We start from the raw sequence: 57,671 nt of genomic DNA, 5'->3' as shown, positions 1-57,671 counted from the left end.
TTTTTACGCTCGTCCGATAGGTTTTCTTGTTTCAATCGCAATTTAGTCTGTGTCAACACTATATCCTCTAATCGACGTAGGGGACCAGCCATTGAGACAAAGCCTTTAATTTCTGGATTATCCTGTGCAATCTTTGGTCCTACTAAACCACCCTGGCTATGCCCAATTAGATAGATCCTGTTACTAGCTACTCTTTCATCTTCTTTAACAAGTCGAACTGCCTCTTTAGCATCTTTCAAATATTCTGTTTCCACATCAAAAACATCATTCGGATAGGCATAAGAGCGTTTGTCATAACGGATAGAAGCAATTCCCTTTTCTGCCAGACCGTGTGCAATATCCGCAAAAGGACGATTAAGGCCTGTGCCAATGATAGAATCCATATTATTGGGACCAGATCCCTGAAGTAAAATTGCAACCGGTGGCTTTTCTATTCCTTTAGGGAGAGTTAGCAACCCATTCAATTTTTTTCATTGTAACCAACTTTAATGGAAGATTCTTCCCACTTTTCCCCTTCCTTTGGTTTCACTATAAGTGGCTGCATCTGAGTTTGAATGTCTGCTACCTTACCATCCTTTGTATAAACAAAAGTTGTTTGCAAATTATTTTTACGATGTACTGTAGTAATAGACACTTTCCCATTTTTATCTTTCGAATTAAATACTTCCGATTCTGTATTTAGAGCAGGCCCTAATTGAGATGTTAAAGATCTCCATTTAGAAGCAAACTCTTCCTTAGGTAATTTACTTGTCATTTCCTGAGTTACATTTTTATAAAGTTGATCGAAATCATTTTTCTGAAATTGCTCCAAATAGGCTGCACTTTTCATTTTTAAATCTTTCTCATCAAAACTTTTTGTGCCTTGCGTAACATTTTGGTTCTGTGAATTCTTATCCGACTTTTCTGGCGTTGTACCACAGGCTGCAAGTGAGATTATTATTGCACTTGCTACAATAGGCTTGGTCAACTTAAACATAATAATCCCTCCACTAATCTTTAGTTAGTAATCTCAGCGCGTATGAAGTTGCCTATAATAGTTAAGATGGTTATTTTTATATTCTATCTGATTCTCAGGATGCTATCCTGTCCTATTTACTTACACTCAGCAAAATATAACGGATGCTCATTTCACCTTTAAAGCCTCAATCCTTTGGTAAATAAAAAACTTATTAATATTTAAATCTTCTTACGACTTACGACCAATACACATAAAACATAGACAATGGCAGATACTACAAGACAACTTATTATTTGAATAACTGCGTTTGGAGTAAAGATTAGTGTGTCAAATATCAAGCCTAATACTTTTCGAAGTGAAGCAATAGGTGTAAATACACAAATGATAGCTACAATGATAATATCTGTAAGCCAACCATACCAAGATCCTTGGATTGTAGTTAATGTATGAACAATCAAAGCAACCATCAGCAAAAATACAAATTGACGAATGAAGGCAATACTAACTCCGTTATTCCCCCAGCCAAAAACACCAAATGGGTTGGCTACAAATCCATTATTACCAACAGGTAATAATTTATCTAAGTAAAGATAGCAAAGCACCGTAAATACTGAAATCACAAGAGCGAAACCAATATAATTTATAAGAATTCCTCTCATATAGTCCAGCTTTTTTACATTAAGATTCATAATTTTCCGGAAATTTCTAGCAGGAATAAGCACCGCACTCATTAAAATTATGATATAAGAGTAAAATCCAAAACTTAAATAAAATTGTCCTTTATCTGTTGTTCCTAGTAAATCATTGATTACGTAACTAATTATTTGTAAGAAAATCGCTGAGATAAAAATAACGTACGATAATTTTACTTTCTTAAAATTTAGCTTTGCTACAGCAAGTGCATTCATCTTAAGTCCTCCTAATTTTATATTTTCACAATCAAATTCTTTTTATTCTCCTTCAACAAGACTGATAAAGAAGTCTTGTAAACCCAAAGGTGATATCATTACAGTGTCTGTATCCTCAATTGGCTTGTCAAAAATGTATTGTGATACAAATCCCCCCACGTTCTTTTTACCGATAATATTTAGACCCTTCGTTACTTGTTCGACTATATCAACTGGACCTGTTACAGAATAAGCCATCTCATCAATATCAGTGATATCTGCATATAATCTAAGTTCTCCTTTATCAATGATAAGAAGCTTTTCTGCAACTTTAGAAATTTCATCAATTAAGTGTGTGGAAACAATAATAATTTTGGGTTTTTGTTCATTGCATACTTGTAATAAATCGTAAAAACTATTGCGCGTAATAGCATCAAACCCTAAAACTGGCTCATCTAGAATAATTATAGCCTTGTTACTTGCCATACCAAGGATTGTGTTAACCATAACCTTCATTCCAAATGATGTTTGTTCATACTTTTTGTTTAAATCCAATTTGAATTTTTCAGCAATTTCAATTGCAAAATTAAGATCAAATTGATTGTGCAATTCTTTTGCAGTCTTGAATAAGTCCCTTATACGCATATTAAAATGTTCTGCATCACTAGGAACAAAATATACTTGTTCCGGCATACGCATCATATTTACGAGGTTTCCCCCAACTCTGACTTCACCAGCACTAGTATTATGGTGACCTGCGATTAATTTGAGAAAAGTAGTTTTACCTGCACCATTTTTACCTAGCAAACAGTAAATACCGGGTGAATCCAAGGTTACGGAAAAATTCCGTAACCCTTCATTTTTGCCATAATCTTTAGTTACATTGGATAAATTAATCATCATTTTCCTCCATTACTAATTTAATTATTTCCTCTCGTGATATACCAATTTTCATCGATTGTCGAATCGTATCTAACAATTCTTTTTTTCGCTCGTCCAATATAATTTTCTTTGCTTCATTGGTTACTGCCATCCCAATTCCTCGCTTTTTATAGAGCACACCTTTATCTGCAAGAATCTTAACAGCCTTTACCGATGTAGTTGGGTTTACTGAGAGAAGTTTAGAAATCTGAGTGGTTGAAATAATTAAGTCATCCGGGTTATATGTACCTGATAAAATATCATTTTCAATCATCTCTGCAACCTGTGCAAATACGGGTTTCTCAGTTCTCATGAGCACTTCCTTCCCCCATTGTTATATGGTTAATGATTTGAGTCACTAACCAAATCTACAATAACCCCATCCAATTGTCAAGATACTCAGTGTATTAGGTACTCTGCAAGTAGTTTAAAGTTTTGATTGTTCGTACTGATTAGTTCACTAAGAGTTTTTGTTCTAAATAAAATGACATTTAGTTTAACTCTATTACCTCTAAAAATATAGAGAGTTTATATTTTTGTTACCACTTCCCTCACTGTTATATGGTTAATGATTTAAGTCATTAACCTAATCTACAATAACCCCATTAACTTGTCAAGATACGTATTTAATTTAGGTGCTCTGCAAGTAGTTTGAAGTTTCAATTACTTTAACTGTTCAGGTTACTAGGTGTCTATGTTCCAAATAAAATAGCACTTGATTTAACTCTGTTACCTGTACAAATACAGAAACTTCAGCCCTTTTGGAAGTATTCTCCTTAATGTTATATGGTTAATGGTTTAAGTCATTAACCTAATCTACAATACACTTTCTGACATGTCAAGGTCCATATTTATGTTGAGAATACTTTAGGTATCCCTCTCTCTTAGCTATATACACGTTATACATTGCTTACCAACGTTATAAAATTTTTTCAAATTCCAGTAAAAAATAATGAATATATTTTATTTTTCATTACAAATTCTAAATGGTTGAATGTGAGATAGTGGTATTCAGGAAAAAGAGACTTAACCAAAATAGTCCCGAAACATTTTCAAATTATAACTATTTTTCTATTTTGTTTTAATATCGAGTTCAAATACAATTGGAATTTTATAGATTTAGGTAAGGTGGAATTTTAAAATGAAAATGAATGTAATTGCAATAGAGGATATATATCAAGAAATTTTAGAGGGAAAAAGAAGCAGGTTCCCGGCTAATACATGGAAAGAAGATAAAAATAGAGTACTGTCTAAAAGGGTTACCAAATATTTAATTGAAACAATTTTAATGTGGAACAAAGAAGATATTAAATTGAAATGGAATACGCCATTAATTGTAAAGTACAAACTTCGTGGTGTACTTAAACATTGCTATAACAATAGCCCTTATAAAATGATCGAGGATCTGTACCCTAATCAATTTAAAGAATGGGAATTGGCTATGGCTCCCTTAAATTTTTGGACAAAAGAAAAAGCCATTGAAATATTAAAATGGACAATTGAGGAAAAAGAGCAATTAACAAAGGAAGAATTATTAAAAGTATATGGTAAAAAGTGGTTAAAACATAACAAACTGAGTGCCCCCTTAGTTATGTACTGGAATGGTAGCCCTTTTGCAATGTTAAATACCTTATATCCGAATCGATTTAAAGAATGGGAATTCCTTATGACCCCTAACAAGTTTTGGACAAAAGAAAAAGCGTTAAAAGTTCTGAAATGGACAATTGAAGAAAAAGAAAAGTTAACTCACTCTCAATTAACACAAGTCTATAGTATAAAATGGCTGACTAAGCATAAATTGACTTCTCCCTGTCAAATATTTTGGGGCAACAGTCCTTATTTTATGCTAAATGAGTTATACCCTAGAATGTTTAAAGAATGGGAATTTAAATTTACACCTACTGGATTTTGGAACAAGAAGCGAGCGTTAGAAGCATTAAAATGGACGATAGAAGAAAAGGAAAAACTAACAGAAGAGCAATTGTTACGTATATTTAACCAAAGATGGTTGGTAAAGCATAAATTATGCACGCCTTTAAAAAGATATTGGAATGGTAGTCCATATGAAATGCTAAACGCTTTATATCCAAATCGGTATTCGAAGAATATGCTAAAAGGTTACAATGAAAAATTTTTATAATTTTCATTGTAATATTCAAATTGTTTTTAGTTACCTAATGTAGTCTCATTTTTTATTAATAAAGGAATAAGACCATAATATTTCCTGTAAACGGCATAATTAACTTTAAAAAAGTAAGACTTTATTTCAAATTTATATTAATACTATATTTAAAGGATCCTGCACCAATAGTTGTATTTATTTTACTGGCACATTTTCTTTCATATTTTTTGGGTTTATCATTTGTTTTACTCTCATGTTTAGACTTTTTCGTTGTGCTAGTTGTATCATGAGATTTACACGCTGTCATCTCCATTAATAAAGTGCTACATGTTAATGCTGCTAGTAGTTTCTTATTCAAATTTAATATTTATCAACTATAACAAATTTAATTTCCTGTTTTGCTATTTTTACAAAGTACCCACTTCGGTGTCTCTTTTTAAAGAAGTACCCATTTTCTTGTCTCCATATGCAGACATGAAAATGGGTACTAAATGAAATGTGTCTATAGATAATTCAGCATTATACACTATAAAATCAGTTCCTACTTTCATGTCTTTGTACATTTTTGTAATGTACAAAGACATGAAAATGGATATTTTTTAGACAAGAAATTGCTTCAGTTAGATATCTACGTAATACACACTGTAGAAATAAAACAGCACATAGATTAAAATGTTGATTAAGTCCTTCTGAACTCATAAGAGTAGCTGTATTTGCATAAAGCTGCCTACATAATCGTGTAATAGAATCGCTGTAGTTCTTTAGCGAACAAATGAAAATCATCTCGAATCGATAGATTCATACAAAAACGCCATCCTTTCTGTATATTTCTACAAAAAGAATAGCGTTTTTTTGTTTTATGAATTCACTTTTTTAGCTTGATAACGAAGTGCTATACTTCTCAATTATTTGAAGATCCCCCCAGCCATTTATGTAAACGATTAATATCCCCAAATGTCTACTTCAGCTGCTGAAGCAAATCCATTCTGTCCATTCGTTACTTCCATTTTTACATACTTTGCAGTAACTGGGGTAAATGTTGCCGTTTTCTTATCACTATTATTTCCCCATGTTCCTGATGATACTTTGTCATATTTAATTCCATCTATACTCGTATAAATATTATAGACTAAAATGCGGCCGTTCTCTGACCCGTCTTGTCTTGGGAGATAGTCCACTTTTGAAATTGTTTGATTTTTATCAAATTCCAATGTTAAATTGTATGGATATTGATTTGGTGTCCAACTGCTATGCCAAAATGTATCTGTTTTCCCATCAATTGCTTTACTAGCTGCCCCACTTGATTCCTCACTATTTGCACTTGCTTTCATCGTATTTTTAGGCAATACGTATGGTTTAACAGATGGAGAATCAGTTAGAATATCTACTTCAGCTGCTGAGACAAATCCATTCTGTCCATTCATTACTTCTACTTTTACATATTTTGCAGTAACAGGATTAAATGTTGCCGTTTTCTTATCACTATTATTTTCCCATGTTCCCGAAGATATTTTGTCATACTTAACGCCATCTATACTTGTATAAATATTGTAAGTTAAAATACGGCCATTTTCTGACCCATCTTGCCTTGGAAGATATGCCAATTGTGAAATGGTACGTGTATCACCTAGTTCTAGTGTTAAATTATACGGATATTGATTTGGTGTCCAACTACTATGCCAAAATGTATCTGTTTTTCCATCTATCGCCTTACTAGCTGAACCCGTTGATTCCTCACTATTTGCACTTGCCTTCATTATTTTTTTGGACAATACAGCAAGTGGTTTTACAGGTTTAGCATCCGTCGCTTCCCATATAGGTGCAATTAATGTTGGGTTATTTAAAGCTTCTACTTTTTGTCTTGTTTCTTGGGTTGCCTTCAATCCCCACTGATCAAAAAACGGAAGTAAATTTTGTTTTGCTATTTTCGATGTATTGTAAATAAATGCCTGTATTTTATCTTCGTCTGTTTTTGGAAGTTGCTCCTCTGGTAGCTCTCGATATAATTTGTGAAGGTTTGGATAAAAATCATCGCCATATGCCAAATGAAGCTGCCAAAGCATAACAAGTTTTACAAATGCGTCGTCAATATTATTATATTCTTTATTCGTTTGTTTTAAATACGAAAAGGCTCTATTATAATCTCCTTCTGTTTCTAAACGTGTTGGTTTGTTTGGATATACCTTCTTGTCTGCAGCTAAAGAATATAGATTAACAGTTACTTCACCCATCCCACTTCCATTACCCCACGTCCATGGATGCTGTTGTCTTGCATGTCCCGCTTCATGCATTTGTCCCCATCCAAAATCATTTACATTTAAAGTGCTTTTGATTGCTTCACCAGCAGTCGTAAAAACGGCTCCATCCAAACCTGCATACATGCCCCAACTTTGTGCATTAGGGTTTTCTACAAAGGCCCAAATACGACGAGTTGGCTGATGTAAAGGATTAAGGTCTGTTTCAGATAACCCTGATATCTTATCTTCTGCTTCAATCATTTTATCGTATTTTTCTAATAGAGGAATAGGATCTTGATTTACAATATATTTATTGGCACTATCACGAGTTACGGTAAGTACTGCTTTCTTTGACCTTAGTTGAACAGCATGTGCATCTGGATATTTGTTCATCATGATAATCCAGTCTTCTTTTGTGTGCTTCCCTAATTCAAAGAATGGAACAGGACTACCACCTTGTGTTACTTTCACCTTAACTGTTCCTGTATCTTGATAGTTATCAAATCCTAGTAAGCCGCCGTTTGGAGAAGAGATGGTATTAGAACCAGGAGAAAGATCAATTTCTTTTCCCCATTCTTTATCATATTGATGTGTCCCAATAATCGCTCTAATCTTTTGTGTTCCTGATACTGTAATTGTAACCTGTTCATTTGGTTTTACATAAATTCCTGTTGGCATATAATTTTTTTGGTTACCTCTTCTTTCTCTATTCGCTTCATTCCAATAACTTCCTGTTGCTGGAAGGTCGAACTCCCTCTGTTCAAATTGAGTTGCAGTCTGTACAGTTTCAGCATGTACATCTAAATTGTTTGCCATAATAGGTGTAAATAACGTGGTTGCTAAAATAGCGGATGTCGCAAACACCTTTAATGTTTTTTGTAATTTACCATTCTTTCTTCTGTTCATATAAATCATTCCTTTCATTCAGATCTGTTCTAACGTACATACGAAGTACTAATTTTCTCAATAATTCCACAAGTGGATTTATTAAATGAATATTTATTTTGAACAATATTGTTTATATTTTTTGATGAATAAGATAAAAAGCATAGGAGTCTAAAACTTCCAAGTCTTTTCTTAATTTTTCTAGATGCATATGACCTTCATTTAATTCTTAATTCATAGATAAATCACTCCTCTTAGTAAGAATGTAAGATAAATGTCCTATCTTAAAGCACCTTTCCTAATTTTAGGATTACGTATTAAGTATAATTCGAAAATGAAGTTATATAATTGAGAAAAATGTAAATATTAAAAATTTACACACGCGTAAAATTTTTAACATTTACTGAAAAATACAGTGTTATATGGGGATAAATTTAATAGATATATATGGTGTTAAAAAATATTTTAAATAGAGTATTTTAAATTCATAAAAGTAAAAAAGATTACGAAATTCTATTTTTTATAGATATGGCGGGTCAATATACGAAACGTCGCCGTACTTCTTAGACCAATGAAGGGGTTTTATCAAAAAACAAAAATCCAATTTTAAATTATACAAGAAATAAAAGTAAGTCTGTAACCTATTTTTACACATATCTCGGCTGTACCGCAGGATAGTTCATTTCCATTCAGGAAATCTCCACTTTGGTGTCTTCATATTGAGAAGTACCCACTTTCTTGTCACGATATGCGGACAAAAAAGTGGGTACTAAATGAACTACATTTGTTGGTAATTCAACATTTCACGCTAGAAAATTAGTTCCTACTTTCACGTCTTTCTTCAACAAGGACAAGAAAGTCTAAACAAAATTTTTATAGATTTACAGAATTATATTCATTTAATCTTGTGTAAAAAGACATGAAAATGGGTACTTTTTATAAAGGGATTACTTCAGATATATATAATTTAAATATATTAAAAAATTATTCATTCTTCTCTATTTACCTATACTACCATATATATATATGTACATATATATGAATGATAAGAATTAAATCAACTTGAAAGAAATTGTTTAAAAAAACTCACAAATGATTCAAAAGGTGTACCTTTTGGTATGCGGTATAGAGAATTTATAAAAAGATTATTTGATTAATATAGATGTATCTCTGCAATTTATTTTCTTGAAATGGGTACAGCTATCTACATATGTTCCACATATTGCTAACATATATATTATATCTTTTTAATCGGCACTAACAGTTAAATGATATTTCTTTTTGAATTTTCTTTCATTTTTAGTTATACTAAGAAAAAGAGTCAAGTCTCCTTTAGGCTATATGTATTACAAAAAACCAATTCCCCTTACAAGAATTGGTTTTTTGTAATTTATTCACTATAAATCATGCAACAAGTTTGCGCTTTTATATCCCTTATCAAAATTATTTTATGCTATACTCTTACAGAGAACGTAACAGTGACAAGTCTCTTCTATGTATAATATCTTGTCACTGATCTTATCTCTTGTGTCTTCTTCTTGCATCGTAAAAGAAAGAGCCACAATCCCAGCCATTGGGGATTGTGGCTCTTTTACTATCTTAGTTGTTTATTATGAATTTCCTTTCAAAATAAGCTCAACTTTTTCTATACTTAATTTACTTGCTTTCGCAATTGTTTCAATTGGTACGCCAAGTTCATGCATACCTTTAATCATTTGTATTTTCCCTTCTTGAATTCCTTCATTACGAGCATGGGCAAACTTTGCGGCTTCATCCATCAACGCTTTTTCCCTTGCTTCATATGCTTGTCGGAAAGAAGAATCTTGACTCATACGTTCCCATTTATTCATCGCTTTTTGTAAAATTGGGTCTTGGTTCATCGCAATATCCTCCAATGTTTGGGTTAAGTGTTCATCCTCATTCGCTGGAAGTAATAACAACCAACGAACAAATGAATCTTCCCAGGGATTTACTTGTTCATTCCGCCACTGTTGCATGAGTTTTGGAATCTCTACGATGTGAACTTCAATATCACTACTCAATATCTTCTGTTGCTGTTGATTCCATAGGATTCCTGTTGTATGAAATTCCTCATATTCAGGAAACATAACGAAATTTAACAAATTAATCGTAATGGTTTTATGGAGAGAACTATAGGGCATTCCTTTTTGTAGCTGGGATGTGTATAGCCTTCCCCAATAATATAAACTTCTCTTAATCATATCATGATTATTATTTAGTTGAATTTCTACATTTACTTTTGTTCCTGTATCTAATGTAGCGGTAATATCTAGAATCGATAATTTATCCTCTTCATGTTCTCGGTGCAAGTGTGGGTCTTCTAATTGTAAGGAAACAATAGGCGATTCTAGAGAATTTTGCAACATAGCATTTAAAAAAGCGATTAGAATATCTTCATTTCCACTTGTGCCAAATAATTGTTTAAAAGCAAAATCAATGCGTAAATTCACTAATTGTTGGTTGGACATGGGTTTTCCTCTCCCCATCTCATAAGATGTTTTTCTTTCATTGTACATAAAAGAGTGATACGCATGCAAACAAGCTCTTAGGGGTCACCATATCATTTTGGGAAAATTGTACGCTAAGGGCTACAAAACCTTATCATTACAGTATTTTTAAAAGGTGAGTGCATGTTCAGAAAGATAAAAACCTAAGTTTAATTGAACATTGATTTATTTACACACTTTATGAACAAGATTATAGCTAAAAAACGTTGATATTATTGAGTTTTATCCTCTGTCCATAAACATATAATTTTCTGTACAAAAGGTAAAGTAAGTTGGAAAATGTCATCCTTTTTAATCTGGTTCAGATAAACTTTTGGGAACATCCATACTGTAACTTTAGGAGATAACTTACGTAATTCTTAAATAATAAATTGCATATTTAAGGTTAGATTCACAAAAAGTTATAGTTGATAGGGTTTCCCCTTAGCTTAGTATCTTTTCAAAATGATGGTGATCCCATCTAGAATAATTTTTATAAAATAGAACAGACTATACTATCTAATTAAAATAAAGCTGAGGTACTTTTATGAAAAAGATATGTTGGATATTATGTTTTTGTTGCTTCATAACATTTTGGAATGCTAAAAGTCCTGTAAGTTACGCTAAAAAAGGACAGGTATTCACATATAAGGTAGATCAACAAGCATTATTAAAATTTTAAAATTCGAGTTCAATTGAATATAAAAATTCAATGAAGCAAGGAGTAACTTTAGCTGAGTTTGCATCTAAAAAAGGCATAGATGAAGCAAAATTGATTCATTATTTCGCAATAGAACAAGAAAAGCAAATGGATATTGCACTAAAAAAAGAGGAAATAGATCTTCAGATGTACCAAGATCTCTTACCTGATATCCATCATGGTATTTATAGAACTATTCATTATAATCCTAATTCTAAAGTTAGTGGTAGTATTAAAAAATAATAAGTTCAGAAAAAAGCCCAATTTCTAAATGGGCTTTTTAATATGTGTTATCGCATAGATTTTGCTAGTTGTATCAATTCTTTTTTAGTTAAATTCGAGCTATTCATTTCTACATATGTACCGTTTTGTATCCATCTCAGAATTCCTCCTTTAGGAGACCCGCCTTCCCATGCTTCAAAACGTCCTTTATATTTGTTTATTTGAACTTTTGTCCCTCTACTTGTTATATCTGATTCATGTGCTTTTCTTTGTTCAATACCTAGCATCATATAATTTTTTAGAGCTGTAACAATATAAGTTAATCTAACTTTATCTATTCCGTTGCTCTTTTTAGATGGATAAGTTTTCATTACTAATGACCAATTTTGTGATAGGTCCCGAGGAACTATCACCTCGAATTCCGCTTTTCTTTTCATTTTTGCAAGCGAAATTTTTACATTCGATTCTGTTTTCGCAAAAGTCGGTTCTGTATATAAAACTGTTACAAATAAAGTTAACAATATCACTACTTTACCAAAAGACCTCATGGTTACACTCCTTCAAATTCATAAAATATAATATCTATTTACTTAGAGTGCTCTAGTTCAAATTAAAAAAATCTTAAATGAACTGTACCATCATTTAAAAATAACACAAGTTATATGGACAGCCCTATTTATGAAAGAGTCTACTAAATAATAGGAAAAGATGTATTGCTATAAGTAAATTATTTTCACTAGCAAGGATGACATAAAAAAATAGCCGACTCCTTAACGTACAGAGATTCGGCTATTTTTTGTCTAAAATGTGTCTAAACGTACAATTTTCTCGAAATGATATGGTGACCCCATGCCCATCAAGCTATTTTATGGTTTTCGTTTCTATTTACTTATATTTTCATTGTTACTGAATCCTATTTCATTAGTAATTTGTCTATATCCAAGGCTGCCTCGTGTGAAAATAAGAATAAGCAAAGCAACAATGCCCAATCCTATCTCTACAAATAAATCTGAATTCTTTAAAACAGGGTTGGTGGAATTAGTTTGTACCAAGCTAAACGTATTTACACTCGCATGAACTAGCATGACAATAAATAAGTTACCACGATTGCAGTTATAGACCCAAGTGAGAATGATTGAAATCGGCAAACACATCAAAATGAAAATTGGTAAATGAATATATAGGATAGAAAGGTCAGAACCTGGTCCGCCCCTTTGCGCAGCAGTTAAGAAATGCGGAAGATGCCAAAAAGCCCACAGGACAGCAAGTAGTAATGTTGCTTTTAACGGTCCAAACTTCGATTGTAACCGAGGGAGAGCGAAACCGCGCCATCCGATTTCCTCAGGTAAAGGTCCACCGAGAAAGAAAGTAACTACAAAAGAGATGAGATAGGTTATAAAAAATCTAGAAGTAAGGTCATGGAAAGTAGGTATCCCCCTATTTAATATCACCATACCCAGAAACATGGCAGCAGGTATAACAATGAGAGTAAACAAGTACCACTTCAAACCGACTTTAGTAAATATGATGCTTTTTCTAACTTTTTTCCATGACTCTTTGCCTTCAAGAGTTCGAATCATGATATATGCTGCTAACATAGGGCCTACAAATGCATTGGCAACAAAGAAAATATCAAACGCTTTTGTTTTAGGTAAAATACCCCATTGGGATAAGATAAATGGAATTAATACAACCCACGAGCATAAATATGCCATTACAAAAAATGAAGTTAACGGATAGGATTCCAAATACCCTCTCAGACCTGTTGATGAGTTTTTTGATTTTGTTAAATACTCCAACATAATCACCCCTTCAATTATAAAATGCTGCGATGTGTTCTAATTCTATAAGTTTTCATAAAGAACCTTTTTGATGTGATAAAGTTAAGGTTTTTGTAAGGAAGAAGCGATACGTTACCAAAGAAATGTAGAAATTTCTATAACAGTTTCCTTCATTTCTTTGTCTACCTTCAGTGCATCTGGGGGTAGCACCACATTGCTATCAAGTTAAAAAATCTGTTGTTCCCCAAAACGATAAAAATAAACTTCGGTGCTATAAAAACACAAAATTTCCATTTAGGGGGTACTTTAAAATCTTAGCTTGATGGGCATGTATGGTGACCCCATATCCATCAACTTAATACATTTTATTACCTCCAAGTACAAAAAACGTTATTCTTTCTCAATAAGATTATTAGAAAGGATGACGTTTTTTTACAATTTAGGGTATTTGATTTTCTTAGGTTGATGGCGATGTGGCGAGAGCCCATATTAAAAAAGTATAAAAATATTTCATTATCACATAATAAGGTTGCTATGTTTGCTTTTAATTTTTTAGTAGTAATATAATATAGCAAATTAACAATATTAAAAATAATGAAAGTAAGGTGTGAAAAGAATGAACAAGAATCTAGTTAAAGTTCCAGGTAGTGAACGTGATGTCCTTTCTAGCGCAAAAAAAGTGGCTCCAGCTGATCCAAATGAAAAGATGTTAGTAACTATTGTTGTTCGACGTCCTTCAACTACTGCAAAGTTGACTTCAATGATTGAAAAAGCGACTAATAGCCCACTTTCAGAACGTGGTCACCTTAGCCGTGAAGAATTTGCATCCAATCATGGTGCTAATCCTAATGATTTGAAAAAAGTAGAAGACTTTGTGAAGGAACAAGGACTTGAGGTAAAAGACATTAATATTGCAGCAGGAACAGTTGTATTAGCAGGAACAGTAGATAAATTCAGTACAGCATTTGGTGTTGAACTTGCTCACTATGAGCATCCTGATTTTACATATCGTGGACGTACAGGCCATGTACATGTTCCAGAAGAACTTGCTGATATTGTTGAAGCGGTTTTAGGGTTAGACAACAGACCCCAGGTATCTCCACATATTTGTGTGTTGGAAGAAGCGAAAGTTGTAAGTGCAGCTGCAAGAAAAACATTTACACCACCGGAAGTAGCGAAACTTTATAATTTTCCATCCTTAAATTGTAAAGATCAATGCATTGCAATCGTTGAATTTGGTGGCGGGTACAAAACCAGTGATATGGTGCAATACTTTAATCGGCTAGGAGTTTCTCAACCAGAACTAGTTGATGTACTTGTGGATGGAGCGCATAATCAAACAGGGGTTAGGGCAGATAGTGAAGTACAGTTAGACATTGAGGTAGCAGCTGCTGTCGCTCCTGGTGTACGAATTGCTATGTATTTTGCACCAAATACGGATAAAGGATTTCTTGATGCTATTACAAATGCAATTCATGATCCACGTAACAAACCTTCTGTAATTTCTATAAGTTGGGGCGCTCCTGAATCCTTATGGTCCGAGCAAGCTAGAGAGGCTTTAAATCGAGTCTTTCAAGATGCAGCATCATTAGGTATAACCATATGTTGTGCATCGGGTGATAATGGATCATCGGATTACGAACACAATAATCCAAGAAATCCTGTACCAGATCAATTACTTCATGCTGACTTTCCAGCTTCTAGTCCTTTTGTTTTAGCATGTGGTGGCACACGTTTAGAAGGTACTGATCACACAATAACCAATGAGATTGTTTGGAATAATAGTCCAAGAAGCCCAATTGCTACTGGTGGAGGAGTGAGTAATGTGTTTCCTCTTCCAAGCTGGCAGATAAATGCACATGTTCCGGCTTCAGCTAATCTAGGAGGACAAGTTAAACGTGCTATTCCAGACGTGGCAGGTAATGCTGATCCAGAAACAGGGTATCAGATTGAAGTGAATGGGCAACAAACTGTTACGGGAGGTACCAGCGCTGTAGCACCTCTTTGGGCTGGTTTAATTGCAAATATCAATCAGAAATTAGGTCATTCCGTAGGATTTATCAATCCAGTTTTATATAAGTTATCTGCTCAGAATGGGATATTCCACGATATTACAATTGGAAACAATAATATAACTAATGGCAACGGTGCTTATAAAGCTTCTTCAGGATGGGATGCTTGTACAGGTTTAGGTAGTCCTGATGGAACCAAACTAATGAATGCACTTGAGAATTTTCATAGCTAAAGCAATACGGCATTGCCAATTTATATAAGGTGAAAGTGTAACTGTATTACAAAAAAGGGATGATTAAAACAGTCATTAACAAAGGAGGATAACAATGCTAGAACAAAATAACTGGAGATACTGTGGAAAGTGCCACGCATTATTTTTTGACGGATATCCAGATAAAGGAAAGTGCCCGGCGGATGGTGCTCATGAAGCCATTGGATACAATTTTGTCCTTCCGCACAATATCGCTGAAACTCCGAACGCTCAAAAAGATTGGGAGTTCTGTGTCAAGTGCAATGGAATGTTCTTCAACGGATATCCAGACAAAGGAAAGTGCCCAACAGGTGGTGGTCATCAACATCATCCGGAGGCGTACCGTTTTATCCTTCCGCACAATATCGCTGAAACTCCGAACGCTCAAAAAGATTGGGAGTTCTGTGTCAAGTGCAATGGAATGTTTTTCAACGGATATCCAGACAAAGGAAAGTGCCCAGCAGGTGGTGGTCATCAACATCATCCGGAGGCGTATCGTTTCGTCCTTCCACATCCTATACATCCTAGCATTAATCTGGAAGATCGCTTCACGGAAATATTCGTTTCTGGTAGCGGTTTTACGCCTAACAGTCAGGTGAAGATTTTCTATTCCTACAGAGATTCCTATAGTTTCCATACGAACGGTGCAGATAATCCTCTTGTTAGTTCAACGGAAACTAACGGATCTTTCTCAGGAGCGACTTTTAATCTGACGGGTAGTGGTACAATTGCTTATATAAATGTCAAGGTTGTGGACAATGTTACGAATACGGAAGCTGTGGCGAGTTTACGAGGAGACGCCTAATCAGGGGTACCATACACATCCATTAACTCATGACGTTTTTTTCGTTTTATAGATACAATTTCGCTTTAGCTTGATGACAATGGGCGGTACCCTTTGATTAAAATTTATTATAAATATGCAATGTAATTAAAAGTATATTGGGGAAATATAGGGAAATAGACCGTGGTATTTGGGTATCTTTGCCCATCCGGGGCTCAACCGCATGCCCATCAACTTAAGAAAAATAAACACCACCTGTGAGCTGAACTCTCAAGGTCAGCTCACAGGTAGTCAAGATTATTTTAAGATTAAGCTTGTTAATCGTGGCGGTGACAAAATCAATATAGATCGCGGACTATTATTCCATCAATAGTGTATATAAAAAGGCTGAATAAAAGTAAACAAACGGGCTCGGTTTTGAAGTACAAAATTAAAATAAATTAGCACACTAATTGTTGAATTATTGATAACACCAGTTTATGGTTAATTTGAACTGATGGTTTCTTGAAGTTTTTTCATTATTTCGGATAAAACTAAAATTGAATTTGTTGCTTCAAATCCTTCAATATCTAAGGAGTGGTTTGCATTTTGGACAACATCAATTTTTAAATTCGAGTTACTTAATCGGTTAATTTGAGTTGAATTGTAATGATGGTCTTTATTCCCGATAACTAACAGTCCTTGATGTTGACTATTAAAAATAGAGTCAAATACTGAATCGGACCTCAACAGCGGGGTAAGTAAAATCATTTTTGACTTTAAAAATTCATCTCTCTTCATTAGCTCATTTGCAATTGGAATGGTTCCGAGTGATTTCCCTAAAAAAATTGTATTATTGTATTGACCATTTTTTAAAACTTTCACCATCACGGGATTAATATCATCCATCATTATCTTAGTTAGTTCTTCATTGGTTTTTTTCATTGTTTTCTCATCATACGAGTAATGAATATGGACAATATCGATGTTGTTTTGAAGCATTACCATCGTCGAATAATAAAACAATTGACACAATTATGTAGTCGCTTAGAAACGAATACAGGTATTTCTATGAGTCCAGAAGGACTCAATCAACGATTTAATTCTCAGGCTGTACAGTTTTTACAACAAATATTAACCTATTTGGCGTACCGCCAACATTTTAACGAAAATATACGCTAAGCAAAATCGACATGGGAAAACGTTGATTTTACTACTCTAAGCGATATCACCAGTAGGTATTTGAGACGAATGCACTTCAATGTAAAAGGTGCTGAAAAGAGCTTAAATAGTGTCTCAAAACTCATCTTTAAATCAAATTCTCAATTTAACTCGTGTATGGAGTTTTGAGAATCCCTTAGCGTATAAAAACGTTAAAATGTGCGTCATACCCCTAATATTTCTCCTCTTTTCTAACATTTACAACTAGAGAAGAAAAACATTTTATGCTATGATTCTTATAGTTATTAAAAATAAATATATACACTAAAAACCCTCTTCTCTAATTGATTTGCTTGGTCGCTTTCAATTATAACATGAGGTTTTTTTTTGTGTGCAAATTCTTCTATTAATAAAAAGAACTTAAATTTTTTTAAGTTGACACCAGGTTATTGGACCAACAATACCATCTACAAGCAAACCACGATTCTCTTGAAATTTTCTTACTGAATGATTAGTTTTAGGACCAAAAAAACCATCAATTATTCCAAAATAAAATCCAAATTTAGTAAGGATGGTTTGAAGATTCCTAACTTCAGTTCCCTGACTCCCCATCCGAAAAACAGAATGAGGATATTTAGAACAACTCCCATCAAGTTCACTTGCTGAAAAAGTATAAATTCCTAACTCTGTTGCTTGTTAATGAAATATTTCATTTAGATATTATAAGATTTTACACATTAAATAAATTTAATTAACACTTATAATATTAAAAATTAAATATCACCATTAATAGTAAACAAAAATTCATTTCTCGCCTTTTTAAATAAAAAAATAAATATTTCTTCCAAATATAACATGGAAATTACCAATTATTATCTATTTTTTTCCCTTCTTCAAAAGAGAAAGACTTTTTATCTAAAAACTTTAATGAACCACTTTTTAAATCTAATGAATAAGTACTTAAAACCCAAGGAAAATCTGCCGTATTGTAATAATTCATAGTTTCTAATTTGTTACTTTTATTAAATCTTGGAGAAGAAACAAAAGACAGAGAATTATTAACTGGTACCAAATCCCCTTTATTTATATAATACAATTTACCTGTTTTTGTATTACAATCAATTTGATTTGAAACTACTATAAGATCAGGATATATTTTAGATTTTGATTTCACAGAAAAAACAGTTTTTTTAGTCTCGTTTAAAGGATACCCTTTTAATATTAAAGGCATTATTTTAATTTCTTTTGCACCATATTTTTGTATTCCAAATTTATAATCTCCTATATATACTTTATCTTCACCCCCACTACAAAGATAAAAATCACTTTTAGTTTCCTTAGAAGTAAAAAAATAAACCTTATACATAGAATTTTGAGTATCTTTAACATTCAAAACAACTCTGCTTAACTTTGAAACATCAACCTCAGCATAAGAATAAGTTTGAAATTGTAAATAATTAAATATAAACAATAATATACAAAATACTTTTTGCTTATTCATTAATTCACCTCTTTTAATTATTAACTATAATATTTCTCAAACTTGTTATAACTATGTAAAAAATCGATCACATTAAATTCAAAATATATCAATGTTTAATCATAAAATTAACTAATAAATAGTAATGACATTATTGCTTTTGAAAATTATCAACATCAATGTAAACTTTTAAATATTAGTTTACATTCATTTCCCCTTAATCATCGACTTTTCACCAAACCCTCTAACTTCCTCAAAAAACATCATAAAAGTATACATTTAAAACGCTATAAATAAAAAGTTCAAAAATCCATAAACAAAAAACCACATCTCATTGATATCCAACCCATCCATAGAAATAAAGTATTTAAATTATCATTTTTTATCTCTTTCACCAATTATAGAGATAAATTTCTTAACTTTATAAAAAACTATTATATGTACTTAAATTATTTAATCTAAAAAAAGTTTAAACACACATGCTTATATATACGTGACTAAACATGTGTGTTTATAATTTTTATATTAATACGGAACTTGAATCCATCCATATTGATTTGTCCAAATCCATTGTCTCCCATGGGTTGATCCATGATGATGTTGTTGATATTGATGCTGCTGATATTGTGGAGGTAACTCCCATCCTATACAAGTAATTGTTACAAGGTCAATCAAATTAACCTCCGTATATCCAGCAATATCCCACGGATATGCAATATCCAATTCAACCATTCCCGTAGAACTATCATAGCCAAGTAGTCGAGCAGCTACAATTCCTATTCCAGAAATACTTGTTCTAACATATTGGCCTTTACAATTATTTAAAAGGTCTAATATTTTTTTTTCCGGGACATAATGTTGAGAACTTGAACCTGTTGGTCTAGTTAAATCATATTCGTAGTAGTACATTTTTTCACTCTCCAATCCATTATCAAACGATATTTATTATTACTTTTATACCGTATGATAAAGAAATAAAGTTGAATGGATTTAAACCTATGTACGCAAGCCTAAAACAAAAAAATAAGCCTTTATACATTCAAATTGTTCATATAACTAAAACTCACTAACTTATAATAAAAAAGGACTCCCCATATTTAGAGAATCCTACTTCCAAAATTCAAACCATTTCTTATCATTACTTGCCGCAATCATCTTCTTAACTTCTTGAACTTCTCTAATCGTTTGCATAAGCATTTCATCTCGTCCCTGATTCTTCGCAATCTCTTCACTAGAATTCGTCGCTATAAGTTTTTGGGAATCCTGTATCGATTGTATAGCACTCAATAATTCAAATTCTCTTTGTGCAAATCGCTGATCTTGCTCTGTTAATCGTTTAGTTAATTCCTGGAGTAATTCATTTTGCTTTTCAATGACTTCTTTTTGTTCTTGAATCATCACCTGTAGCGGTGTAGCGTTGAAATCAGGTTCTTCATAGCGCTCAACTTCATGTCGCTCCAATGGTAACACTTCAACACCTTGATGCCATGATACTATTTGCTTTGTAGCATTTTCTAATGTCATGTCTGTGTCGCTCTTTAGGTTTATAACCTTACGAAACACCATTACATCACTTTCTCTATACTTCCTATGCCCACGTTCATTTTTGATGAAAGTATAACCCTCTTTTTCCAGCACATCAGCATACTTACGTAATGTGCTAGATTGGATACCTAATTGCTCTGCCACATCACTAGGACTATATAGCGTCTTCATAGCGTTTCACCTCAAAAAATATATTCGCTATATCAACGATATATAAAATCCTGTATACCAAATAAACAGACAAAAAAAGAAGAATCTCTTTAAATACAAGGATACTATGCAACAACTTGCTACCGATAATTTTATGTTATGTTAACTAATTTTGTATACAATATACATTAAATAACGATATAAACTAGTGCTGCTATAAGATTTGGAATAGTCATTATTAAAAAACCTTTTGATTGGTCAATACGACCAATTTTACGCGTTTCCTTTTTCGAAAATAAAGTTCCTTTATTACCTAAAATTAAGCTATCAATGAAGTAAGCTAAAGCTATCCCAATGCTAATTAATCCAAAAGTCCCACATACATAATAAATGTAGCTCCAATTCCAACTAAAATAAGCTACTACAGATACGATAAGTAATAGGAGTATTCCTGAAATGAGTCCTCTTTTTATCATTATGATCCCTCTTTCAAAAAGATTTGATATCCATATAGTACCATATTGTTAAGTCTATATTTTTTAAACAAATTCCGATAATAGGACGTTATGTTAACCTAACATGAATATCCTATACATTTAATTTGGCACGCTCGCTATGCTCTTTCATAATTAAATTCTGTAAAGGCAAACTAACCCAAAAAGCCTTTGGAGGAACTTATGAGCCAGTTTATCGTAGCAGTAGTAATATGTATGACCATTGTTGTAAGTCCGTATCAGGCACAAGCAAGTACATCGGCATCCCTACCATGCAGTGTTATACTAAATCCACTCAACAAAGTAGACAAAAATGCCAAAGGAGTTGCTTTGGTCTATAAAGTGAAGTTAACAGCAAGTTTTCCACGAACAAACATAAGCATTCTGGGTGTACACCTACCTAACCCAAACACTTTGGGTAATTATGATACATACGAAGGTTTTGCCTTCATTCCAGAGAAAATTAGTTGGCGATTCAGACTCTATCCTTCTGAAGAAGATGATGGTCCTACTTGGGCCGGGAGAATTGACATTATTACAGCAGAAATGAAAGGGGTACAGATTCAAGTACGCCCATCCAATTCCAAGACCGAGAAGTTAGGATTACCTGTTTTAACAAACAGTATCAAAGCCTGTAAATGAAGAGAAATCCATACAACTTCCAATAACGGTAATTATGTAAATTTAAGTTGTTTTCAAAGTAGATATACCTAGTAGAAATTCTTGAATTGTGCCCGTTTGTTGAAGTTTAATTTTCATTATACTTTTGTACTGAGTCCAGTGCTTTTTTTAATTCGTCTGATTTTTGAGTGCCGATTACTACTGTGTTATATTGCAACTTTAACTCTATACCTTTATTTCCATTCATGTTATAGGCTTTTTCATTTTTAAGGTTAAAACGAATTCCCCATCCTCCAAATCTTTTTAGTGGACTGTAAGTAATGCATTCATAATGATGTATATTTTTGAAAAGGTACTGCTTATATTGAAAATGAAAAGGAACAAAACGAACATAAAGACCTTTTTCACGGACCTCAATGATCAGTTTCAATACTCCAAGCATTAATACAGGAAAGGCAATCCCGAAAAACAACCACATAACAATTAATACACCATTAGGGGCTGGTTTATTTCCAAACGGGATATCAAGAATAATTTGTTGAATAAATCCATACCACATCAGTATGGCGATCCCCAATATGAGTATCCATACCCAAATTGGGGATCGCTGAACCTCACGAAAGATAACTTGTTCTTCTTGTTTCATTAATGATTGTTACCTCCTAAATGGTTTATTTTTTCTCACTCATTTTAAGCCGTTTTGCACTTCCGAAAAATGCGCTTCCAATTATGAATATAACGGAAGAAAGATACATTGTTATCCCTGAGTATTTATTATCAAACATTGTAATATTAAGTAAATTAATGAACATCATCAATATAAGTGATATGTACAATCCATTAATATACTTCATTTCCCCCACTCCTTTACTCTACTTTTTTTCGAAAACCTCTATGTGATAAATAGTGGTTTCTAAAGGTATTATTCAGAATGTCCTTTTCCCTATTTTACCATTTGAGAGAGTTGATATGTTGTTTGTTTTCGGTTGAATATTGTATACACACTCGGTTAACATAACGTCTCATTATCGGTAGCAAGGACAAGGAGGTTCCCTTCCTCTCACAAGGGAACCTCCTTTTTTTGTTCTATGGATCTATGCATTTTTTTATACATTCCTAGCCTGGCGCGGTTTTAGGGTTCTTGTTTGTTATTGGATTAGCCAAAAAGCTGTATAAAATCTTGAATGCTCTTAGCGTGGTTTTTTCCCAAAATGCTGGCGGTACCCCATGCCCATCAACCTAAGATTTTTAATTCCCCCCATAACGAAAATTTTATACATCGTTGACTGTTGATAATGATGCGTTATGTAAACCTTGCATGAATAAGTTAAATATCATCATTTCCTCGCTTCTCCCTATATTTTATATATTGGCATACCAAACATGCTTATATCATATATTGGTACAAGCAATCATATATACATTATGGTACATAAAACAATAATCAAGGTAGTACAGTACCAGATTGTAAGGAGAGAGGAGCATGTTTTATGGAATCACGACCTACGAAGAAAACTGGGCATAGGAATATACCGCAGCCTATAAGAGATGATGGTGCTGGTGCGACCGATCTTGGCCCCCGGGACGTCATGCGGGATATTGAAAATCCTGATATGCTAGTTCCGCCAGCCACTGATGCGGGATTGATCCCTAACTTAAAGTTCTCTTTCTCCGACACACATATGCAATTAAATCATGGCGGTTGGTCTCGGGAAGTGACAATAAGAGAACTACCAATTGCGACAACTCTTGCAGGCGTTAATATGCGTCTGACACCAGGTGGTGTGCGAGAGTTACACTGGCATCAACAAGTAGAGTGGGCTTATATGATTTTAGGTCGGGCACGTATTACCGTGGTTGATCAGAATGGGCAGAACTTTATAGCAGATGTCGAGGCAGGTGATTTATGGTATTTCCCCCCGGGAATTCCACATTCAATTCAAGGACTAGAGGAAGGCTGTGAGTTTCTTCTTGTTTTCGATGATGGCAATTTCTCGGATCTTAACACCCTATCTATCTCAGATTGGTTCGCGCGCACACCAAAAGATGTATTGGCGAAGAATTTTGGTGTATTGGAAAACGCCTTTGCCCATATCCCAACACATCAACGATATATTTTCCAAGAACAGGTACCCGGACCCCTGGAAACCCAGAAAGTACCGGATCCTTACGGTACTGTGCCAGAGAGCTTTACATATAAACTACTTTCACAAAAGCCGATAGTAACCCCAGGTGGAACTGTACGAATAGTTGATTCTTCTAACTTCCCTATTTCAACTAATATCGCAGCAGCACTGGTTGAAATTAAACCCGGCGGAATGAGGGAAATGCATTGGCACCCGAATAACGATGAGTGGCAATATTACCTCACAGGTATGGGTCGTATGACTGTGATGGGAAGTAATGGTAATGCTCGCACATTCAATTACCGTGCTGGTGATGTAGGATACGTACCGTTTGCTTTCGGACACTATATTGAAAACACCGGTGGCGAAAGCCTTTGGTTTCTAGAGATGTTCAAGAGTGACCGCTTCGCTGATGTGTCGTTGAATCAGTGGATGGCATTAACTCCGCATGAGTTGGTTCAGGACAATTTGCATGTAGGAAGCGAGCTGATGGACGTGCTGCGAAAACAAAAATGGCCTGTCGTCAAATAGAAGATTGTGTTTTCCGTTGTTAACTATTCATTCATCTGGATTCTAAATCAGATATTCCCCCCTAGCTTCGCTTCAAAAAGTATTGATAAAAGAAAGGACGATGAAATATGTATCGTAAATTGACCTTCGTCATTATTCATGGTTCCTGGGCTGACGTCAGCCAATTTGATGGAGTCGCTGCCGAGCTTCACAAGCTTGGCCATTCGGTTTATGTGCCTGAATATCCAGGTCACGGTGTCCTGACAGACAATAACGTAACTCACGAGCAAATCACGAATGCAGTCATCGAATATATCGAGAAAAGAGGTTTGAAACATATCGTTTTGCTCGGACATAGCTTCGGCGGAACGATTGTCGCAACAGTAGCCCAGCAAATCCCGCATCGAATTGACCGTCTCGTATTTTCTAACGCATTTGTTCCTCTAGACGGACAAAGCTTGTACGATCAACTTCCGCCGCCTCTTCAAGAAACATTCAAACAACTGACCGATGCTTCAGGTAACAATACGATCATGCTTCCATTTCTACTGTTCCGCGATGCCTTCACAAACACAGCCACCTTAGAAGAAGCGACATCGATGTACCACAAAATTATACCGGAACCTGCAGGGCCTTTATTTCAAAAGCTAAATTTGAAAAAGTTCTACAATCTACAAATTCCGAAAAGCTATCTCAATCTGACGGAAGATATCGCTCTTCCGCCCGGATCATTTGCTTGGCATACGAATCAATCCAGTCATCTCGGTTTTTACCGATACATTGAAGGCAACGGAGACCACTTTACGACCTTCTTCAGGGAACCGAAAATGATCGCCAAGAAATTCGTGGAAGCCGGCAGACCATAAATAACAACACCGAGGGTTTGAAGCCCTCCAGACTGAACGATCACAAAAAAATCTACGTTTAATGTGGGGTTCAATCGAGATACGTGCAAATTTCGATTGAGCCCCTTTTTTAGCTTGATGACGGTACCCCATCGCTATCAAGCTAAGAAAAAGAAATGCGCCCTCAAATGAAAAAACGCGCTATTCTTTCTGTAGAATCATAGGAAAGGATAACGTTTTTTTCGTTTTATAGATAGTGTAAAACCTTAGTGTAGCTTTAAAATAAAGTTTGATTATTTCTGGTTATATAACCATAGTAATAATGGACAAATCTTATAAGTTTTGTCCATTATTACTATATTTCCAATAAATTAATTCTGTATCTCTGTGATCCATTTGGAACCCTAATTTCACCAAAACATTTTCTGAATTGATATTATCAAGTTCACATCTGGCTGTGATATATTTGACCTCATCATGATTTGAGGCCCAGTTTAATAATTTTTGGGCAGCTTCAAAACAATAACCTTTGCGTCGTTGACTTTCATTAATAGCAAAGCCAATCTCAATCATACCGTCTAAATCGGGATTACCAAAAAATCCAATGCCGCCAACTATTTCTTTGGTATCTTTCGCCACAATGATCCAGGAGTCAAATCCTTTAGTTCCATTATTTTTAATCAGAAGTTCCCGAAAGTAGGGTAAAGCTTCAAAAAAATCTGCACCTGGCCACTCACCGTTGGTTTTGTATCCCATTGCTTTGATTGCCTGTATATCACGCTGGGCCGCAGCCTCAATTAGATTAAGATCAAGGGTTTTTAAAATCAGTCTATTAGTTTCAAGCTTCATATTAAGTTCACCTTTCTTTTAGATACTAGTTTCATGGAAAATCCTATAGAGGGGAGATAACGTGCCAAGTGTTTCTCATATAGCTGTCAATGTTGCAATGAATTATAAATCGAATAATCTACTTCACCTGAAATATTCTCCAGCCCATTTTCATACAACTCAATAGCCATTAAGTTTTCCACAGAAGGCGGAAGATTTTTCTTGGACGCATAGATACCGAATTCAGTTGATGTACTAAATCCAAAGCGTTGATAATATTGATAATCTCCCTCAACAATAATTCCCTTATATCCCATTTTAGTTGCAAATTTAATACCTTCCTGCAACATATACTTACCAATACCCTGGCGTTGTTTATTAATTGCCACTGAAACAGGTGATAACATTAGTATTTCATTTTCAAATCTATTACTAATGGGAAGTTTTGAAAGCATAAAGTGTCCTATAATAATCCCTTCTTCCTCAACAACTAAATCAAGTTCAGGAATATAAAATGGTTTTTCTCTGATTTCCCTCACCAAAGCTTTTTCAGCTATTCCATTTGAATAGTTAGTATTTTTGAATATCTCGTATACAAAGTCATCAATAAAACTATATTCTTCTTTTTTAACGACTCTTAACTTCATTAATTCACCTCTCTTGATGCCTTTTTAAGGTTATTATTAATAATTCTTTAAAAGTTGGAGAACCCCTGTTTCAACCGCCCTATATTTAAATAAAAAGGGCGTATACCGTATATTTTTTTGTTTTAGGGGCGTTATAAAATTCTTAAGTTGATGAATATAGTGTAGCGTCAGAAAAGTGCGGCTCTACATCGTTAAGGAAATTTCAATATTAAAAAGCCTAATTTCTCAATTTAATGCGAAGAAATTAGGCTTTTTACATTGCTCCATTAAAGCGCCAGCTAGGAAAAAAATAACGAACAAAAAACTATCATCTAATAGGAAAGACTAACCTCTGTCCATTAATGATAAATATTTATGTACAATAGCTTGAGAGAGGCATGTTGATGAGTCAATAATGGAAATATCATTGGATTTTTTATCTGTAATAACATTTAAATCTGTACATGCAATGATAGCGGTATCAATCGTTTCAGCTAATTCTGAATAGAGTTCATCCCATAATTGAAGGGACTCATCAATTTGGCCTTGTTTAATCTTTGCTATTATTTGATTCACACAGGTTTGCCAACGATCTTGATGTAAGAAATCATAACCTTCTCTCACTAAAGCATCTTGAAATATTCCAGACTGAACCGTTGGATTGGTGGCTAAAAGAGCTACCTTTTTTGAGTTTTTTGGTATTTCCTTTATTGTTTCATCAATCATGTTTAATACGGGAACTGAAACTGAGTTTTTAATTTGGTTAAAATAGATATGTGCCGTATTACATGGGATAGCAATAAAATCAACATCTGTTTTTTCAAGTCTACGAGCCGCTTTTATTTGCTTTTCAGCTCGTTTTCATATAAGTTTATAAAGTTTAAATTCCTTTGTTATCACGTAATTCAACGATTGTTCCTTCAGGCGCTTTTAACTTACATAAGTGACCATTTTCTACTTGATATATAATCTCACCATTTTTCAAAACAACATGGGTGTTCAATTCTTTTAATCGTTCAACCTCTTGCTGAAGATTTTCTACCCACAAACAGAAATGGACAAGCCCTTCACTATTTGAATTGGTTACGGGTAGCTCCTCCCCCTGCTTACCCTTTTGTAATTCGATATAAAACGCACCTAACTTCAACCAGGTATTAAATGCACGTCTGTGAAAATTTGGTGACTCTTGGACAATTATAAAACCCAACGCTTTTGTATAAATCTACGTTTTGCTGGCGGTCCCTCTTATACAATCTTTAAAGTTACCTCAATGTTTCCTCTTGTCGCATTAGAATATGGACATACTTGATGGGCTGCTTCTACAAGTTCCTTTCCTGTTTCTTTATCTACACCTTCTATTTCTACTTCAAGTTCAACTGCAAGTTTAAATCCGTTGCCTACATCATTTTTTAAAATGGAAACATTTGCGGATACTGCTGTTGCCGTTACACCTTTTACCCGTTTTGTACGAATCACAAGGTTTAATGCCGAGTCAAAGCAAGCGGAGTAACCAGCTGCGAATAATTGTTCTGGATTTGTCCCATATCCGCCTGAACCTCCAAGTTCTTTCGGTGTTTTAAGATCTAAATCTAATACGTTGTCAGAAGAAACTACTCGTCCATGTCTGCCGCCTACCGCTGTTGCTCTTGCTGTATATAAAGCTGTCATTTTACATTCCTCGTTTCTTTTTTAAATTTCCCAAAATTCAATTGCGCACAATTGAATTTTAAACAATATAATTTGAAATGTCAATTATCATTTTAAACATTTTTCACCGTTAGGTTGGCAACACATTACTTTGACCGGTGATTATGTATGGAATCTAAAATAGCGTAACACTCAACATTTGTTCATGGATTTTCGTTTAAACGAAAATAAAAATAGAGTCTCAGGAACAGGATCCTGAGACTCTATTTTTATTTTAAAAAGGACAGCATAATTTTCTCTAACTCTTGTTTACTTAAATTATCTGCAAGAATTATGACTTGATAAGCACTATTCTTTCCTTTTGCAGGAACAATCATTTTCATTACCTTATATTTTTCCTCTGTATCGAGACTTTCAATTAAATTTATTTTTGTACCTTCTAATTCATAATGTGTTATCTTTTCATTATTCGCCGCGTCCTTGTTTTCTCCCTGATCATCAACGGCTGATTGATGCACAAGATAACTAGAATCTTCATTTTGATATTGAGAAACAATATCGGGATTCATTTTTTCAGTAGTCATCGGTGTTTGAACATCTTCTCCAGTTAGTTTATACCCTGTTACTACATAAGTAGGTGTCTTAATTGGAAAATCAAGATATTCCTGTGCTTCCTTTTTAGTTAATCTAAAATGTGAATAAATTTTCTGTCTGAATGGTCCGAGTTCTTCACTATTTTTCTCATATTTTTTTTGCTCTTCTGAGTCTAATTTTTCAGGACTTCCTACTAACCTTACTTTTTTACCTAAAATATGTGCTTCTGTTTCCAAAGTAATGAATCGATCAAATTCTTCTTTCGTAAACAGATTCCTCGCCACTCCAAACTCTGTAAGTAGAGTATTATATTCTCCTTCTGAAACAAAAAATTCTGCTTCTGCTTGTTCTTTTGTACCAATCATTTTTTCTACAATTTGCTGTATAGGAATATCGGTTTGTGTTTTTAATTCTTTCATATTATTTTTCACTTCTATTTGTTGTTTCTCAGGGTTAGCCGGCTTATCGGCACGGGCATTTAATAAGGATACGGAGGATACTACAATCACTGCTACAACTCCTAGCGCAGACCAACGATACGAATTTTTTTTGAATTTTTTAATCATTAGAATTCTCCTTTTTAACATTCTTTTGTTTTTACTAAAATTTGCCACGCTCGGTACTTGATAATAACCTGAGTAATGTTCCAAAAGGCTAATAATAGTATGTCCATACGCAATTTGTTCCTCTGAATTTATACATGTAAGAGCTAATGCATCACATGCTAGTTCTTGATCTTCCCGCATACATGAGTAGGCATACCATAGAATTGGATTAAACCAATTTAAAATTAGTAAGCCATGCATAAGCCAGTTCACACCGACATCTCTTCGTTTGATGTGAGCTAATTCATGATAAAAAATATATCGTAATTGTTGCTCATCTAATATTTTTATATGTACAGTTGACAATAACAACTTGGGACGAATAAATCCAAACACTGTTGGACTGGAAACCTTTCCAGATACAAATAGAGGGATATTCCGTTGAATAGACATAGATTGCTTACACTTTTCAAAAATCTGGACAATCTTCTCGTCTGTAATAACAGGTTGTTTTTTTATGTAAAGTAATAAACGCCTGTTCATTATAAAAGTAGCAACACTTAGAAGGATAACGCCAGTAAGCCAAAAATACATACAGATTGTATAGAATGGAATCGTCTCATCATCCTGCTTTTCATTCATGCCTGTTTGTGTCTTGTTTGCCTGAGCAGTTTTTGTTGAATTTGAGGTATAAGTATCTTCTTTTGTGAGAACCTTTGTATCGTCTACATCTTTTAATTCTTGCATACGTTCTTTTGTAAGAAAATTAGCTACAGGATTTCGGCTAGAAATGAATGCATCATCTTTCTTGTATGTAAGAACAGAATAGATACTATAGGAGCTATCTGGCGACCAAGGTAATACAAGTCTTATAATTAATATAATCCATAGCATATATTGCCAACGTGGCGTTAACTTATTTCTAAACAAGACCTTGATACACAAAATTAGGCCCACTAATATACTAGCCATAATGGAAGTCTCAATCATCCAATCAAAAAAAGCAGGTAGATAGATATTTATAAATTTTTCTATCACTATAATCTATCCTTCCTCTGATTTTCCTCAGTTTTCTCATCCAGAATACGTTTAAGTTCGTTAATATCTTCTGAAGACAGCTTTTCTTCTTTCAAAAAATTTACAAGCAAAGGTTTAAATGCTGCACCATAGAAACGTTTAAGTAAAGATTTCGTTTCCACTTGTAAATAACTATCTTGCGATACCAAAGGATAATAAGCATACATACGCCCTTTATCTTGATGATAAGCAACTGCTTCTTTATGGACTAATCGGTTCATTAGCGTCCGAATCGTTTTGGGTTTCCAATTCATTTTCACCTCCAACGCTTCAATTACCTCATTTGCCGTTTGTGGAGAGTTCGACCACAGTACTTTCATAATTTCTAATTCAGCTTCTGAAATTTTAGGTAATTCTTTCATTAGTTAATATTTCACCTCTTTGGATTACAAATGTAATCTCCAACTGAATATTACACTTGTAATCTCTTGTTGTCAATCTTATTTTATATTTGTGGAATCCTTTCCTATACCTACCAATATAAGAACGCAATAAATTAACAGAAGTATAAACTCTCGTGTCTTCCTAATGAGACATGAAAGTAGATCCTTCATAAATATTTATGTCAGAAGACTCCCTACCTAATTTGTTTAATGGTGGGATAGCGCTAGTAAATTGATGAGAGATACTGTCGAAAAAAGATAAAAATGATCCGATTATTTCAGTGGATTTTATATAAACTTTTATATAAAATGTTTATGTATAACCAAACAAAAATGTATTTAGTTTATTGTATCGTTCAAAAACTAAAAATAATTGATGAATACTGTTAATACCAATAACAACATGAATCATTACGGAAAACATACCTTCATAAGTGAAATACTAAAAAAATTGAAAAGACAACACTTTGAATCCTTGAAAAAAGTTACAACCCTATGAAAAACAAGTTTGTAACCAAAAATAGCCTGAAAAGAGGGAGAAAATTATGGAACAAAGGAAATATTCAGTAACACCTCAAGATCGAATGAATTATATACTAGGTCTTTATTCCGCAAATCAACAAATTAATGCCGTTCTTTATTTTCCTATAGGTATATCGAAAAAGGTACTTGAACAATCAGTAAGGATAACGTTACAATTACAGCCCGTTTTAAACAGCCGTTTTGTAGAAAGTGATATACCTTACTGGGAGGAACATTCATCTAGTACTAACTCACCAATTTGTTTTTTTGCAGAAGGAAATGATCAAAATCTTGAAACGATGGCAATAGATTTTATTAAGCAATCTGGAGATCCTATTCAGGGGCCAATGGTTCAGACAAAATTATTACAAGGTACTTCAACAAATATGTTAGTTGTGAAATTATCTCACCTTTGTTCAGATGGTGCTGGAGTCAAGGAATATATTAATTTACTGGGAGCGATTTATACTCAACTTTCTCTGGGGCGGTCTAAGGATGAAATTATAAAGAGATTTAATGAAGAAAATGACGGTTTTCGTGATCAATCCCCTGTATTCGAATATACTGGAATAACAGACATCAAAAGTGCGTATCGTCCCAGCCAAGAACAACAAGCAGCATTATGGTCTTTTCCATCTCAACCTAATAAAAATACTTATCCCAAAATGGCCGTGCGACGGTTAAGCCATGAGCAAACTCTACGTTTAACCCAATGGACAAAAGCACAACAAGCTACCTTAAATGATGCCATCATGACTGCATACTTCCGCTCTTTATCACATTTCGCTGTGTATGCAGAACCTCGCACCGCAGAAAAAATGATTGGTTTAACAATTGATTTACGCCGATATCTCCCTAATCATACAACTCGTTCAATTTGCAACTTATCCGGGATGGAAATGCCAGTGATTAAAATGGAAAATGATGAATCATTTAATCAAACTCTAGTTCGAGTCAAAGAATCAATGGCTACAATAAAATCTCAAAATCCAGGTCTTTCTTCAGCTGCAGGAATGGAGTTACTGGCAAGTAAAAAGCTATCTGAAGTGAAGGAAATGTATAAACAGCAATACGAACTGGCTTTACAAATGGGAATGGCTTTACCGTTACTTACTAATTTCGGATCGATAGCTGATGAACCTATTAAGTTTGGTGAAGTTCAAGCTCAGGACGGGTATATAACATCACCAATTATGTATGCACCATTCTTTACAATGGGTGCAAGCTCTTACAATGGGAGACTTACATTTACAATTGGTTATCATTCGCCAGATACTGCAAAAGAAAAGGTAGAGCAATTTTTAGAAAGTGTGGTCAATCAACTATTAAAGTTGTAATGGGAGTATCATCCTAAGCTCAATAAGTTAAATTTAGCCAAGAAGAATCCTTCCTCAAGGAATGCGAAGTGAGTATGTGAGAGATGAACTGTCTTCGGACATAGGATGAAAGGAAGCCAGTTTAGTTGTTCGCCATACATGGGGTACCGGCCCGTTCCCATTAACCTAATAAAACAGATGTGAGATACTTCAAAATATTAGCTTGATGCACATGGTTCGGTGCCCTCATATGCTTGGATTAAAATCATTACAAACAGCTTTTTAAAAAAATGCTGCAATAGAAGTTATGCATATAATTAAAAAAGGACAAACTATCCAAGTTGAATAGTTTGTCCAAAATTATAAACTCTATGGTTTAACAATATATAATTCAGTTCCGCTAAAGTCTTTTATTCTCTTTTCATATCCTACTATTTTTGCATCCGAACGAACAATAGTTAATTAGAATAATGACTTAATACTTGCTAGAACAGTCAGTATTCCTATAACAATTACAAATACATTACTCATTTTCCCTCTGTATTTTGCTAGTACTGGTACTTTACGAATCGCATACATCGGTAATAGACATAAGATAGCAGCGACTAACGGACCGCTAAGAGCATCAATGATTCCAAGAATACTTGGATTTGTATAAGCAACATACCAGCATGTTAATATGACAAAAGTAAGAATCATTGTCTTAACTGTTTTCTCTCCTATATCTTTCCCACGTTTTTTACCGGACTTGATAATCATGTCACGCATTACCTCATACGCTCCTATATAATGGCCAAGGAAAGACTTTGTAATTGCCACAAATGCAATGATCGGAGCCGCAATAGTGATTACTGGTGAATTAAGCTCATTAGCAAGATATGATAGGATTGACAAGTTCTGTTCTTTTGCCACTTTAAGATCATCTGGAGTCAAACTTAAAGTACTGCTCCACACAAAGAACATAACAACAACGAATGTCATGATATAACAAACTTTTTGTATTTGAGCACACTTGGCATCAGTAGCGTCTATTCCATACGTAGCTCTCTGTTTCATAACAAATGACGAAATCATAGGAGAATGATTAAACGAGAATACTATGATTGGAAGTATCATCCAAATCATTCCAAAATATCCTGTTCCAGTTGAAGCAGTAGAAACACTTGAAAAACTTAGCATTGAAGTATTCCATTGTGGAATTAAAGATATTGCAATAAAAAGTAGAGAAGCAATGAAAGGATATACTAACATGCTCATTATCTTTACAGTAATATCTTGACCAAAATTCAGTATAGTGATAAGACCGAGTACTAATACAAGTGATAAAATGGCCCTTGGAGGCTCTGGCATGTGTAATTGATGCACAATAAAACTACTTGCAGTATTTGTAAGTGCAACCGAATACATCAGCACGATCGTATAAATTGAGACGAAATATACGATGTTAAAAATGATACTTGCTTTATTACCGAAATACTCTCTTATTGTTCCTGTAATCCCCTCGTCGGCAGAATTCGAAGCGTATATCATTTTAGCAAGCGCCCTATGTGAGTAATACATAACCGGATATGCAAGTATGGTAATTATCAGCAATGATAATAAACCACCTGAACCTGCATTAATAGGTAAGAAGAGTACACCTGCTCCAATTGCTGTTCCAAATAGACTCAATGCCCAGGTAGTATCCTGTTTATGCCACTTTTTAGGGTCTAGATATTTCTCATTTTTCACTGCAGTATTATCAACTTGAAATTCTATGTTTTTTGCAGTATTCCCATTCATATAATAATTCCTCCTAGTGTCCTATTCTTACTTCTCTATTTAAGGCATCGGAATATAGACCGTTCTTGAAAAATGAATTGCTTATAAAATGCGCTACATCGTATATCTTTCTTCTCAATTAGTCCAAATCAAAAAATTAGTGAAGCATTAACCTGACTAGGTTGTTGTCGCTTTCAAAACGTTTCAATTATATAGTATATTTCATTAGTAATTCCCCCAATATACAGACATCCTAAGGTAAACAATATACCCGGTAATTGTTCATTGATTAGATTATTTCTCCCCAAAGATTTTATTTTTAATGGCAATCCCTGTAGGTGTAGCCGCAATACCACCTAAACCTGTCTCTCTTAGTTCGCGAGGCATCTGTCTTCCAACTCTATACATGGCTTCAATAACTTCGTCAGCATTGATGAGATTGTTTACTCCGGCTAATGCGATGTCCGCTGCTGCTAAAGCATTTGCCGTTCCAATGGCGTTTCTCTTTACACAAGGAATTTCTACCAAACCCGCGACCGGATCACAAACTAAACCGAGTAAATTTTGTAATGCAATCGAAAAAGCTTCAGAAGATTGCTGTGGCGTCCCACCCGCAGCTTCTACCGCAGCAGCAGCCGCCATCGCTGAGGCACTACCTACTTCAGCTTGACATCCTCCGTACGCTCCTGAAATACAAGCGTTGTTTGCTACTATCGTTCCAAATAACGCTGATGTGAATAGAAAATGAATCATATCTTCATGACTAAACTCCAACGTATCTTTAATACTAAATAGGACTCCCGGAATCGTCCCACTCGCACCTGCTGTTGGAGTTGCACAAATAGCTCCTAATGCAGCATTTACTTCATTAACACCGATAGCACTTTGAATCCCTAACACCATCAAATCTCCAGAAAGAGTTTTCCTATTTTCTCGATAGTTTTTAATTTTAACAGCATCACCTCCAGTTAAACCAGTTGGAGAAAATACCCCATCGCCCTCAATACTTTTTTTTATAGCATTTTTCATAGTCGCCAAATTTCGTTCCATTTTACTCCAAACTTCTCCATAAGTAGATTTAGTTTGTTCTATTTCCTGTTCAATTGCTAATTCATAAATTGGCTTTTGGCTTTTATTAGCTGTCTCCACAATTTCTTTTATGGCCATATACATTTTTGTCACTCCTTCATGTAACTAAAGAATAATCAGATTAGCTATATTACTTAAACTTCCTAATTCCTCCTGGACATTACTAGGCAATAGCGAATCCAATGCGAATGCATATAAATATTTCCTATTTCCTTCTAAACTATGAAAGTTATTAATTTCCACATCATATTGTTTAAAAATCCTACGTAAAACAAATTCAAAGTCAGCTTTTTCGGAAATTGCAATAATAACTGGCAATGGCCCCTGCAAATCTAAACTAAATCCGTCAATTTCGACATGTTTGATTTCAATTAATCCACCGCCGACAGAGATACCCATCGTTCTAATACTTCGACTTTCATCCTCTAAATATACATCTGCCGTATTTGGATGATCAGCTGGACTATCACCCGCTTTTTCAATAAAGGTAATATCGATTCCTTTAGATTCTGCTATTTTAATAGCATCTGGGACTTTGCTGTCATCGGCTGCAAATCCTAATATCCCAGCAATAATCGCAAAATCCGTTCCATGCCCTTTATGGGTTTCAGCAAATGATTCATAATACCTTACCACGACTTTTTTTGGAAGACCTTGAAATAATTTATTGGCAACTGTTCCAATAGCCAAAGCCCCTGCAGTATGAGAACTCGAAGGACCTATCATTACCGGACCAATCACATCAAAACAACTTTTGTATTTAATAACCTTTTTTTCTTTAATAGATGCCACATTTATGTTCATATAAGCACCCCCATGATTTATGATTTTTAATTGCAGTTGAATCTACGTTATTAGAATAATTAATTCAAAATAAGATTATATTGATAGCGCTTTCTTTTAATGTTGAATAAATTTCCTTTCTGATCACACATCCTTTATAGAGTAATCGTATTAATATGTCCAATTTAAGAAAATTACTTGTAAGGCCTTTAGAAATTTTGTACCAATACTAGGATTGATATTTTATCTAGAGGTAATAAACTATCTCTCGACGCCCTCATTATAACTTGTATATTTATGAGTTCAATGTTTTTTTATTTTTAGAAAGATTGAATAAACAGAATCTTGAATGGGTAATAAATTACACTCAGCATGTAGCAATTATGTCCTTTGTTTGAAGCTGTATTAGTTAATAGAAAAGTAAAAATAACACAGCATTCCTTTCATTAACACAATGATTATATTGAAAAATCCTTATAAAGATATTTATATTGTCCTTTGTTGGAACATCTTATTTTGGACATGTAAGCTGTTGCATTAAATGATCCACGTAGTTGGAAAGGAATACATGAATGAAATATAAAACAATTTACGTATATTAATTATTTATTACGTATTAATATTTATTATCAGAAAAGCGGAACTTCTTTTTTGTGAATCTAAACATAAAGTAATAATTTAGCAGTATTCACTACTTTAAATTTAATTTATTCTTCTTATAACTGCACAGTATTGTGCCGGTTTTGGTGCAAATAAAAGATAAGTTCCAAATAACAATAGGGATCCCTAGTGAAATCCGTTTTATACTGTTTTCATTTGAAAAATTCTATTCAAAACGCAAATAAACAAGAGCTATTTCAGCCCTTGTTTATTTATAAATCCTCTATATCATATTCGGTATATCCCTCATAATAGTAACTAATATCAATGCCTCTCATGAATACTTCACGGCTATTAATTTTATCTACTAGTGCACTTTGGAGTAAATGTCTAATTTCAATATCTTTAATCGGGCTGCGTTCCATTGCCAGTAAATAATCTTCTTTATCAATTCTATTCCAGTCAATCACCTGTTGAATTTCATTCTTAAAGATTAAATCTAACCATATTCTAGTCGCCCTACCATTTCCTTCTCTAAAAGGGTGGGCAATATTCATTTCAACATACTTCTCAACGATTTCATCAAAGGTTGTTTGTGGCATAACGTTTATATGTTCTAGTGAATGACTTAGATACATAACAGGAGCAAATCGAAAGTTCCCCTTCGCTAGGTTAACCTTTCGAATCTTTCCAGCAAAGAAATAAATATCCTCAAATAGATAATTATGAATATCGGAAAGACCTTTAAATGTGCCAACTTCTATGTTGTTTATTTCTCCTGAATCATATAAATCTTTGGCTTTTATTTTTGATAGTCGTTCTTCCACCCGATTCAATTCCAACTGATTTTTGATACCTAATTCATTTTCTAGCACGGTCATTCTCCTCTTTTTCTGCCATTAATTCTTTTAGCATAACCAAATCCCCTTGTGTGGCTATATTCTTGATGAAGCTTCTAACCATAGTTTTATAATTTGGGTATTTCGCTTATTTTGGATTACGTTTTTTATAGTTTTTGTGGCTTCATTTTGCGCCTTGCTGTATGCCATTCTCTTCCTCACTTTCACGTCTAAAAGCATATTATATATGAGACTTAGTAATATATTTAAGCGAAAGACAAGCTAGAGACAAAGACCTAGTCTATGGCCATATCAAATATATAATTTTAGATTTTATCGTTTCAAAATATTTATCTTCTTTGAAGAAGATAAATTAGAGAGTCTGAATATTTAATTATTTTTTCATTTTCTTAACATTAATGTATATTCATATTATTCTAAAAACAAACTTTAATTTCAGTTAATTAGGCTTCATATTCTCAATTGTTACAATGAATTTTACATGTTTTTATACAAATATGAATAACTCAGTATCCTAATTTTAATACCCTGATGATTAAAATTAGGACATAGTACGTGATTAATTTCCCACTATCGTCTAAATCTACATAGGAATATAAATTTTTAAATATTCAATTAATTAATTTTGATAAGTTACTCATATTAATTAAAATAAAATGAAAATAAACTGTATTTAATTGTGTAAAAAACACATAATTAAATACAGTAATAATCATTATAAAATTCATATCAACATATCAGCGAAAGCAGATCCAACGTTATTTTTACGCTTCATATGCTTCTCTAAATATATTTTTGTGGTTTGAATATTTTCGTGACCGAGTGTTTGCATTAAATGATATAAATCTGCATTTCCTTGTTCTACTGCCATAATTGCAAAAGCATGTCGAAATGTATGTGCGGTTACTGGATTTTCACGATATTGTAAGAACTCTAAGTTTGTCTTTTTTATCATATCTGTTACCTGGTTTGATAGTGTTTTAGAGTTATATGCACTTCCTCTTTGATTAATAAATAACGGACTCTCATCTCCTTTTTCCAATACCGTTTGGAAACCTCTTCTTCTCCTCACCTCACAAATACATTGGTATAAATGTTCTGAAACGAAAAGTTCACGCACTTTGTCCCCTTTTCCCCTAACCTTCAACCAATACTTTCCATCATAGTGTAAATCTTTTACTCTTGCAGTACACAACTCCTGAATACGCGCACCAGTACTTGCTAACGCAAGTATTATTGTATAGTTTATTAAATGTCCTCTTTCTTTATAAAAACCTAATATTTTCATGACTTCCTCATAGGATAAATCCCGATTTGGCCGATCTTTTTCATTTACATTTGCACGCTGTAATTCTTCATGAAGTGGTTTTTCAATATACCCAAATACATGAAGATGTTTTAAAAAAGAACGAATCAATACCGTTTTCTTCGCCAATGTTGCAACAGCATACGTATTCCCGCCTCTACCATTTTGTACATTTTTCAACCAGTAATTAAATTTACGAATATGCCAAGGCTGTAATGTTTTTAATAAGGATGTATTTCGTTGAACTTCTTCCCCATCCACTTCAAACTCTTCTGCATGCTGTACCATACATTCGCAAAATGATATTATTTCAGACACATAACTCTTTATTGTATCCTCCTTTCTATTTTTGTTTTCATCCATATCATTTTGTAAATGTACAAAATGATATATCACTTCAAGATCACCTAGAAATTCATATTTTCCCTTTCCTTCTTTTTCTGCTACCTCTATCTTTTGTTCCATATCATTCATATAACGCTTATTATACATAAATGAAGTTATATCTTTTATATTGTCTAAATATGTATCTGTAAATTCTTTTTCATTTTTCAAAATAGGTAAAAGTCCTTTTTGATTTTTATCATCCATACCTATACATCACCTCTTCTTCTATAGATTTTAATTTTTATTATATTTATTAAGTATACTATGATTTACAAATCACTTACATCAATTATAGAAATTAATAATCATTTTATATCTGTAATAAGTCTATATTCTTCCCTATTTAGATATACATATAATTTCTAATAATTTTTTACCAAATAGATAAACATTTATCATAATTTTATACAATTTGATAAAACATCTATATATAAATAAACATTAAATTTTATATAAAATTAAATTAAAGTTATAATTCACTATAACATATTGGTATAATGATATTTTATTTTATATTTAAATCTTATTTTATATCTAATTAAGAATCTGATATGATATATACATACTTTATGAATTATAGAGAGTAAATAAGGAGGTAAACTTTCATGACACAAGATTTACTGTTTATTACAAAACCTACAGTAACAACAAAAGAAGCAGCAGATTTAATGGGAGTTACCGTTCAGACCATTCTAAAGAAAGAAAAAGAAGGTCTTATAGAATGTGTATATAAAGATAATTGGAAGCAATTCGGAAGTAAAATATTCTATTTAGAAGATATTGAACGGTTAATGAATAAAGATGAAATAAAAGGATTAAGTACAAAAAAAGCAGCAGAAATTCTAAACGTAGCACCCTCTACAATCTTTACATATATTAAATCCGGGAAATTAACAGCCACAATGGTAGAAAAGCTGGGTAAACAAGTATATGTCATTAATGAAGAAGAACTAAAAAATTTCCAGCTTAATTACGAAAAAACTACAACAAAAGAACGTAAAACATTCATTACTAAGATTCAAGATACAGACATTTATTTGTATCAATTATTGATACATCGACATACAGGAAAAAAAGCTAGGGTAATAGAAATTAATGGATCCGATGGAAAGGTTCTTACAGAGGATGAAGAAATTTTTTCATTATCAGCTTATAAAGAACATAATTATTCCCTTGAACCCTTCAAAAAACACAAAGTGATTACGAAGCGAGGGTATTTATCTTTTACATTTAAAAAGCCTCAATTATTTAATTCTATTACTTATAATCTAATAAATTTATTTTATAAAGAGCTTGGTGTCACAAATATGCGATTGGCTTCTACACAAGATACCATCAGGTTGGAAATTAAACCATTTGTTTTACAGGTAGAGCCATTACAATTCCAAGAAGAGATTAAGTATTTACACTCACATATGATGTCAGGCTCAATACTCCCCCATGTTGAAGGTATTTATTTTAAAAGTAAAGTAGAGCCATTAACTTTTCATGCAGATCATGACTTTAAACAGAAAGTAATTAAAATGGCTGCAGAATCTGGTATGGGGCAAGAAGAGTTTTTATTACAAGCAGTAAAGTCTTATATTGAAAAATTTTGAACTTTATTTACGTTAACATCCTTAATGGCTATATGATTCTAATTTTAAAATATAGATACCGTTTTGTTTCACCCTAATGGTCACATAGCTTGCATTGAGTATGACAAAAGTGATAACTGTCAAAATTCCGAAATAATCATCAGCTATAATAATAAAGCTTAAATTAGTCAAACTACTCCCCACTCAAAATGCTCACGGACTGTTTCAAGTGGGGATAGTTCAAATATTATAAAAAGAGCAATTCCTAGTAAGTACTCTCTCACAAAAAAATATTGGTAGTTGCATTTGCAACCAGTCTATACACCATTCTTTTTTTAGATAGATTCGCAAATAGATTCATTTAACATTCACATGACTATTAAATAATTTATTACAATCATCACTAAATATAAGGACCTTTCAGTTGTATTTCACATTATTTTTAGACTTTATTTGTTGCTATAATGTCTGTTTTAGATTTATTATCATGTGCCTTATATTAAATATGCATAATTACATAATTATTCTTTATATTACGATATTGTAATTTACATTTATAACCTGTAAAATACAGGATGTTAAATAAATTTCCTAGGAGTTGTAAATATGAAAAAATTTATGAGCATGTTAGCTATGTGTTTCGCACTTACACTAGCGTTTTTACCATCTATTTCAAAGGCGGACTCTTCCCCACTACGAAGTGTTAGCATTAGTGCTGTAGGCGATAATAACAAAATGTATAGTGCAAGTTCTTACTTATCTATTCCTGTTCTTAAAGGCGATTACCTTTATGTGAAAGTTAGTGAAGTAGGTACACCAGATTCATATTCTGAGGCTTTAACTGTTAATGGTATTAGATTTGCGGGAAGTTCTTTAGACGAAGTTAGTTCTTATTCTGGTCCATTCGGATCTGAAAAAACATTTAGATTACGTATCAAAGACTCTTACATCTTTTCAAACACATCAAATTCAACAAATACTATAACTTTTGAAGCTAGAGTTCCTTTCTCAATGCAAGTATTATCTAAAACCATATCGGTTCATGTAGAATAACTTATAACATTATTATTAATAAAAAATACATCCCTATAAGGATGTATTTTTTATTTAATAGTAACATAATTCTAATTTTCAATAATTTATGTGGCAAATCAAAGTTTTGTAAATCTTGTTATCCGAGACAAAATTATTGCCGTAATCAAGATAATAAGAGCGGTTATTAAGCCAGATTCTCCAATCCAAATCTCTGACTGATGTCCTGTACTTGCACGTGCGAACGGTCCTTGTATGATGGCATTCCAAGTGGTATGGATGATAACCGAAGGCCAAACGCTACCTGTGATAAGTCGTAAATAAGCTGTAATATAACTGAATGGCACAATACAAAAATAGATGCCAAGTACTGAAAGTAGGACAGATGATCCCTCTACATATAGACCAGCAATAACAATTGGAACATGCCACGATGCCCAAATCAATCCACTAATAAGGATAGGCCGTGAAAACTCTGCATCGACTAGCCTTGTGAGCATATAACCTCGCCAACCCATTTCTTCTCCCAAAACTGGGATTAAGTTAAGTAAACTTCCTAAAATGCCGCTCAATACTACTAGATAAATGAAACTGAATGGTTCCGATAGATACTGAAGTCCAAGTATATTGTAGATTGGTTCTAACATACCACCTTCTGGATGCTGAAACCTCGCAATTCCGCTCAACCAGGCGATAGAATAAGTAATTCCACAAATAACCATAGGTATTAGCAGAGCAAAACCAATGCCCTTCCATATCTTTAAGTTACCGAGACTAAAAGATACATCTTTAAACCCTTCTTTCAGTATTATGCGAGTCAAAATAGAAGAAAACGCTGGTGTAAACATATATACCACAATAAGCGGCATACTTTTAGTAATTATTACTACTACATTTAGGATGATAGAAGTAATGATTAAAATACTCAGAAAGAGTTGAAGTCCTATTTTAGCACGTTGGATTTTATCTTTATTGTGGAATGATTTTGCGTGTAATATCATTGTAATCCGCCCTTCCCCTTTTATTCACTTGTTTATCGAATTTACTTCCTGTCATTTCAACAGACACAACTTAGAATAAAAATATTTTGGCATACAGATTCATTCATCTTTAAAATCCCTCCCAAATTCATAATCTAGTCTTACTTGCGACGCATCAATGTAATTATTATTTATAAGTTGTCATAGCCGATAGTACAAAAGTGTAATGATTAGCATATGACCTGTGTCAATTAAAATTATGACAATATGTAACTAGAAAATATGATATGGAATAGATAACAATTGAATTAAGGCAATTGATTCGTGCAAGCACATGAATGAATCAATCTTGCTTTTAAAAATAATTCAATTGAGGTGGGCAAAAATGAATAAGAAAAGAATAATTGCAATGGCTAGTACAGCTTTATTAGTCACAGGATGTGGAGAAGTAGGAAAGGCTCAAACAGTAGCAGTCGAAAATTCAGGTCAATCAATCCAAAAAAATATAGTTAAATCAATACAATCACAGGCTTACCCATTAAAAACGATAGAGCCTTCAAAATCATTTGAGGATTTAAAACCACTTAAGAAAATGATTGGGAGCGCACAATATGTAGGATTAGGAGAAAATACTCATGGAAGCTCTGAAATTTTCACTATGAAATTTCGCCTTGTGAAATATTTGGTTACTGAGATGGGTTTTACAAATTTCACAATGGAAGAAGATTGGGGAAACGGCTTAAAACTAAATGAATATATCCAAACAGGAAAAGGAAACCCTAGGGAATTTTTAAATTATTTATATCCTACTGATGAAATTTTAGCCATGATTGAGTGGATGAAAGATTATAATGTTGATCCATCCAATAAAAAAAAGATCCAATTTATTGGACTCGACTTAAAGGAATTGGACCAAGGTTGCTTTAATAAAGTAATTGATTATGTAAGGCTGCATCGACCAGATTTGCTGGCAGAAGTAGAAGAAAATTATAAAGAATTGTCGGCTTTTAATGGAAGTACACAGGAATATATGGACCTTGCTCCTGAAATAAAAGAAAAGTTCAAAGCAAACGCTGAGAGAGTAGCTCGATTACTAAAAGATGAGAATAAACAAGCCAACACAGAAATAGTTTCACCCGAGTACATCTGGGCGAAAGCAACGGCAAGTGCAATAGAGAAATTTACCACAATGCTAATTCCTAACGACTATCCAAGTATGTTAAAGCTACATGAGCAATACTTGGCCGATCATGCAATGTGGGCACAAGAGACATTGGGTGGTAAAACGATGGTATGGGGACACAATATTCATATTGCTAAAGGAATTATCGATGAGAAATTATACCCTTATGTTGCGGGGCAATTTTTGAAGGAACGTTTAGACACTAATTATGTCACAATTGGTAGTACAACTACGGAGGGAAATTTCACCTTATACAACGACACCGGAGATAAGATTATAACGGATCTGATTCCACAAGATGTAAATAGTTTCAATTATACCCTCGGAAAAGTACCATATAAAATGTTTTTATTGGATAACCGTCACCTTAAAGGACCAGCAGAGAAATGGATTAAAGCAAAAAGACCATTACTAAGTATAGGGGCACGACTCTTACCGAACGAATCGGCATACTTTGATAAGTCATTGCTTGAGCAATTTGATATTATTTTTCATATTCGAAAAACAAGTCCATCTCATATTAAATAAAAGTATAAAACAATCCCTTCTCGCATCTGCAAGAACGGGATTGTTTTATGGAGATTAATATAAGCATCTTTTTTAACCAGAAGTAGGTTACTCTCCCCTTTTTAGCATCATTTAGAAATGTCATATGACACTTTTACACTAGTGAGAATGACAAAAAAAGCAGTACAATTCGGTTATTACATAGATAGGAGCGATGAACTTTATGAAATCAAGATTCATCCAGAATGGTTATTTTTTATTGCTAACTTTCGTTACAGGATTGTTTTATTTTTGTTTTTATCTAATATCTCTGCTATTCAGCTTCACCCTTTCATTTACGGTAATTGGGATTCCACTAGTTATACGCGTACTACAGACTACTACACCTTTTATCCAATTCGAACGTATACAGACGAAAATTTATACAGATATTTCAACAGACTCTTATGATAGAAGTATAACAATAGATACATCGAACTGGAATCAGGTGAAATTAGTGCTTACAGATCGTCGCACTTGGTCTGCTGTCTTTTGGTTAATGCAGAAATTAGTGATTGGCATTTTCAGTCTCATTAGTGCAATCATTTTTTATGTAATGCCACTTATGTTGCTGTTGGCACCACTACTGTATCAATACATCGAAATGAATATTATATTCATACAGATAGATACTTTTGCCAAGTCACTCTTTGTAATGTTTATGGGTATAGTATTTACCGCCATAAGTATTAAAATAGTAGATGGTTTGACAAAGAAACTTGGGGGCTATACACGTAACATGATTCGGCAACTAAATCGATAGAAGTTTGCAATCTGTGAGTAGTATCGCAGTTTTAAATTTAAAAGTATAATAGGCTTGAAGGATTAAATTATAATATATGAAGTAAAAAGGTAGGCTACTTAGGGGGTAAATGACTTGTTAGATATGGTTAAGTATTGGTTTTGGTACGATTGGATTATGTTAGGGATACGTCTACTTACAAGTGTGTCTATCATCCTAGCTACATTAAGTTTTCAGGATGGGTTAACATTGCCACTTTGGATTATTATTTTTTGGGAGGTTGTTGCCTTCTCAATTCCATGGGTAGCCTTACTGTTCAATTACAAATATTACTTGTTCACAGAAATACTGCTATATGGTGGACAATGTATATATTTAACCTCATTATTTCCGGAAGCTTACAACATATTTCTTATATCAGTGTTTCTAATTGCTGTAAATAGTAAGCATTTGTCCTATTATTGGACAGCTCCAACAACAGTTTTTATAACAACTGGAATTTTCTATGCTGTTGCGCCAAATAATAACTATTGGACTATGGTCACCTACTATGGATTCGCTTATGTAATGGGATTCGCTTTTCATTTATTAATCGCCAATCATAAGCAAAATGAAGTAATTCGTAAACAAAACGCGGTACTTGAGCAATATATGTCTCAGATTGAACGCATTACACTGGCAGAAGAACGGAACAGGCTGTCGAGCGAGCTTCATGATACAGTTGGTCACGCTTATACTTCTATTATTATGGGGATGGAAACGTTGCGTACCGAACTTGCTACTGAGATGGGTATACAGAGGCTAGATTCTCTGCTTGAAATGGGACGTAAAAGTATTGAGGACGTGAGAGGTTACCTACATCAAATGGATTCTCCCTGTCAATCCCCTTCTTTGATTCCATCTCTACAAAATCTTGGAGCAGAATTTCAGGAGCACGCTCAGGTAAATGTAAATTTCAGGACATTCGGAGAGGAATATCAACTGTCTCGGCAAGCGAAAATCGCATTCATTCGTTGCTTACAAGAGTCCCTTACGAATGCAGTACGTCATGGTCAGGGGACCGAAATTATAGTTTCATTGCAGTTTGAACAACAATATACGAGGTTAGAAGTTCAAGATAACGGAAAAGGAAATGTAGAATGGCAGGAAGGCTTCGGTATGAATGCGATGAAAGAACGGGCAATGAATTTGCAAGGTCAATTGTCTGTATATACAAAGCCGGAGGAAGGAATGCTTGTTACATGTACCATACCGCGACAAACTGAAATAAAAGATGGACTTATTCGTTTGTTAATTGTAGACGATCAACCATTTGTTCGGGAAAGTTTGAGGACACTACTCGATAGATATGAAGATTTAAATGTAGTCGGTTTAGCTGAGGATGGCAATCAAGCCATCGATTTGTGTGGGCGCCTTCAACCCCATGTTATACTTATGGATTTAGATATGCAGCACATGGATGGAGTCGAAGCAACCAAAAAGATTAAGCAACAATGGCCACATATCCGCATATTGATTTTTACAACTTTTCAGGATACCGAACAGGCGTTGGAATCACTTCGCAACGGTGCAGATGGTTTTTTACTCAAATCTATTGAAACGTTGGAGCTAGCTAATACAATCCGACTTATTCACAAAGGTGGGACACTGATTGATCAGGGAATGTCTCACAAAATATTTGAGAAGTTTGATGAGAAAAAACAGACACCACAATCAAAAGCAACTACGTATGAGCTAACAGCCAGAGAGATAGAAATTTTACAGCTAGTAGCAAAGGGACTTCGATACACTTCCATAGCTTCAAGGCTGTATTTATCGAATGGCACAGTCAGAAATTATGCTTCCACAGCTTATGCAAAGCTAGGAGTGCGTAACAAAGAAGAAGCTGTTCAAAAGGCTCTAGAAATTGGTATTATCGGATGAGAAAAATGGTTGTTGCTTCTTTAAAACTAGGCAAGCATTAGTTATAAGGTACAATAATATTTGTTTATATTAAATTTCAATGCATTTTTGATAGGTCTGTTATTTTTTAAAATTCATTTGAAAAGAAAATCCCTTCACATGGGATTTTCTTCTTTTTTTATAAGGTGACTAATCATCTTAACATTCCACTTCTCTGGCAGTACATTTTTTGAAATCTAATAACTATATGTAATTAAAGAATTTTATCTAAGCTCGAGTTTTAATTAGAACAGCATTACTCAATATTAATTTCTTCTAATACTATAGATGGATTAGCAGTGAATATAATGAAGTTTAAGTTTGTAGTATGTATCAGTATTCTATTCTTTGAAGAAGATGGCGTTCCAATATAAACAACATGATCAAGCTTATTATAAGGAACGTCATTCATAGATATAGTAAGGATATCTTTTATAGGGATGGTAATCTCTGCTGATTGCCATGCAATCATTATACTATCTTGGAACTTTTTAATGCTCATTCTTGACATTTTATATCAATCCTTTTTCAGTTTTAGATAATTATCTAAATTGATTAAATAAATATATAAACTATTATATATTAATATAATAAATTTATGCGTTTGCATGTAAAATTACATGCGCAAACTTCTTATTACCAAAAAAATACAATCTAATAATTACGATTTGAACTACTATTAATCAATTTTATTTCTTTACATTTGACAGTAATTAACTAGAATTAAATCTCCTTTTCTATTAACAAATTAAAAAAACATAAATTGATGTAATTTTTGTATTTAATGATTAGGAGAATTTTTAGAACATCCACCCAATGAAAAAGACCATTGTACTTTATAAAAGTTACAATGGTCTTTTTATTATTTTTATATCACATTTGATATATTCTATTGCTTTTTGTCTTGCTTCTCAATAATAAATTGTGAAACTAGTACTGACAATGCTTCTACTTTTTCTTTTATTTTGTTAGATTGATTCGATATCTCCTCGATTGATGCTGCTTGTAATTGGATTGATTGTACAGTTTGAGTTGTTTCCTTAGCTACTTGCGTTGCACTTTCAGAAACACTCGACATAGAGGCATTAACTTCTTCTGTACCAGCAGACATTTCTTCTGTTGCTGCAGATACTTCTTGAATTTGGCTAGTGATTTTATTAATAGCCACCATAATAGATGAAAATGCTTGATTTGCTTTATTAGCAGTTTCCTTTCCTTCCGAAGCTTTTTGTTGCCCTTTTTGCATTGCATCAACTGTATCTTTTGTATCTTGTTGAATGGCTAGTATTAAATGATTGATTTCATCCGCAGATGCTTTAGACTGTTCAGCTAAATTCCCTACTTCCGCTGCTACCACTGCAAATCCTTTTCCATTTTCTCCAGCACGTGCGGCTTCAATTGAAGCGTTTAAGGCAAGAAGGTTTGTTTGTTCAGCAATATTAGTAATCGCATCCAGAGCTTTATCAATTTGCTGTGTACGCATAACAAGTCTCTCTATTACTTTGGATGTTTCTTCAACAACCTCATGAATACTATTCATTTGAAGTATAGATTGTTTAATTACTTCACTACCAGAATTGACTTGTTCTGTTGTTGTGACCGCCACTTCTGTAACCGTTGCTGAAGACTCAGCTACAGTTTGAACGCCAGTCGTAATTTCTTCCATTGATGAGGAGCTTTCTTGAATACTAGTAACTTGCCCTTCTATTTTTTTATCAACCTCAGATATAGTTTGAACTACCTCTCTTGATATATGAGATGCTCGTTTAGTATCTTGCAACATCCCATTGGTAGAAGAAATGACCTCTTGAGTTGTAATTTTTACTTCTCCAATTAATTGTTGTAAGTTGTCCAACATACTATTAAAAGACCTTACAATACTTCCTAATTCATTATCCGATTTATAAGAAGTACGTATCATTAAATCACCTGCAGATACCCTTTCCATATCTCTTTCTAATAATACAATTGGTTGTCTAATTGCACTTTTAATGATATAGCCAATAAAAATAACGATTGCAATTGCTATAATTGAGATACTAACAAACAGCATTATAGTATTTGTTGCACTAGCTGTATTATTTTTTTGTAATTGATCTGCATTATTATTATTAACCTGAATGAGCTCACCAATAGCCTGCACTGCCTTTTTCATATTAGGGTCAACTTCTTTCAGATAATAAGCATATGCTTCATCATTATTAGATTGTCCCAAATCTTGTACTTTCCTCAATTGTGTTCTTAATTCATTAAATACTTCATGAAATGTTGTATATAATTCTTTTTCTTTATTAGAACTAACTCTAGACTCAAACTTCTTTATTAACTGATCAGTTTCTGAACGAGCTACATCTATTTCTGTCAAAAGCTCTTTTATTCTTTTTTGATCTTTAGATAGAATAGTTTCCTTTACATTCATATTGATTAGATAAAAATTAGACTCTATAGCTCCTATCCACTGAATTGGTAATAAACTATCTTCATACATCATATTTGATGCATGCTCCCCTTTTTTCAGGCCAAAAAATCCTAGCATAGATAATATTATACAAGCCACACTTGCTATAATTACTAATACACTTAATGTTGTGCCAATTTTACTGTTTTTAAAAAACGACAATTAACTCCACCTCATTGTTATATTATGATTAAATAATTTTATATGTAAAAATAAAAGACATTTAAATATTTATATCCATTAAAAAATCGTATAAAGTTTTCTAAAATAAGAGAGTTTATACTTAAATCTAAATTTAAAAATAGTCCGGTAAAAAGAGCGTGTTTTCATCTATTTATCTAAACACGCTCCTGCAAATATTTAAACCCTATAGTAATCGCTTTTTCCATTCTTAATTCCTTTTTACTAATACATATCTTTTTATATACGATTATCATGCCAGAAGTTTATTGGAAAATGATCATTCTGATTATAAGCTTCAAATTCATAACCTTTTTCTTTTAATCCTTTTATAATTGCTGGAACTGCCGCGACAGATTGGGGATGAATATCATGCATTAAAACAATTTCTTTTGAAGATGTCGCACCTGCCAATACATTTTGCACAATTTTTGCGGCTGCTACATCAACGGCTAATTTATTGTATTTCCAATCTAAAGAATCAATTGTCCAATCCCATACTTTTAAATCATATCCGACCACTTCATTTCGAAGTGATTCATTTAATCCAGGCATTGATCCATATGGTGGCCGTGTTAATTTCGGTGAGTTTCCAATAACATTTCTAATTAAAGATTGATCCTCTTTCATTTCCTTAACATATTCCTTATTGGTGTATAACCTTTTAAAATCATGTGTCATGCTATGCATGCCAACATAATGGCTCTCTTCATGCTCTCGTTTCACTAAATCTGGGAACCTTTTCACATTATTACCAATTAAAAAGAATGTTGCTTTCACATTATTTCTTTTTAATATATCTAACAGGTTAGCTGTATACTTTCCTGGTCCATCATCAAAAGTTAAATATACAACTTTTCTTTCTTTTCCATCAAAACGACTAGGTATCGACTTTCTAAGTTCATTTTTAGGTAAACTGCTCACTAGTTGAACACTGTTTACCTCTTTCGCATTTACCAGCTTAGGGTTCGTTATTGATTGAAACATGTAATAACCAATTGCTACTAATGTAATAGCTAACAATACACATAAAATTCTTTTTTTCTTTAGCTTAATTTTCATACCATAATTCTTCTTTCTATCCTATTATTCCACTATATGTTATTTAACCAAACTCATTTTGCCTTTGCTAGTAGTTTTAACAATCTGGATAAGCCCTATTAATTTCCTGCACTACTGCTCATACCATTTCCAATAATAGTTAGAACTAATGGATATAACACTGGCCCTAAGGTAAGGAAAATGTTTAAAAGTATAATAAACTTATATAAGAAACTGATTTTTTGATTATTAAGATTTAAAAATATCAAGATAACTAATGTTATTATAGTAATTAAATATAAGAATAAGATTATCAACCAATAGTACATCATTATAGTAACATTCCACTTTCCTAATAGTTGGTATGTAATCCCTACTACTATTCCTAATACTGCAGCATTAAAGGAAATAAATAAAGTTCTATATAGTATTTTAGGAAATATTTTATAATACACAGTTTTATTTGATAGATCTATTAAAATGGCCAAAGATAGATATGCCAGTAATACTCCCACCCAATTTAATATCCAATCTTGATTTCCCATTAAATTAAATAAAAGTGCAATAGCCCCTCCTAATGCAAAAATCAAAGAAATCATAATATTATTTAAAGCTGATTTCATGATGTTCTCACTTCCTTAATAATTTTTATGATAAAGCATTGATGTTTACTCTTAAGTTATCCTTTTCATATTAAAAGCCCTTTTTATTAATTGAGAACCTGTTTGATACTATTCTTCCATTACTTTTCTTGAACTCATACTTTCTCCTATTCCCCATACAATATGTGTACCTTGATTCAAATTTTGTTTTAAAGCATTTTTTGTATATAGTCTTTTCCCTCTTTATCTACTAATTCTTTTAATAACTTATATAAATAATTATTACTAGCTGTATATGCACCGCTTAAAAATAGTTCTAATGTTTTATCTACAAACCCAGATGCTATTCTAACTGCCAGTCTATCAGCTATTTTTTTATTATCAATCCCAATAACTTGTATGGAAATGCCCTCATGTAATCTGGTCATCATACCTAAAAACATACATGAATAATAAATACCAATTATTTCTGGTCTTATTTACTATTCTCACAACTATGCAGGTGCTTGGAAAATTTATCATACTTTATTATAATTAAGTATATATTAACAACATATTTAGTATAAGTAAATAAAATTAATTTTAATTTAATTTTATTACTTATTTAAAGGGGGTCACGCATATGAACAATATAAATGTTGGTCAAAAAATTATGGCATTTAGAAAAGGTGCCGGTTTAACTAGTAAACGTTTAGCTGAATTAGCTGATATAACACCTTCCATGTTAAGTCAGATTGAAAAAGGAATCACGAATCCATCATTACAAACACTAAAATTAATTTCTTTAGCATTAAATATTCCTTTATTTAATTTTTTCTTAGAAGATACTAATACGGAAGAATTAGTCGTAAGAGCTAATCAAAGAAAAAAAATGACTTTCCCTGAAAGTGGTAACGTTTCATATGAGTTATTATCTCCCAATTTAGATGGATCACTAGAATTAGCTTTAATGAATCTGTTACCTCAAACCGCTTCATCTATAGAACCTGTGGCACATAAAGGTGAAGAAATAGCATTTATTATGGAAGGACAAGTAAAACTATATTTAAATGATGAGGTTTTACTTCTCAATACAGGTGATAGTGTTAAAATCCCACCATTTGCAAAGCATAAATGGGAAAACACTTCTTTAAACAAAGTCACTGTTATATTCGGAGTAACCCCACCATCTTTTTAATTCCAAATACTATAGGATAAAAGTTAGAGAAAATAATTCTCTAACTTTTTGTATACATAACTATATTTTAAGCAAATAAAAAACTGGTCTCATAATTATATAAGATTAAAAGCTAAACAATTAAGAATAGTAAAGTAGAGCTTTTTAATTACATGCTTAATTTACTTTTTAATGTCCAGTATTTTTCCCCATTAGCGTCAAAAGAGAATTCGACCCATCCATTTGGATCTTCACGATAAATAAAGATGTTTGTTCCAGGAGTTAATGTACCAACATTATTTTGCGTTACATCTACATCTGATCTACTTTTAATTTTCAAATCAAATGGATAAGGTACATAGTAATAAACAGCTGATGATATAATTTTTGTGCTCGAACCATCTAAATACTTTTTATACGGTATTTCATTAGATAACGCTTCAACATCTAATGTTTCAGGACTCTTTGGTAATTTTTTTGCATATGTATAGTCTTCTGCACGGAACGGTTTCATACGTTCCATAATACCCGCAATTTTTTTAGCCCAGCCTTTATCTGATGCATATTTCACGTTCATACCAGCTAACGTTGGTCCGTTATAATGCATACCACTTTCTTCTAAATATCTCTCTCGTACATAATTAGCGTTATAAGCAATACTATCGCCGTACGTCGGTAAGTATTTTGCATATTTAAATGGATCTCCATCATATGCACGTAATCCGAATAGATTATGTTTTTGATATGCAATTTCTGATTTACCGTATCCAGATTCTAAAATCGCATGCGCCGCTAAATAATGAGCATTCACGCCATATTGATTTTGCGCATTGATAAAATCTTGCCCATGTCCAACTAATGGACTATCTGAATGATATTTTGCTATAAAACTATCAATCTCTTGAGCTGTGATTTTGGAAGCAACTGTTAAATTCAAATCTTCATATGATGTAGCAGTAATAATCTCTTTTTCCTCTAAAACATTCTTTGGAGTTAGTTGCATCATATCTGTTTTTGCAGTAAGTTGAGCAGCTTCGGCGCGTGTTATCGATCTATTAGGTTGCCAACCGTTATCAGTACCCACGGAAATTTTTAAATCAATTAAAATATTGGCGAATCTTTCACCCCAATGGCCTTTTAAATCCTGAAATTTACTTTGGTTATTATAATTTGCTGTACTTTGAAGTTTATAGGCATTTACTAGCATTGCCGCCATAGAAGCGCGCGTTACTTTTCCGGATGGATTGAAGATTCCATTACCTTCGCCTTTAATAATGCCAGCTTTTTCAGCAGCGGCAATATAAGGCGCCCCCCAGTGGTTTTGTGAATCTGTAAAGGATGGTTTTGCATTGTAGTCAATTTGTATACCTAAAACTTTTGTCATTATTGTTGCGGCGGAAGCTCTGTCTAGTGAATCATTTGAGCCAAAACTTCCGTCTGGGTAACCACTTAATACTTGTTTATCCACTAAATAATTAACGGATTGCTCTGCCCACTTAGGAACATCAGAAAATTTTTGAGTATTTGCTAAAGTATTAGAAGAATAAGATAATATTGCTCCTGCGAGGATACTTGTCGCGATGAATTTGTGCTTCATAAAAAAATATACACCTCTACCATACTATTGTATTTATCAAATTGAGATTTTCTATTTTTATATTTACTTGCCTGTAATCATAATCAGATTGTATTAACATGCATTCAATTTGATGTAATGATTATAGTTACTTATATGTACAAGTGTCAATAGATGTCTTTTATAAAAATGTATGATATTTATATGAATTTGAATTTCCACAATATCATAATTGACTCATGTATAAGGTAGATTTAATAGTTAAATTTCCTCCCGGTATTGTAAGTCTCTTTAACTTAATGCAGTGAAAACTTAAAGTTGGTATTAAATGCTATTACTTTACATTTGGTTGCAAAATCAATAATAAAATTATTAAAGTAAATGTAGTTAATTTCCTTTAGAAGAGCAAATAATAATTAATTTACATTTAATTATATTTACTTATAATTAATACCGTGTTAACGTGTATTTAATAATAGAATATTTAGCCTTTGTTAATTAAAATTAAGTTCTTATAATTATTATATACTTATATTAAGATTTATATTATAATAGATTTGTCTGTTATTTGTTTTAATTCATTTGATTGGGCAATTCCTTTATAAAGAGGATTGCCTATTTTTTTACAAACCAATTACATATTTCCCCTGTTTGATTTAAGTGATTGAACCCGAAATCAAATATGGTATGCTACATATACAAAATACGGTAATTCTTTGGATCGTATAAGCTAAAAAGGACGAGATACTTTAACATCACGTCTCATAACTGCTACTTATGTATGTATTATCCTTTTTTAGACCCACGCTTGAGCTTCCTAAGGCGAAGAGTGGGTCTTTTACTGTTCTTTTTTGCAGTTTCTTTCTTAGTACCTATGTTGAAAGCTAACACAAATTACTCGTATAATCTCTTTTAATAGTTTATATAATAACCTCACATTCACAAGATATACAGTCACCATTAAATACTTTAGTTTACTATAACATGAATATGTATACTTGAAGATTTATAATTTTATAGATTAAATATAGAACAAAAAACCATTTTTTAAGACATATACAATATACATTTATCAATTTTTACAAGCGTTAAATATATATCGTTTTAATAGATTAATATAAAATAAAGGGGAATCTTTTATGTCAAAACCAAAATTAAAAAGGTATTTTGGGACGCTAAGTTTAACATACGCATTACTTATTTCTACAATGCCAGCAAGTGCTGGTTCAGGATAATAAGTGTTAGAGACAAATAACCTAATGCCTATGAATTTGATTATAATAGTGCAAAAGGGACAGTTGAAATTTTTTACAGGGATAAAAAAGATAATACTAAAACAAAGATAGAGAAATGTTATATGAATAACCACACGTGTTATGTACCAGATAAATGATAAATGAAAGTAATAAAAACACTCAATAGCAGTGTTTTTATTACTTTTCTTATAGACAATTAAAATATTACTTTAAAGATATTGGTGGTACTAACAATTCTCTTTTAAATTAACTCTTTCTTCTACTTTAAAATAGTAGACCATGATTATGTTACTATAATTTCAATATATACTTTTTCAAATTATCTTTTCTTTACTCGTTATTTATTTTCACCAGTTTTTCTCCTTGGTCTAAAATTGCGTCATAGTCATTTTTTTCTTTAATTTCTTTTATTTTATTTTCAATTGTGGGCGTATTATTTATATTAAAGTACGTATTTAATACTTCGTAGGGTGTCTTTCCTTGTTTGGTTGCACTATCTTCAATAGCTTCTTTCCATGGAATATTTGCTCTGTCCATGCTTAATTCAAGAGCTGAACCAGTCTCATATCTCATATTCCGCTCTAAAAACCTTGGAGATTCTGCTTGTCCATTAGCAATGAAGTTGAAAGCCTCCATAAAAGTAACATGATATGGCTTCTCATTCTTTGCAAGTACCATAAGTTTCCCACCAGTTAACTTACTATAACGATACTCTAAGTATCGTGCTGAACCTTCTATTGCTTCAGTTTTTGTTTCTCCAATCAATTGTGGCCATTTATTATAGCGATAGTTACGTACAATTGTCCAATCATATAATGCTTGAATAATATTTTCTGGGTTCGTATCAACCATTGCTTTATCTAATAACTTAAATTCTAATCCCATTAATGCATAATTTTCTTTATTTATCGGATATTCGTGAATATACTCTCCACCATTTGAATCATATGTCCAATCTTTTTGTTTATAAACATGAAAAGCCTCATGTAATAAAAAAGACGAGAAATCAAAATATAAATCTGGATTAACAAACATTTTAGGATAATATTTAAAATAAAATACATCCATATCGTTAATATTTATTGTCCCAAAGTTCCAAGGCATCCAGGTAGAAACCGTTCTAAAATCAAAACGAGTTAAACGATAGACTTTAGGTAGATGCAAAGAATTTGGGACTTTTATTTCTTTTGCAAAAATACTATTTTCTACTCCTTTTACATTAACTGCATAAGCTTCTTGTCTAAAGAATCCCCCATCTTTATTACTATGTATCAGTACTAATGGCTTTTTTTCGAAATGATAATCTTCATTCCAAAGTTTATCATTCGATTCTTCGAAACTCTTATAAATAGTAGATAATTCATTTAACATGTTTTGATCCGTTTCATTTAAAAACTTAAACTCAGTATGATATGTTTTATTTAAAATTATGCTTCCCAACATAATTCCTATAAATATCACCAATATGATTAGAATTACTCTTAAAAACTTTTTCATCAGACACTCCTTTTCTATAATAATTCTTATTTTAAATAAGGTTTACAAATTTGGAATCACTATACAAAGAGGCTTTGCCTTTTCAACGTACAATGAACTTCAGCAATTACTAGCTACTTCCTGAACATTGTTCTTCATTTACCAACCTGTTTATGCTTTTTTTAAAATTTGCAACAGAACTAAAAATTTCTTACTATTACTTATTATCCATTATTAGCTGGAGCCTCTTCTATATTCCCATCATTACTTGGTGGCGTTAGCGTTCCATAGCCATCCCCATTGTTTGGTGGCGTTGTATTTCCTTGGTCACTCCCATTGGTTGATGGCGTTGTATTTCCACGATCACTTCCATTGGTTGGTGGCGTTGTATTTCCACGGTCACTTCCATTAGTTGGTGGCGTT

Annotated in this window: 50 protein-coding genes and 2 pseudogenes (1 of these 52 only partly in view); 14 read left to right on the top strand and 38 right to left on the bottom strand. The window is 33.0% G+C overall.

Annotation, left to right across the window (positions count from 1 at the left end; translation table 11 throughout):
• From FS802_RS31685 to FS802_RS18355, 5 genes are all read right to left on the bottom strand, one after another.
• Window positions 1-464 carry the 5' portion of an alpha/beta hydrolase family protein gene (locus tag FS802_RS31685; protein WP_260989082.1) on the bottom strand. Its footprint begins 394 nt before the window's first position, so the window shows 464 of its 858 coding nt (coding positions 1-464); it begins with the start codon at window positions 462-464; the stop codon falls past the left edge of the window.
• A complete protein-coding gene (locus FS802_RS31680; RefSeq protein ID WP_260989081.1) occupies window positions 461-976 on the bottom strand; it encodes a DUF3887 domain-containing protein in 516 nt (171 codons plus the stop codon). The genes FS802_RS31685 and FS802_RS31680 overlap by 4 nt, the downstream gene beginning before the upstream one ends.
• A gap of 200 nt (window positions 977-1,176) precedes the next feature.
• On the bottom strand, window positions 1,177-1,866 hold the full coding sequence (locus tag FS802_RS18365; RefSeq protein WP_000992378.1) for a hypothetical protein: 690 nt from the start codon (window positions 1,864-1,866) through the stop codon (window positions 1,177-1,179).
• A 42-nt stretch (window positions 1,867-1,908) separates the two neighbouring features.
• A complete protein-coding gene (locus FS802_RS18360; RefSeq protein ID WP_144525337.1) occupies window positions 1,909-2,745 on the bottom strand; it encodes an ATP-binding cassette domain-containing protein in 837 nt (278 codons plus the stop codon).
• The gene (locus FS802_RS18355) at window positions 2,738-3,079 is read right to left on the bottom strand and encodes a GntR family transcriptional regulator (protein ID WP_002160770.1); all 342 of its coding nucleotides are present in this window, start codon (window positions 3,077-3,079) and stop codon (window positions 2,738-2,740) included. Before FS802_RS18355 ends, FS802_RS18360 begins: the two co-directional genes overlap by 8 nt.
• Window positions 3,080-3,907: 828 nt before the next feature.
• Between FS802_RS18355 and FS802_RS18350 the strand changes: the two genes are divergently transcribed.
• Window positions 3,908-4,906, top strand: a complete 999-nt coding sequence (locus FS802_RS18350; protein WP_144525335.1) for a DUF4046 domain-containing protein — start codon at window positions 3,908-3,910, stop codon at window positions 4,904-4,906.
• A 923-nt stretch (window positions 4,907-5,829) separates the two neighbouring features.
• Here the strand turns inward: FS802_RS18350 and FS802_RS18340 are convergent.
• Window positions 5,830-8,031 (bottom strand): M60 family metallopeptidase, encoded by a 2,202-nt coding sequence (locus FS802_RS18340; protein ID WP_144525333.1) that lies wholly within the window; start codon window positions 8,029-8,031, stop codon window positions 5,830-5,832.
• A gap of 1,589 nt (window positions 8,032-9,620) precedes the next feature.
• Window positions 9,621-10,499: an Rpn family recombination-promoting nuclease/putative transposase gene (locus tag FS802_RS18335; protein WP_277550464.1), complete on the bottom strand. Its 879-nt coding sequence runs from the start codon at window positions 10,497-10,499 to the stop codon at window positions 9,621-9,623.
• A 730-nt stretch (window positions 10,500-11,229) separates the two neighbouring features.
• On the opposite strand from FS802_RS18335, the gene FS802_RS31675 reads away from it, so the two are divergent.
• Window positions 11,230-11,460: a hypothetical protein gene (locus tag FS802_RS31675; protein WP_255291363.1), complete on the top strand. Its 231-nt coding sequence runs from the start codon at window positions 11,230-11,232 to the stop codon at window positions 11,458-11,460.
• 47 nt (window positions 11,461-11,507) lie between these two features.
• On the opposite strand, the gene FS802_RS18325 is transcribed toward FS802_RS31675, so the two are convergent.
• Both FS802_RS18325 and FS802_RS18320 read right to left on the bottom strand, forming a co-directional pair.
• A complete protein-coding gene (locus tag FS802_RS18325; RefSeq protein WP_144525331.1) occupies window positions 11,508-11,987 on the bottom strand; it encodes a DUF4367 domain-containing protein in 480 nt (159 codons plus the stop codon).
• A gap of 333 nt (window positions 11,988-12,320) precedes the next feature.
• On the bottom strand, window positions 12,321-13,241 hold the full coding sequence (locus FS802_RS18320) for a CPBP family intramembrane glutamic endopeptidase (RefSeq protein WP_098708101.1): 921 nt from the start codon (window positions 13,239-13,241) through the stop codon (window positions 12,321-12,323).
• Window positions 13,242-13,836: 595 nt separating this feature from the next.
• Between FS802_RS18320 and FS802_RS18315 the strand changes: the two genes are divergently transcribed.
• Both FS802_RS18315 and FS802_RS18310 read left to right on the top strand, forming a co-directional pair.
• Complete coding sequence (locus FS802_RS18315) at window positions 13,837-15,465, top strand: S53 family peptidase (protein WP_144525329.1); 1,629 nt, start codon at window positions 13,837-13,839, stop codon at window positions 15,463-15,465.
• A gap of 94 nt (window positions 15,466-15,559) precedes the next feature.
• Complete coding sequence (locus tag FS802_RS18310) at window positions 15,560-16,288, top strand: hypothetical protein (RefSeq protein ID WP_144525327.1); 729 nt, start codon at window positions 15,560-15,562, stop codon at window positions 16,286-16,288.
• Between the two features lie 462 nt (window positions 16,289-16,750).
• Here FS802_RS18310 and FS802_RS18305 read toward each other — a convergent pair.
• The 6 genes and pseudogenes from FS802_RS18305 to FS802_RS18280 all read right to left on the bottom strand — a co-directional run.
• Window positions 16,751-17,272: pseudogene (locus FS802_RS18305) on the bottom strand (alpha/beta hydrolase); the annotation flags it as partial.
• A gap of 555 nt (window positions 17,273-17,827) precedes the next feature.
• Entirely contained in the window at window positions 17,828-18,019 is a 192-nt protein-coding gene (locus FS802_RS18300) for a peptidoglycan-binding domain-containing protein (RefSeq protein WP_098708104.1), read from the bottom strand.
• Window positions 18,020-18,269: 250 nt separating this feature from the next.
• Window positions 18,270-18,908 carry a hypothetical protein gene (locus FS802_RS18295; protein ID WP_098708105.1) on the bottom strand — a complete coding sequence of 213 codons (639 nt, stop codon included), beginning with the start codon at window positions 18,906-18,908 and terminating at the stop codon, window positions 18,270-18,272.
• A 504-nt stretch (window positions 18,909-19,412) separates the two neighbouring features.
• Window positions 19,413-19,796 carry a hypothetical protein gene (locus tag FS802_RS18290; RefSeq protein ID WP_144525325.1) on the bottom strand — a complete coding sequence of 128 codons (384 nt, stop codon included), beginning with the start codon at window positions 19,794-19,796 and terminating at the stop codon, window positions 19,413-19,415.
• A 198-nt stretch (window positions 19,797-19,994) separates the two neighbouring features.
• The gene (locus tag FS802_RS18285) at window positions 19,995-20,603 is read right to left on the bottom strand and encodes a DUF3967 domain-containing protein (protein WP_098708107.1); all 609 of its coding nucleotides are present in this window, start codon (window positions 20,601-20,603) and stop codon (window positions 19,995-19,997) included.
• 167 nt (window positions 20,604-20,770) lie between these two features.
• On the bottom strand, window positions 20,771-21,058 hold the full coding sequence (locus FS802_RS18280; protein WP_098708108.1) for a hypothetical protein: 288 nt from the start codon (window positions 21,056-21,058) through the stop codon (window positions 20,771-20,773).
• A gap of 201 nt (window positions 21,059-21,259) precedes the next feature.
• Here FS802_RS18280 and FS802_RS18275 point away from each other — a divergent pair, with 201 nt between their 5' ends.
• On the top strand, window positions 21,260-21,718 hold the full coding sequence (locus FS802_RS18275; RefSeq protein ID WP_098708109.1) for a YoqH family protein: 459 nt from the start codon (window positions 21,260-21,262) through the stop codon (window positions 21,716-21,718).
• A 106-nt stretch (window positions 21,719-21,824) separates the two neighbouring features.
• Here the strand turns inward: FS802_RS18275 and FS802_RS18270 are convergent, their stop codons facing one another.
• Window positions 21,825-22,343, bottom strand: a complete 519-nt coding sequence (locus FS802_RS18270; RefSeq protein ID WP_098708110.1) for a DUF6141 family protein — start codon at window positions 22,341-22,343, stop codon at window positions 21,825-21,827.
• 25 nt (window positions 22,344-22,368) lie between these two features.
• Complete coding sequence (locus FS802_RS18265) at window positions 22,369-22,551, bottom strand: hypothetical protein (RefSeq protein WP_044741059.1); 183 nt, start codon at window positions 22,549-22,551, stop codon at window positions 22,369-22,371.
• A 636-nt stretch (window positions 22,552-23,187) separates the two neighbouring features.
• Here FS802_RS18265 and FS802_RS18260 point away from each other — a divergent pair.
• Both FS802_RS18260 and FS802_RS18255 read left to right on the top strand, forming a co-directional pair.
• A complete protein-coding gene (locus FS802_RS18260) occupies window positions 23,188-24,354 on the top strand; it encodes an oxalate decarboxylase family bicupin (protein WP_098708111.1) in 1,167 nt (388 codons plus the stop codon).
• Window positions 24,355-24,461: 107 nt separating this feature from the next.
• A complete protein-coding gene (locus FS802_RS18255; RefSeq protein ID WP_098681632.1) occupies window positions 24,462-25,199 on the top strand; it encodes an alpha/beta hydrolase in 738 nt (245 codons plus the stop codon).
• A gap of 312 nt (window positions 25,200-25,511) precedes the next feature.
• Here the strand turns inward: FS802_RS18255 and FS802_RS18250 are convergent, their stop codons facing one another.
• The 7 genes and pseudogenes from FS802_RS18250 to FS802_RS18220 form a co-directional block, all read right to left on the bottom strand.
• The gene (locus FS802_RS18250) at window positions 25,512-26,027 is read right to left on the bottom strand and encodes a GNAT family N-acetyltransferase (RefSeq protein ID WP_086406224.1); all 516 of its coding nucleotides are present in this window, start codon (window positions 26,025-26,027) and stop codon (window positions 25,512-25,514) included.
• 86 nt (window positions 26,028-26,113) lie between these two features.
• Entirely contained in the window at window positions 26,114-26,653 is a 540-nt protein-coding gene (locus tag FS802_RS18245; protein WP_097820511.1) for a GNAT family N-acetyltransferase, read from the bottom strand.
• A gap of 324 nt (window positions 26,654-26,977) precedes the next feature.
• Window positions 26,978-27,475, bottom strand: a pseudogene (locus FS802_RS18240) (aspartate/glutamate racemase family protein); the annotation flags it as partial.
• 37 nt (window positions 27,476-27,512) lie between these two features.
• On the bottom strand, window positions 27,513-27,779 hold the full coding sequence (locus tag FS802_RS18235; protein ID WP_222129164.1) for a VOC family protein: 267 nt from the start codon (window positions 27,777-27,779) through the stop codon (window positions 27,513-27,515).
• Between the two features lie 98 nt (window positions 27,780-27,877).
• A complete protein-coding gene (locus FS802_RS18230) occupies window positions 27,878-28,300 on the bottom strand; it encodes an organic hydroperoxide resistance protein (RefSeq protein ID WP_053513985.1) in 423 nt (140 codons plus the stop codon).
• 248 nt (window positions 28,301-28,548) lie between these two features.
• Window positions 28,549-30,456, bottom strand: a complete 1,908-nt coding sequence (locus tag FS802_RS18225; protein ID WP_144525323.1) for a M56 family metallopeptidase — start codon at window positions 30,454-30,456, stop codon at window positions 28,549-28,551.
• The gene (locus FS802_RS18220; protein WP_144525322.1) at window positions 30,456-30,857 is read right to left on the bottom strand and encodes a BlaI/MecI/CopY family transcriptional regulator; all 402 of its coding nucleotides are present in this window, start codon (window positions 30,855-30,857) and stop codon (window positions 30,456-30,458) included. The genes FS802_RS18225 and FS802_RS18220 overlap by 1 nt, the downstream gene beginning before the upstream one ends.
• Before the next feature lie 566 nt (window positions 30,858-31,423).
• Here FS802_RS18220 and FS802_RS18215 point away from each other — a divergent pair.
• On the top strand, window positions 31,424-32,737 hold the full coding sequence (locus FS802_RS18215) for a condensation protein (RefSeq protein ID WP_098654329.1): 1,314 nt from the start codon (window positions 31,424-31,426) through the stop codon (window positions 32,735-32,737).
• 441 nt (window positions 32,738-33,178) lie between these two features.
• Here the strand turns inward: FS802_RS18215 and FS802_RS18210 are convergent, their stop codons facing one another.
• The 5 genes from FS802_RS18210 to FS802_RS18185 form a co-directional block, all read right to left on the bottom strand.
• On the bottom strand, window positions 33,179-34,498 hold the full coding sequence (locus FS802_RS18210) for an aromatic amino acid transport family protein (protein WP_098654328.1): 1,320 nt from the start codon (window positions 34,496-34,498) through the stop codon (window positions 33,179-33,181).
• Window positions 34,499-34,771: 273 nt separating this feature from the next.
• The gene (gene sdaAA, locus FS802_RS18205; RefSeq protein WP_098823199.1) at window positions 34,772-35,650 is read right to left on the bottom strand and encodes an L-serine ammonia-lyase, iron-sulfur-dependent, subunit alpha; all 879 of its coding nucleotides are present in this window, start codon (window positions 35,648-35,650) and stop codon (window positions 34,772-34,774) included.
• Between the two features lie 21 nt (window positions 35,651-35,671).
• A complete protein-coding gene (gene sdaAB, locus FS802_RS18200; protein WP_098654326.1) occupies window positions 35,672-36,370 on the bottom strand; it encodes an L-serine ammonia-lyase, iron-sulfur-dependent subunit beta in 699 nt (232 codons plus the stop codon).
• Between the two features lie 851 nt (window positions 36,371-37,221).
• Window positions 37,222-37,830 carry a protein adenylyltransferase Fic gene (fic, locus tag FS802_RS18195; protein ID WP_098654325.1) on the bottom strand — a complete coding sequence of 203 codons (609 nt, stop codon included), beginning with the start codon at window positions 37,828-37,830 and terminating at the stop codon, window positions 37,222-37,224.
• Window positions 37,831-38,533: 703 nt separating this feature from the next.
• Window positions 38,534-39,706 carry a tyrosine-type recombinase/integrase gene (locus FS802_RS18185; protein WP_098654324.1) on the bottom strand — a complete coding sequence of 391 codons (1,173 nt, stop codon included), beginning with the start codon at window positions 39,704-39,706 and terminating at the stop codon, window positions 38,534-38,536.
• 401 nt (window positions 39,707-40,107) lie between these two features.
• Between FS802_RS18185 and FS802_RS18180 the strand changes: the two genes are divergently transcribed.
• Both FS802_RS18180 and FS802_RS18175 read left to right on the top strand, forming a co-directional pair.
• Window positions 40,108-41,100 carry a helix-turn-helix domain-containing protein gene (locus FS802_RS18180; RefSeq protein WP_098654323.1) on the top strand — a complete coding sequence of 331 codons (993 nt, stop codon included), beginning with the start codon at window positions 40,108-40,110 and terminating at the stop codon, window positions 41,098-41,100.
• 585 nt (window positions 41,101-41,685) lie between these two features.
• The gene (locus tag FS802_RS18175; protein ID WP_098654322.1) at window positions 41,686-42,132 is read left to right on the top strand and encodes a hypothetical protein; all 447 of its coding nucleotides are present in this window, start codon (window positions 41,686-41,688) and stop codon (window positions 42,130-42,132) included.
• A 98-nt stretch (window positions 42,133-42,230) separates the two neighbouring features.
• Here the strand turns inward: FS802_RS18175 and FS802_RS18170 are convergent, their stop codons facing one another.
• Window positions 42,231-43,112: a CPBP family intramembrane glutamic endopeptidase gene (locus FS802_RS18170; RefSeq protein WP_098654321.1), complete on the bottom strand. Its 882-nt coding sequence runs from the start codon at window positions 43,110-43,112 to the stop codon at window positions 42,231-42,233.
• Between the two features lie 364 nt (window positions 43,113-43,476).
• Here FS802_RS18170 and FS802_RS18165 point away from each other — a divergent pair, with 364 nt between their 5' ends.
• The 3 genes from FS802_RS18165 (at window position 43,477) to FS802_RS18155 (ending at window position 47,485) form a co-directional block, all read left to right on the top strand.
• Entirely contained in the window at window positions 43,477-44,802 is a 1,326-nt protein-coding gene (locus FS802_RS18165) for an erythromycin esterase family protein (RefSeq protein WP_144525320.1), read from the top strand.
• Window positions 44,803-45,004: 202 nt separating this feature from the next.
• Window positions 45,005-45,583 carry a sensor domain-containing protein gene (locus tag FS802_RS18160; RefSeq protein ID WP_098654319.1) on the top strand — a complete coding sequence of 193 codons (579 nt, stop codon included), beginning with the start codon at window positions 45,005-45,007 and terminating at the stop codon, window positions 45,581-45,583.
• 114 nt (window positions 45,584-45,697) lie between these two features.
• A complete protein-coding gene (locus FS802_RS18155) occupies window positions 45,698-47,485 on the top strand; it encodes a helix-turn-helix transcriptional regulator (RefSeq protein WP_144525318.1) in 1,788 nt (595 codons plus the stop codon).
• A 274-nt stretch (window positions 47,486-47,759) separates the two neighbouring features.
• Here FS802_RS18155 and FS802_RS18150 read toward each other — a convergent pair whose 3' ends face one another.
• The 5 genes from FS802_RS18150 to FS802_RS18130 form a co-directional block, all read right to left on the bottom strand.
• Entirely contained in the window at window positions 47,760-48,014 is a 255-nt protein-coding gene (locus FS802_RS18150; RefSeq protein WP_098654317.1) for a SunI/YnzG family protein, read from the bottom strand.
• Window positions 48,015-48,392: 378 nt separating this feature from the next.
• Window positions 48,393-50,123: a methyl-accepting chemotaxis protein gene (locus FS802_RS18145; protein ID WP_144525316.1), complete on the bottom strand. Its 1,731-nt coding sequence runs from the start codon at window positions 50,121-50,123 to the stop codon at window positions 48,393-48,395.
• Between the two features lie 258 nt (window positions 50,124-50,381).
• A complete protein-coding gene (locus tag FS802_RS18140; protein WP_088106857.1) occupies window positions 50,382-51,203 on the bottom strand; it encodes a peptidoglycan-N-acetylglucosamine deacetylase in 822 nt (273 codons plus the stop codon).
• A gap of 98 nt (window positions 51,204-51,301) precedes the next feature.
• Entirely contained in the window at window positions 51,302-51,805 is a 504-nt protein-coding gene (locus FS802_RS18135; RefSeq protein ID WP_088106856.1) for a DUF3902 family protein, read from the bottom strand.
• Window positions 51,806-51,993: 188 nt separating this feature from the next.
• Entirely contained in the window at window positions 51,994-52,215 is a 222-nt protein-coding gene (locus FS802_RS18130; RefSeq protein ID WP_255291335.1) for a serine ammonia-lyase, read from the bottom strand.
• A 191-nt stretch (window positions 52,216-52,406) separates the two neighbouring features.
• Between FS802_RS18130 and FS802_RS18125 the strand changes: the two genes are divergently transcribed.
• Window positions 52,407-52,961 carry a helix-turn-helix domain-containing protein gene (locus FS802_RS18125; protein WP_098654314.1) on the top strand — a complete coding sequence of 185 codons (555 nt, stop codon included), beginning with the start codon at window positions 52,407-52,409 and terminating at the stop codon, window positions 52,959-52,961.
• A gap of 148 nt (window positions 52,962-53,109) precedes the next feature.
• On the opposite strand, the gene FS802_RS18120 is transcribed toward FS802_RS18125, so the two are convergent.
• The 3 genes from FS802_RS18120 to FS802_RS31670 all read right to left on the bottom strand — a co-directional run.
• On the bottom strand, window positions 53,110-54,537 hold the full coding sequence (locus FS802_RS18120) for an S-layer homology domain-containing protein (RefSeq protein WP_098654313.1): 1,428 nt from the start codon (window positions 54,535-54,537) through the stop codon (window positions 53,110-53,112).
• 1,565 nt (window positions 54,538-56,102) lie between these two features.
• Window positions 56,103-57,269, bottom strand: coding sequence for a hypothetical protein (locus FS802_RS18115; protein ID WP_144525314.1), 1,167 nt, complete (start codon window positions 57,267-57,269; stop codon window positions 56,103-56,105).
• 203 nt (window positions 57,270-57,472) lie between these two features.
• The coding region (locus FS802_RS31670; protein WP_260989080.1) for a hypothetical protein at window positions 57,473-57,671 on the bottom strand (199 nt) is incomplete at its 5' end.

The sequence above is a fragment of the Bacillus sp. DE0042 genome, from assembly GCF_007680225.1.
GTDB classification, from domain to species: domain Bacteria; phylum Bacillota; class Bacilli; order Bacillales; family Bacillaceae_G; genus Bacillus_A; species Bacillus_A wiedmannii.
The sequence above is the reverse complement of the archived record's forward strand: the minus strand, read 5'-3'. Positions and strand labels throughout refer to the sequence as shown.

Coding starts and splice junctions, on each gene's coding strand:
- FS802_RS31680 (WP_260989081.1), bottom strand. CDS start 976: ATGTTTAAGTTGACCAAGCCTATTGTAGCAAGTGCAATAATAATCTCA.
- FS802_RS18365 (WP_000992378.1), bottom strand. CDS start 1,866: ATGAATGCACTTGCTGTAGCAAAGCTAAATTTTAAGAAAGTAAAATTA.
- FS802_RS18360 (WP_144525337.1), bottom strand. CDS start 2,745: ATGATTAATTTATCCAATGTAACTAAAGATTATGGCAAAAATGAAGGG.
- FS802_RS18355 (WP_002160770.1), bottom strand. CDS start 3,079: ATGAGAACTGAGAAACCCGTATTTGCACAGGTTGCAGAGATGATTGAA.
- FS802_RS18350 (WP_144525335.1), top strand. CDS start 3,908: ATGAAAATGAATGTAATTGCAATAGAGGATATATATCAAGAAATTTTA.
- FS802_RS18340 (WP_144525333.1), bottom strand. CDS start 8,031: ATGAACAGAAGAAAGAATGGTAAATTACAAAAAACATTAAAGGTGTTT.
- FS802_RS18335 (WP_277550464.1), bottom strand. CDS start 10,499: ATGTCCAACCAACAATTAGTGAATTTACGCATTGATTTTGCTTTTAAA.
- FS802_RS31675 (WP_255291363.1), top strand. CDS start 11,230: ATGAAGCAAGGAGTAACTTTAGCTGAGTTTGCATCTAAAAAAGGCATA.
- FS802_RS18325 (WP_144525331.1), bottom strand. CDS start 11,987: ATGAGGTCTTTTGGTAAAGTAGTGATATTGTTAACTTTATTTGTAACA.
- FS802_RS18320 (WP_098708101.1), bottom strand. CDS start 13,241: ATGTTGGAGTATTTAACAAAATCAAAAAACTCATCAACAGGTCTGAGA.
- FS802_RS18315 (WP_144525329.1), top strand. CDS start 13,837: ATGAACAAGAATCTAGTTAAAGTTCCAGGTAGTGAACGTGATGTCCTT.
- FS802_RS18310 (WP_144525327.1), top strand. CDS start 15,560: ATGCTAGAACAAAATAACTGGAGATACTGTGGAAAGTGCCACGCATTA.
- FS802_RS18300 (WP_098708104.1), bottom strand. CDS start 18,019: ATGGGGAGTCAGGGAACTGAAGTTAGGAATCTTCAAACCATCCTTACT.
- FS802_RS18295 (WP_098708105.1), bottom strand. CDS start 18,908: ATGAATAAGCAAAAAGTATTTTGTATATTATTGTTTATATTTAATTAT.
- FS802_RS18290 (WP_144525325.1), bottom strand. CDS start 19,796: ATGTACTACTACGAATATGATTTAACTAGACCAACAGGTTCAAGTTCT.
- FS802_RS18285 (WP_098708107.1), bottom strand. CDS start 20,603: ATGAAGACGCTATATAGTCCTAGTGATGTGGCAGAGCAATTAGGTATC.
- FS802_RS18280 (WP_098708108.1), bottom strand. CDS start 21,058: ATGATAAAAAGAGGACTCATTTCAGGAATACTCCTATTACTTATCGTA.
- FS802_RS18275 (WP_098708109.1), top strand. CDS start 21,260: ATGAGCCAGTTTATCGTAGCAGTAGTAATATGTATGACCATTGTTGTA.
- FS802_RS18270 (WP_098708110.1), bottom strand. CDS start 22,343: ATGAAACAAGAAGAACAAGTTATCTTTCGTGAGGTTCAGCGATCCCCA.
- FS802_RS18265 (WP_044741059.1), bottom strand. CDS start 22,551: ATGAAGTATATTAATGGATTGTACATATCACTTATATTGATGATGTTC.
- FS802_RS18260 (WP_098708111.1), top strand. CDS start 23,188: ATGGAATCACGACCTACGAAGAAAACTGGGCATAGGAATATACCGCAG.
- FS802_RS18255 (WP_098681632.1), top strand. CDS start 24,462: ATGTATCGTAAATTGACCTTCGTCATTATTCATGGTTCCTGGGCTGAC.
- FS802_RS18250 (WP_086406224.1), bottom strand. CDS start 26,027: ATGAAGCTTGAAACTAATAGACTGATTTTAAAAACCCTTGATCTTAAT.
- FS802_RS18245 (WP_097820511.1), bottom strand. CDS start 26,653: ATGAAGTTAAGAGTCGTTAAAAAAGAAGAATATAGTTTTATTGATGAC.
- FS802_RS18230 (WP_053513985.1), bottom strand. CDS start 28,300: ATGACAGCTTTATATACAGCAAGAGCAACAGCGGTAGGCGGCAGACAT.
- FS802_RS18220 (WP_144525322.1), bottom strand. CDS start 30,857: ATGAAAGAATTACCTAAAATTTCAGAAGCTGAATTAGAAATTATGAAA.
- FS802_RS18215 (WP_098654329.1), top strand. CDS start 31,424: ATGGAACAAAGGAAATATTCAGTAACACCTCAAGATCGAATGAATTAT.
- FS802_RS18210 (WP_098654328.1), bottom strand. CDS start 34,498: ATGAATGGGAATACTGCAAAAAACATAGAATTTCAAGTTGATAATACT.
- sdaAA (WP_098823199.1), bottom strand. CDS start 35,650: ATGTATATGGCCATAAAAGAAATTGTGGAGACAGCTAATAAAAGCCAA.
- sdaAB (WP_098654326.1), bottom strand. CDS start 36,370: ATGAACATAAATGTGGCATCTATTAAAGAAAAAAAGGTTATTAAATAC.
- fic (WP_098654325.1), bottom strand. CDS start 37,830: ATGACCGTGCTAGAAAATGAATTAGGTATCAAAAATCAGTTGGAATTG.
- FS802_RS18185 (WP_098654324.1), bottom strand. CDS start 39,706: ATGGATGATAAAAATCAAAAAGGACTTTTACCTATTTTGAAAAATGAA.
- FS802_RS18180 (WP_098654323.1), top strand. CDS start 40,108: ATGACACAAGATTTACTGTTTATTACAAAACCTACAGTAACAACAAAA.
- FS802_RS18175 (WP_098654322.1), top strand. CDS start 41,686: ATGAAAAAATTTATGAGCATGTTAGCTATGTGTTTCGCACTTACACTA.
- FS802_RS18170 (WP_098654321.1), bottom strand. CDS start 43,112: ATGATATTACACGCAAAATCATTCCACAATAAAGATAAAATCCAACGT.
- FS802_RS18165 (WP_144525320.1), top strand. CDS start 43,477: ATGAATAAGAAAAGAATAATTGCAATGGCTAGTACAGCTTTATTAGTC.
- FS802_RS18160 (WP_098654319.1), top strand. CDS start 45,005: ATGAAATCAAGATTCATCCAGAATGGTTATTTTTTATTGCTAACTTTC.
- FS802_RS18150 (WP_098654317.1), bottom strand. CDS start 48,014: ATGTCAAGAATGAGCATTAAAAAGTTCCAAGATAGTATAATGATTGCA.
- FS802_RS18140 (WP_088106857.1), bottom strand. CDS start 51,203: ATGAAAATTAAGCTAAAGAAAAAAAGAATTTTATGTGTATTGTTAGCT.
- FS802_RS18135 (WP_088106856.1), bottom strand. CDS start 51,805: ATGAAATCAGCTTTAAATAATATTATGATTTCTTTGATTTTTGCATTA.
- FS802_RS18130 (WP_255291335.1), bottom strand. CDS start 52,215: ATGATGACCAGATTACATGAGGGCATTTCCATACAAGTTATTGGGATT.
- FS802_RS18125 (WP_098654314.1), top strand. CDS start 52,407: ATGAACAATATAAATGTTGGTCAAAAAATTATGGCATTTAGAAAAGGT.
- FS802_RS18120 (WP_098654313.1), bottom strand. CDS start 54,537: ATGAAGCACAAATTCATCGCGACAAGTATCCTCGCAGGAGCAATATTA.
- FS802_RS18115 (WP_144525314.1), bottom strand. CDS start 57,269: ATGAAAAAGTTTTTAAGAGTAATTCTAATCATATTGGTGATATTTATA.